The sequence below is a fragment of the Mucilaginibacter polytrichastri genome (assembly GCF_001911425.1).
GTDB classification, from domain to species: Bacteria; Bacteroidota; Bacteroidia; order Sphingobacteriales; family Sphingobacteriaceae; genus Mucilaginibacter; species Mucilaginibacter polytrichastri.
Genome location: NZ_MPPL01000001.1, coordinates 1,810,843 through 1,859,780, shown reverse-complemented (window position 1 = coordinate 1,859,780; position 48,938 = coordinate 1,810,843). Strand labels below are relative to the sequence as shown.

The window sequence follows — 48,938 nt, the reverse complement described above, 5'->3', positions numbered from 1 at the left end:
AAATAACTTTGATTTGTGAAGATTCCTGATGTTGTTTTTAAAAGAAAGGTTCCGCATTTGCGGGACCTTTTCTTTTTTACGCCCCAACTTAATATAATGCCTGCCTAATAATTATATTTGTAACAAATAAGCCGACAATTATAATTAATGTCAAAACTGGGCAAACTGCTGTTAAATAAATATTTTGTTACTGTTATATGGTTTGGGCTAAGCCTGGCCGCTGTTATTAAGCAAGCAGCACATCACCATATCAACAACTATCTTATATATAAGTATACTTTTATTAATTTAATAGGTCAGCATAATTTATATAACCTACAGCCCGAATTCTATATGGATTCCAACCACTACGGGCCGTTGTTTGGTTTAATTATAGCTCCTTTTACTTATTTGCCAGATGGCGCCGGGGCTGTTTTATGGGTAATGTTTAATGCGCTTGTATTGTACATAGCTATACGTCAACTGCCTTTTACCCTAAATCAACAACTTGCCGTATTATTAATATGCGCCCACGAACTCATGACTGCTTCCTTTAATGTGCAGTTTAACCCCTGTATGGCAGCTATTATTATTCTTAGCTTTGTATTTATTAACCGTAAGCAGGATTTCTGGGCCACGCTACTGATTGTTGCTGGCACACTCATTAAGCTGTACGGCATTGTAGGGTTGGCTTTTTTCTTTTTCTCGAAAGACAAGGTAAAGTTTATCTGGAGCTTTGTGCTATGGTCTGCTGTATTGTATGTATTGCCTATGCTAGTCTCTTCATCACATTTTGTAAACCAATCCTATTTAGACTGGTACAATAGCTTGTCGCATAAAAACGCAGAGAATACAATCTCTACCATGCAGGACATTTCTGTGATGGGGATGATCAGGCGCGTATTCAGTTATCCTAACCTGTCTAATACCCTGGTTATCCTCCCGGGATTACTGTTATTTGCGACCGCATATATTCGCATCAAGTGGTTTAATAACCTGCAGTTCAGGTATCTGCTGCTGTCTTCTACACTTATTTTTACCGTTATATTTAGCACAGGCTCCGAGTCACCTACTTATATTATTGCTTTTACAGGCGTGGCGATTTGGTTTATGAACCTCGACAGGCCTGTTACCGGGTTCGAAATATTATTGCTGGTATTTGCCTTGCTTATTACCAGTTTGTCGCCTTCAGACCTATTTCCTAAGTATATCAACAAGCATTATATCAAACCTTATGCATTTAAAGCACTACCTTGCTTTGTAATTTGGTTGAAAATTAGTTACGAAATTTTAACAAGAAGTTTTAGCCACAAGAGCGCTGAAAAGGTAGTTTTAACATGATAAAGAAGAAAATTTCGGTTGTAATTCCGTCTTATAACGAGGTTGGTAATATCGATTTGCTGGCCACAAGGTTAATAGCCGTACTTAAAACACTGCCCTATACCTACGAAGTTATTTTTGTTGACGATGGCAGTTCTGACGGTACCATTGAGAAGCTGAGAAGCATTGGCGATTTAGATGATAACCTTTATTACTTAGAACTCTCTCGCAACTTTGGCCACCAAAATGCACTAAAAGCCGGATATGATTATGCCGATGGCGATTGCATTATCAGTATGGATGGCGATATGCAGCACCCGCCCGAAATGATCCCGCAGTTTATAGAGAAATGGGAAGAAGACTATGACGTGGTTTACACCTGCCGTGAGTACCAGGATGAGGCTACGATCTTCAAAAACAAATCATCCGACCTGTTCTATAAAATGATCAACTCCCTGTCTGACACCAAACTTGAAAAGGGTACTGCAGATTTCAGGCTGATTGACCGCCGGGTAGCTAATGTATTAAGTACCCTCAATGAAAACGGCCTGTTTATGCGCGGACTGGTAAAATGGCTGGGCTTTAAACAGTACGCTATTTATTACCAGGCAGAGGCCCGCTTCTCCGGCAAAAGCAAATACACCGTAAAAAAGATGGTAAAATTTGCGGTACAGGGCATTACAGCTTTTAGTGTAAGGCCGCTTTACATTGCCACAGGCATTGGTTTGTTCTTTTCGTTACTGGCTGTATTGTATATACCTTATATCTTAATCAGCTACTTTACCGGCCATGTTGTTTCGGGCTGGTCGTCTATACTGGCTACCATTGTTTTTTTTGGTGGTGTGCAGCTCATGGTGCTGGGTATTATTGGCATGTACCTGGGCAAATTGTTTATGCAATCTAAACAAAGGCCAAATTATATCATCCGTTCTACAAATTTGCAACGCGTAAATAATGATCTTGTTAAGCTTTGATATCGAAGAATTCGATATGCCATTTGAGTACCATAAGGAAATATCTTTCCCCGAGCAACTGGCTGTATCTACCGAAGGAACCTATAAAATACTGGATATTTTAAAACAGGCCGGCATAAAAGCTACCTTTTACTGTACAGCTAATTATGCCCAAAACAAACCCGAAGTAATTGCTGAGATCATAGCACAAGGACACGAAGTAGCATCGCACGGCTATTATCACTCTGATTTTAAACCCGAGCACCTGCTGCAATCTAAATTAAAGCTGGAGGAACTTACCGGCAAGCCGGTAATTGGCTACCGCATGGCCCGCATGATGCCGGTTGATGAAAAAGAGATTGAAAAAGCAGGATATATATACAACTCGTCTATTAACCCCACCTGGTTACCAGGCAGGTATAATAACTTCAGCAAACCCCGTAAGTGGTTTTATTTCGAAAACGTGCTACAGTTGCCTTCATCTGTTTCTCCGCTTATACGGTTCCCTTTATTTTGGCTGAGCTTTCATAACCTGCCAATGGGTATAATTAAGTGGTTAAGCGCCGCCACCCATCGTAAAGATGGTTACCTTAACCTCTACTTTCACCCCTGGGAATTTACAGATCTTGACAAGCCCGAGCAATACGGTTTCCCTGGATATGTAGTTAAAAATACAGGAGATAGCTTTGTGGCAAGATTAACTGATTTTATAGCCTGGGGTCAGGGAAAGGGCTATGCTTTTGGACGAACGGATAGCTTTGTGTCAGGAATAAAGGCGGGAAAATAAGTTTTCTCCCCCTTAAAATTGCTTGATATACCCGTATACATGGAGTACAAACAAAAAGAGACACAAAGTGTGTCTCTACGATATATTTAAAATCCGAAATTGAACATTCGAAATCCGAATTCATTCATCTATACTTCCCTGTTACTATCCCAGCTTTCCAGGTAATCGGTTACCTTTTTGATAAAAGAACCACCCAGAGAGCCATCAACCACCCGGTGATCATATGATAACGACAGGAACATCATGTGCCTGATGGCGATCATATCGCCGTTGGGAGTTTCTATTACAGCCGGTTTTTTCTTAATGGCACCAAGCGCCATAATAGCTACCTGCGGCTGGTTGATGATGGGTGTACCCATTACATTACCAAACGTACCTACGTTGGTTATGGTAAATGTTCCATCTTTTATTTCGTCGGGCTGTAATTTATTTTTGCGGGCGCGGTCGGCCAGGTCATTAACAGATTGTGCTAAAGTAACAAGGTTCTTCTCATCGGCATTACGTATTACCGGCACAATGAGGTTACCCGTTGGCAAGGCAGTTGCCATACCAATGTTGATATTTTTACGCTTAATGATCTGTGTACCGCTAACCGATACATTGATCATCGGCATCGCCTTAATAGCACTGGCAACGGCTTCAATAAATATGGGTGTAAAAGTAAGCTTCTGGCCATACTTGGTTTCGAATTGCTTTTTAGCCTTTTCGCGCCATTGCACCATATTGGTTACATCAACCTCAATAAACGAGGTTACATGTGGTGCAATTTGCACGCTGTTTACCATATGGTCTGCAATAAGGCGACGCATACGATCCATTTCAATGATCTCGTCATCAGCCCCTATAGATATTCCATTACCAGATGGCTTTGCAACAGGCTGGGCTTGCGGTTGCTGTGGTTCTGGCTGTTGCGGATATAGTGGTTGCGGATAACCGGGCGGCATGGCATAGTAAAGTGGTGGCTGCTGTGGGTATCCCGGTGGCGCATAAATAGGCTGATAAACCACGTAAGGCGCTTGTTGGTATACCGTAGGCTGCATATAAGCTTGCTGATAAACCGGCTGTGGTTGCTGCAAAGGCATACCATAAGGCTGTTGCTGCAACGGCGGCACTTGCTGGTTTGGCGCTGTTTGCTGCGGTTGTACAGCCTGTTGCTGTGATGCTTGCGTTTGTGGCTGCGGCACAGGTTGTGATGACGCTGCAGCAGCTTGTGACTGCTGTAACTTGCCAGTATTGTTTTGCAGATAGTTTAAAAGATCTTCTTTGGTAAGGCGGCCTTCGGCACCGGTACCTTTTATGGTATCTAATATTGCTAAGCTCACACCTTCCTGTGCGGCTATACTTTTTACCAAAGGCGAATAAAAACGGTCTGACTGGCTGCCGCCTGCTTGCAACGGCTGCTGCTGAACTACCGTTTCCCTATTTTCCAGCTGACTTAGGCCAGGGATATTTTGTGTTTGTGCAGGCGTAGCTTGTAATGCAGGTGCGGTTTTAGGTGGTACATCACCCGTAGAGGGCGTGCTTACAGCAGCCTTTTCTTCAACTTCAATCAGTGCTATTACAGCACCAACTTGTACCACATCATCAACCTTAAAAAGTTGTTCGGTTAATTTACCGGCTACGGGCGATGGCACTTCAGAGTCAACCTTGTCGGTAGCGATCTCTAAAATAGCTTCATCAGCCTCAATATAATCACCAGGGTTTTTTAACCATTTTATAATGGTTGCTTCCGCTACGCTTTCGCCCATTTTTGGCAGCAACAACTGATAATTCGACATAGATAATTTCCTATTATTAATCTGTCAAATTTAAGCTATTTCGGCGTGTTTAATCAACTTCTGTTAATAAAGTATTTAACATACCCAAAGCTGTTATAGCCGTACGTTCTATATTTTGTATCCTTTTACTACCGAAAGTAAATTTTTTAATGAGGCTTTTGCCCCCTCCGGCTACCCCTATCCATACAGTACCTACAGGTTTATCGGGCATGCCCCCACCCGGGCCGGCAATACCGGTTACCGCAATAGCATAGTCTGATTTAAAGTTGAGCAGCGCACCAAAAACCATCTCGGTAACAGTAGGTTCGCTTACGGCACCATACTGCCAGAGGGTTTCATTTTTCACACCCAAAATACTTTCCTTTAATTCGTACGAATAGGAAACAGCCCCGCCAAAAAACACTTGCGATGAGCCTGCATGCTGGGTAAACAAGTGCGATATATAACCGCCTGTACAACTTTCGGCAACAGACAAGGTTAAGTTACGGGCGGCCATTTTGTTTAGTATAGCCTGCTCTAACGGGATGTCTTCCTGGGCTACTACAATCTTGCCTGCTCGCTCAACCAGCAAGGCGGTATAATAGTCTATCTGTTTTTGCAGATCGCCTGTTTTGTCTTCATAACCGCTTAATCTTAAGCGCACCTGGCCCAATTTAGGCAGATAGGCCAGCTTGATGGTAGGCGGTAAACTATTTTCTATATCGGCTATTCTTTCGGCCAAAAAAGATTCGCCCTCACCTACTGTTAAAATAGTTCTGTGAATTACTTTTGGAAGTTGAAACTTTTGCTCCAGTTTTGGGATCACAGTTTCCTGCATCATGTATTGCATCTCAAACGGCACTCCCGGCATCGAAATATAGATCTTGCCATCATAATCAAACCACATACCGGGTGCAGTACCATTACCGTTATAAATCACTTCACAGTTTTCTGGCACTTCGGCCTGCTGGATATTTACATCCAACAACGGGCGGTTGTATTTGGCAAAAATCTGCTTTACATTTTCCAGGGCTGTCTCGTCACTCCTAAAACCTACGCCAAAATATTCAGCAAGTGTTTTTTTGGTAATGTCATCCTTAGTGGGACCCAAGCCACCGGTTATTAAAATAACATCGGCACGTTTATGCGCTTCGGCCAGCGCATTTAAAATATGCTGCTTATCATCTGATACCGATGATATTTGTTTAACCCGTACACCTACGCCATTTAAATGCGTAGCCATCCAGGCCGAATTGGTATCTACGATCTGCCCGATCAGTATTTCATCGCCTATGGTAATAATTTCGGCAAGCATATTTTAATAATAAGGATTATAATATTGATTGTTCGTAAAGTCGCTTCTTTTACTCAGTTTCAGATCCTGCAAAATAGATGCTTTAACGCGTAACATCACGCTATACATTTTCAAATATCCAAACGGAATCCATTGCATGGCCAGATCCCAGCAATGCAAATCGCGGTAAATACCCAATTGGCAGGTACTTACCTTTTGTTTCCTGATATCCAAATCAGAATAATAGGTAATTTTCCATTTTGGGGTAATGTTTACATCGCCCCTCGCCTGTATGGTATTGGTTACTGTTGTTGAAGTTACATTGTTAGCATAATTAAAACTATAACTCAGGTTAATATTCCAGGGTACATTAAAATCAACAAACGCACTCTGATCCTGGCTTACCAATGCCAGGCGTTCTGCCTGTTCGGGCGTAAGCCCCTGCTGTACATTGTTATTCACGGTATTTTGCAGGTTAGGTGCAAGCCGGTTACCTGTTTTGGCATTGGAGTTTAAGCTGATATCAGTAGAAGCATAAAATGATGTAAGCCGCGGCAAATGCCCATCCTGCCAGGTATAACGGTCTATAAGTTGTGAGTACTTTTTAACCTGGTTACCAGAAATAGAATCGCGGATATTAACCTCATATGGATTAAATACACCACCAAAGCTGATGTTTAATTTTTGATTAAAGATTGCCGTGTGCCCGCTAAACGCAATTGGCGACAGTTTAAATGAATCTGCCGCGAAATTATAAAAAGTAGAAAATGTTAAACCTTGCAGTATTTGTATTTTCCGGTCGGTTTGCGAGGTATCGGTACTTTTAGCCCGTACTTTGGCTTCAATAGTATTATCTAAGCTAAAGCCTACCCCGGCCTGTTTACCCGCACTTGGCCCTCCTACTGCTGTACCATTAAAAATAGAGTAAGTAGTTGCTGCATAAGGATATGGCACTGCATTTTGTGTTACAATGGTTTTGTAATAGCCATAGCTTGGATCGCCAAAATCTGGATGGTAATTAAAACTTAACGAAGGAGTCATTACGTGCCTGATTGCTTTTAATTTTCCTTTAAAGTTCATAGTACCATATAACTTGGTAGATAGCGACGCACCCAGATTGTATTCGCCTGCGCGTTTAAAACCTGCTACAGTATCAATCACTAATGGGCTTGATGTTATGCTGGCCCTGTTATATGATTGTTTAATGGTTTGAAAGTTCCAGTATTCGGTATAATTTACGTTTGTGCTAAACTGGAAGAACTTTAAAAAGGTTAAGTTTAAGCTAATGGGTATATTTTGTTTAATACCACTTTGAAAACGTTTTGCCAACGTATTAGCCTGAAAGAGTTCATTTTCTGGCACACCCGAAATTTTGTTTGAACCTGTTGCACTGTAAGCTACCGATATTTTCTGATACCACTTTTGCTCGCCTACCCTGTCTTTAGAATCAAAGGGGCTTAAACTTGACATGTTAAAAGAAAACGACGGCAAAGACAAGTCAACAGTTTTTTTAGCCAAATCCTGGCTGTGGTCTGCATTAATGGTAAAGTTAAACGGCGTGCCTGCCCAAACCTTAGAATAAGCAATACTTGAGTGCAGGTTATTTTGGGTGATCTGCTGTAAGTTATAATTCTGCTGTGCGCCTGAGTTGGAGTAATAACTGCTTGAACCCGCATTTACCGATGCGCTAAAAACAGAGCCGGGGTGCGCATTAGGATCTTGCGAGTGCGACCATAAAATGTTAAATGTTTTCTGCGAAGGATCGCCTGGGTTACCGTAATTGTTTGAGCTATAATCAAACCTGGCGGTACCTGTGTACTCGTATCTTTTGATATAGCGTGCCGTGGTACCTATCTCGTAAGAGCCTTTTGAATAAACCGAGGCAGTATTGGTTAAATCTATATTATCGTTAAGGCCAATGTAGTATCCAAAGTTTTGCAAAAAGAAACCCCGTTTAGGATCTTCGCCAAAAGTAGGCAATATAACACCAGACGCCCTAGAATTGGGTTTCGGAAAAAAGCCGAAAGGAAGCGCAAGCGGCAGTGGTACACCCGCAATTTCCAGGTATGCGGGGCCAGATATAATTTGGTTTTTTTCTGCAATACCCTTGGTTATTACAATACCAAAGTGCGTATCCGGGTAGGGTAAATCACAGGTACTATATAATACGTTGTGATAAGCAACCTCTGTTTCGTTTAATTTCTTAGCCAAACCGCCCGATACAAAGTTGCCACCCTGCTCTGAAGCCGGATTAAAAATCTTTCCCTTCTTAGTTTCGTAGTTGTAATATATAGAGTCGGCAGCGGCAGGCTTATCGTTCTTTTGTTTAGTGATGGGCCGCCCCACGTAACGATGGGTTTTAGGGTCGGTGCGGCCGCGGGCAAATATCATGTGGTTTTTTTGATCAACCCTGATATAATCAGCATCAAGTTCAAAATCTTCATAGGTAACCCGTGCTTTACCATACAAATACATGATGTTTTTTTCATTATCGCTGTAGGTAGAATCCTCTGCATTCCATTTTACCATGGATTGGAGGCCACCTTTTGATTTTGAAGATGTATCTTTAGCTGCGGATACGGGTTTTGCCCCTTTAACGGGTTTGCCTTTTTTACCTGTAGTTGCTTTGGTTTTAGGCAATGTATCACGTTGGATAATTGTATCAATTGCCAATATATGCTTGTTAAAAGCGTTATTATGGGCAGCTAATGATACATTCGCCGCGATAACAATTAATAAGAGAAAAATTAGACTGGCGAATTTCAATTTTAGTTTCGAATAGTATTTTTGCAGTTCAGATAACAGCGTTCAAAAATAATGAAAAATAAAGCATTCAAAAGATTCATTTACGGTACTTGTATATTACTGTTTTCAATTCCATTGTTTTCATTTAATATTTTACCAGATACAGCTAAAAAAGACAGCGCGGTTTACAATGGTTATAAAGTTAGAACAATTGTAGTTGATGCCGGCCATGGTGGAAAAAGAGCCGGGGCGTCCGGCGATTATTCCGTTGAAAAGAATGTAACGCTGGCATTGGCTTTTAAATTGCAGAAAGCTTTACAAAAAGATGTGCCGGAGGTTAAAGTTGTGATGACCCGCACCACCGACGATGATATTTTATGGCAAAAACGTTCTGATATAGCCAATGAAGCAAAGGCCGATCTTTTTATTTCTTTGCATTGTAATTCTTTATCTGATAGAACCGTAACGGTAAGGGGGCGTAGAACACGCGTTCCCGATCAATCGGGCCGGGGAGTTTTGCTGCTGGTATACGGTTTTCACCGCGGAGGCAATGAAAAAGGTGGTGATAATGAAGAAGCAGCTGCAATAAGGGAAAACTTAATTGAGGAAAAAGATGTTAATGGTGGAAGTACGGTGGATTTTAACGACCCCACCCAGATGATACTGCTTAATGCGTTTAAAAATAAATACAGGAAAAACAGTATTCGTCTGGCAAACATATTGAACGACGAATTTAAAGAAACAGATGGGCGGCCAAGCGAAGGGGTTAGGGAGCAGAGCATTTTAATATTGTGCCATAGCGCTATGCCTGCCGTGCTGGTAGAAACTGGGTATATCAATAACCCCAAAGACGAGGCTTACTTAAATTCTGAAGAAGGACAAAACGAAATAATAAGTACAATTGTAAGATCGGTACAGACTTACAAAAGGGAATTAGAACAATACTAACTAAATTTGACCGAAAATTTAAAACATCTACATTTTGAAAATAAATAACGAAACCAAAGTTGGGATATTAACTGTATTAGCTATTGCTATTTTACTATTAGGCTACAGTTACTTAAAAGGCTCAGACGTATTTTCGGGCGATAACCGTTTTTATGCTGTTTACAGGAGCGTAGAAGGGCTTACCGTTTCAAAACCTGTATTGGTTAATGGTTTCCCGATCGGTAAGGTTTCAAAAATGCAACTACGGCCCGATGGACGCACAATAGTGCAGTTTAAAATAGACCATCAATACAACGTACCAGTAAATACGCTGGCAAAATTAGAAAGCACCGACCTTTTGGGCGGTAAGGCAATCATTTTTGAACTAGGCACCAGTAAAGAGTATGCAGAAGACCAGGATACATTAAGGGCAGATGTACAAGGCAGCCTGGCCGAAAGCTTGCAGCCTATACAAAGAAAGGCAGAATTGCTTTTTGCAAAACTGGATTCGACATTGAGTTCGGTAAATAAGATCCTGAACCCGGATTTTCAAAAAAATGTTGACCGCAGCTTCTTAAGCATTGCCAACTCATTGCAAACACTCGAAGGCACTACCAAAAAAATTGATAACCTGGTTGGCGGACAAAGCAAACACATTGGTAATATTATGAACAATGCAGAAGTTGTTTCATCGAACTTAAAGGTTACAACAGCGCATCTGCAAACGGTTTCAACCAACTTTGAAACCTTTAGTACAGATCTGGCTAACGGAAACGTTAAGCAAACGCTTGACAACGCTAATAAAACAGTAGCAGATTTGCAGGCGACGGTAGCCAAGATTAACAATGGCACAGGTTCTTTATCATTATTGCTTAACGACGATAAGATGTATAATAATCTCAACGCTGCATCGGGTAACTTAAATAACCTGTTTATTGATATTAAGGCACATCCAAGCCGCTACGTAAGCTTCTCAGTATTCGGCGGGAAAAAAGACAAGTAATATTAGGGGCTATGCCCCTATTTTAAACGTTTTGCCTTCTATGGCCAGTTCAGTGTTTGGGAAAACACTTCTGGCTTCATCCAAAAGCTCATTTAAAGTTTTGTAACGTGCAGAAAAGTGACCAATGAGCAATTGATGCGCTTCGGTTTGTAAAGCTACATCTCCGGCCTCTAGGGCTGTTGTGTGGTGTGTTTGCAAAGCGCGATCCAGCATGTTATGTAAAAACGTGGCTTCGTGGTACAACAAGTTGGCATTAGCTATTTGCTCAAAGTAACGCTTATTATACAAAGTATCAGAGCAATAAGCATACATTTTGGGTGCTAAAGAATCTATAGTCAATTCCTCATTTTGATACACCGTACCATCTGGCGCTACATAATTTTGCCCGCGCTTTAATGGCGAATAATAATTGATGGGAATTTCCAGTGCTTCTACCTTCTCTTTAATAAGCTTACGCAAGGTCTTTTTCTGCCTGAAGATAAAGCCGGTACATGCTATCCGGTGATCGAGCGGAATGGTTTCTACAGAGATATCCTGGTTTTCTAATATAACCTGCGGTGCGGTTGGGTCCGTAGGATAAAATTCAATCTCATAATGCAGTGTAGTATCAGAATACTTAAACTGCATATCAATAATTTCTTTTAACGGCGCAGGCCCAAAAAGTTTGAGTGGTTTTACACGCCCGTTAAGATGCAGGGAAGATAACAAGCCTACCAAGCCCAGGTAATGATCGCCATGGAGGTGGCTGATGAATATATGATCTATGCGGCTGGCCTTTACATCAAACTTTAACATTTGCTGCTGCGTGCCTTCGCCGCAATCAATTAAATATATTCGCTCATTAATATTGAGTGCCTGCGCGGTTGGATTTCTGTTATATATGGGAGTTGCCGAGCTGCTGCCAAGTATCGTTACTTCAAACTTCATGAAGGCTAAACATACATGGGCTTATTTTGCTTCTTTTTTTAGTTCTTTTTCTATTTCCTCCATAAAAACGAGGTCAACAGCTTCTTCGACAGAAGGAACAATAGTTAAAACGCTATCCAATTGCGAGATGGTGATGAGGCGGGCAACAGCCTCGCTTAAACCCGATAGGATAAAAACACCTTCGGCATTTTTACATAAACGATGACCAACCAATAAACTGCTCAGGCCAGATGAATCTGCAAACTTAACCTGGCACAGGTCAAGGATAATATTCCTTTGTCCTTCGGCATTCACAAGAATAAGTTCTGATTTTAGCTGTGGTGTAAATAACGAATTCAATTTTGATTCATTCAACTTCAGCACTACGTATTTCTCGTGTTTATCAATCGAAAATTTCATTATATATGATGATGTTTATATAGTAAAGATATAACTATTTTGTTTATAATTAAAATTACAGAGCTGCAAGTGCCGTGCTTACATTTTGCTCAACCCTTTTTAATATTTCAGTTCCTTCGGGTTTAACAAAATTTTCACCGGTAATTTTATTGTAAAGCTCTATATATCTTTCAGAAATAGATTCAACAATCTCTGGTGTCATTTCGGGTACTGCTTGCCCGTCTTTACCCTGAAAACCATTTTCAATCAGCCATTTTCTTACAAATTCTTTCGATAGCTGTTTTTGCGCTTCGCCATTTTGCTGACGCTCTTCGTAACCTTCGCTGTAAAAATACCGGGAAGAGTCTGGCGTGTGGATCTCGTCTATTAAATAAATTTCACCATTGTATTTACCAAATTCATATTTGGTATCAACCAGTATTAAACCCTGTTTTGCTGCAATTTCGGTACCGCGCTGGTATACGGCGCGGGTATATCTTTCCAGTTGCTCATAGTCTTCACTACTTACAATACCTTTGCCAACAATATCTTCTCTCGAAATATCTTCATCGTGCCCTACCGATGCTTTAGTGGTTGGGGTAATAATTGGCTGAGGAAGTTTATCATTTTCTTTCAATCCCTCGGGCAAGCTAACACCGCAAACTTCACGCTTACCGGCACTGTATTCGCGCCAGGCATGGCCGGCAAGGTAACCGCGTATTACCATCTCCACTTTAAATGGCTCACAAATAAGCCCAATAGTAACGCTTGGATCTGGAACTGAAACCACCCAGTTAGGTACAATATCTTCGGTTGATTTTAAAAACTTGGCCGCAATTTGGTTAAGCACCTGCCCTTTGTAAGGGATAGGCTCGGGCAAAACCACATCAAAAGCAGAGATGCGGTCGCTTACCACCATAACCAGGTATTTATTTTTTATCGTGTACACATCGCGTACTTTCCCTTTATAAAAGGAGGTTTGATCGGGAAAATTGAATTGTGTTTCTTTTATAGCGTACATTTAGATATGAGATTTTAGATGTGAGATATAAGATTCCAAATATAAGACTAAAACAGTTTTAGTCTCAAATCTAATATCTCATATCTCTAATCTGAAATTATTGTATATCTCCGTAAGCTTCTAATATTTTACGTACCAGCTTGTGGCGCACAACGTCTTCGCCGGTAAGGTAAATAATATCGATGCCTTTAATATCCGTCAGGATGCGTAGCGCAGTATGCAAACCCGATTGTTGTTTTTTAGGCAAATCTATCTGGGTTACATCGCCCGTTACAATAAACTTGGCGGTTGGACCCATACGGGTTAAAAACATTTTCAATTGCATATCAGTGGCATTTTGTGCCTCATCTAATATCACAAAGCAATTATCAAGCGTACGGCCACGCATAAAAGCCAGCGGTGCAATTTCTATGGTGCGGTTCTCGAGGTAAGTTTTCAACTTTTCGGCCGGTATCATATCATCCAGGGCATCATATAAAGGGCGCAAATACGGGTCTATCTTTTCCTTAAGGTCTCCCGGCAAAAAGCCCAGGTTCTCCCCTGCTTCAACAGCCGGTCGGGTTAAGATAATCCTTTTGATCTCTTTATTTTTCAACGCCCTGCAGGCCAGTGCTACAGCCGTATAGGTTTTACCAGTACCAGCGGGGCCAATGGCAAAAAGGATATCGCTGGTATCAATACTATCAACCATACGGCGCTGGTTGGCCGTGCGGGCCTTAACCATAACACCATTAGGGCCAAATACAATAACCTCGCCCGTAGTCGATTTATCATTACTTGGTTCTGCCTGCGGTTGCTGCACCTTTGATCCAAGGATGCGTTCGATATCCGTAATATTGAGATTGTCGAATTTTTCTACGTGATTTAGCAGATGTTGAAATTTTTCTCCGAACACTTTTAATTCGTGGTCATCGCCTAAAATTTTAACTTCGTTGCCACGCGCAACAATCTTAAGTTTAGGGTATTGCTTCTTAATAATTTCAAAATGATCATTATTAGGACCCCACAATACGGCTGGGTTTATATTCTCTAAAGATAATTTAAGTTCGTTCAATATTAACTGATTTTAGAGTTACAGATTTTTTATGCTTAAAAAATTTGAATATTTGCAGCTTGTAATCGCTTGTACAAGATTAACAATAAATATTTAAAAAAGTAATGCCAATAATAACATTAACAACAGATCTTGGTGATAAAGATATCTACCAGGCTGCCCTCAAAGGCAGTATACTTTGCCTGTTGCCCAATGTTACCATTATTGATATTACACACAGCGTAGCTGCCTTTAATGTGCAGCAGGCCGGGTTTGTTCTCAAAAACAGCTACCATTACTTCCCCAAGGGCACGGTGCATTTAATTGGTATTGATACCGTTTACAATACACACACCCGTTACCTGGCCGTTAGTTACAAGGGGCATTACTTTGTTGGCGCCGATAATGGCATCTTTTGCCTGATGTTTGGTACCGAACCCGACGAAATTGTAGAGCTTAACATTATGCAGGACCTTAAATTTCTGCATTTCCCGCTGGCCGATATTTTTGTTAAGGCTGCCTGCCACCTGGCCCAGGGCGGTAAACTAACCGAAATTGGCATACCGGTTAGCGGTACTGAAAAGAAAATGAACCTGCAGCCCGCGGTAGAGCGTAACCTCATTAAGGGCGTGGTAATTTATATCGATTCCTTTCAGAATGTGATCACCAACATCACTAAAGACTTTTTTAACAAAGTACAGCACGGCCGCCGTTTTGTACTTTATTTTAAACGCAACGAAACCATTACCAGCCTTAGCTGGCACTACAATGAAGTACCCGAAGGCGAAAAGCTATGCTTATTCGGCATTAGCGACCATTTGGAAATTGCCATAAACAAAGGCAACGCAAGTGGGTTATTAGGTTTAAATCTCGGTGACAGCGTGATCATAGATTTTCAATAATCTAAACCCCTGCTTATGAAAAAATACTTTTTGCTGGCACTAATATGCCTGGCTTACGGCAGCGTTTACGCCCAGCCCAACCCCGATTCGCTTGCTTACCAAAATCAGCGTAAAATAATTAATGATATGCTGGCGGCACGTGCTGCAAAATTCAGTCAGTATGATGCCAGCCTCAGTAAGCATACCGGCATTTTTGGGATGCAAACCAAGAAAGATATCCGCCGGTCTAACGATATTTTGATGGATATTGTAAGCACCGACAATAACATATTGCAGCAAACCAAAGTGCTGTTAACGCTTAAAAATAACCAGCTCGATTACCGCACTTTTCAGCAGCAAAGCATCCAAACCAAGGTTAAAGAAACCGAGGATAATACGATTGGTTTTATGACCACCATTAATAAACTGAGGAATCAGAATGAAAAACTGAAAGCCCAGGTACAGATTGCCGAGAAAAGTGAGTCGAAAATGAAGTTCTGGCTAATTATCTTGTTGATACTGTTCATTATAACGTCAATTTTATTGATTGCGGGCAAATACCGCACTATTAAAGCGTAAATTAGCTGCTTTGAATTATACATGGCCCGACAAAGATTAAACAGTGGAAACGCTGCGGAGAAAGAATTACCAAAAGTTAAATTAAACCGGCAAAGCCTGCATAATATTGGCAAGTTGCTAAGTTATATTAAACCATACCGCGCCAAATTTATAGGCGGCCTTATTTTCCTGGTACTTTCAAGCTTAACAGGCCTGGCTTTCCCGGGTTTTTTTGGTGCATTAATAGATGCTTCTACGGGCAAACAACGTTATGGCTTTATGCCTGCCAACTTAACCACCATTGGCGAGGTTGCCATTGCTGTGTTATTCGTTCAGGCATTTGTGTCTTACTTCCGTATTACATGGTTTGTGCAGGTTGCCGAAAAATCATTGGCAGATATCCGCAGGGATACTTATTTTAAGTTAATTACCCTGCCCATGAATTTCTTTTCTAACCGCAGGGTTGGCGAATTGAACAGCCGCATTTCGGCAGATTTATCACAAATACAAGACACCCTAACCACTACCATTGCCGAGGCCATCAGGCAGATTATTATATTGGTAGGCGGCATCATTTTATTAATGGTGGTATCTATCAAATTAACATTTGCATTACTTATTGTATTGCCATTCTTAATTGCAACCGCTGTATTTTTTGGCAAATTTATCCGCAAAATATCGCGCCAGGCTCAGGACAAGTTAGCCGACTCTAACACCATTGTAGAAGAAACCTTGCAAGGCATAGCCAATGTTAAAGCATTTGTAAATGAAGCATTTGAAGCAGGCCGTTATGATAAAAACCTTCGCGACGTGGTTAGTCTGGCTATTAAAGGTGCCAAATACCGTGGCCTTTTTGGAGCTTTTATCGTATTCTGTTTGTTCGGTACTATATTTGGTGAAATCTGGTATGGCTCGTATCTGGTATCCATCCACGACAACGGCTTTACCTTTGGCAAGCTAACCACTTTTATTGTTTATGCAGCCTTTATCAGCGCTGCGATGGGCAGTTTGCCCGATCTTTATGCCAACATCCAAAAAGCAGTAGGCTCCAGTGAACGCGTATTGGAAATACTGGCAGAAAATGGCGAAGATGTATCAATAAATGCCGAAGAAAATGTGGTAAAACAACAAATTAAGGGAAACTTAAGCTTCAACAACGTTAACTTCTCCTACCCTTCCCGGCCTGAAATTACGGTGCTAAAAGATGTTTCTTTTAGTGCGGCTGCCGGGCAAAAAATTGCCATTGTTGGGCCAAGTGGCTCCGGTAAATCAACCATGGCGGCTTTGATATTGCAATTTTATTACCCGCAAGACGGTAGCATTTTATTTGATGGTAAACCAGCAAATGAGTTTGCATTAACTGATATCCGTAACCAGGTGGCTATTGTACCGCAGGATGTATTATTATTCGGCGGCAGTATATTGGAGAACATTGCTTACGGTAAATTAGGCTCGAGCCGTGAAGAAGTGATTGAAGCGGCACAAAAAGCCAATGCACACAGCTTTATCAACAACTTTCCGGAGGGGTATGATACACTGGTTGGCGAGCGTGGTGTAAAGTTGTCTGGTGGTCAGCGGCAGCGTGTTGCTATTGCAAGGGCATTATTACGTAATCCGGCCATATTAATCTTGGACGAAGCAACTTCATCATTAGATTCTGAATCTGAACGCCTGGTACAGGAAGCGCTTGAAGTGTTGATGAAAGATCGTACATCAATTATCATAGCCCACCGTTTATCAACCATTCGCGAAGCAGATAAAATTATTGTATTGGATAAAGGCACCATTACAGAAGCCGGCAGCCATGCAGAGCTAATGCATAACGAAACAGGCTTATACCGTTATTTGAGCCAGTTGCAACTGGAGGTATAAACGTTTGCAGGAGTATAATTTTTCTTTATTAAGGTAAAATATAGCATAATAGTAAAACTTTAACGCTATATTTCATATTTTGACACCGGGTTTAAACTTAGCTTTTAGCGCAAACATTTAGCCCAATTAAACAAACTTTACAAATATACCACGTAAAACGTACAACGTTATGCGTATAACATACCGATGAAATTAACCATTTACGGGGCAGCCCGTCAGGTAACGGGAAGCATGCATTTGCTTGATGTTGCCGGATATAAAATATTGATAGACTGCGGCCTGGACTATGAAAAAGACCGCAGTACTTTATCCAACGAAAATTTTCCATTTAACCCGGGCGATATTGATGTGGTGATATTAACCCACGCACACATCGACCACTCGGGCAACCTGCCAACTCTGGTACGCTTGGGTTTTAACGGACAGATTTTATGTACCCCGCCTACTGCCGATTTAGCCGAAATGCTGATGATGGATTCGGTAAGTATATTTATGAACAAGGTACACGCCGGCCGCAAACGCGGAGGCAAGGGCAAACACCATCACCACCATAGCAGCCATAACCAACCGCTGTACCTGCACAAGCATGTAATGGATACGGTTGAACGCTTTGTAACCATTGGCTTTAACCGCCCTTTTAGAATTACAGGCGATATAGAAATGAGTTTTGTACCTGTTGGCCACCTGTTGGGTGCAGCTGCAGCGGTATTAAAGATTAACGATAATGGCGAAGAAAAATCTATAGCCTTTACAGGCGATATAGGCCGCAAGAATTACCCCGTGTTAAACGACCCGGAAGTAATACCACCAGTAGATTACCTGGTTACAGAATCAACCTATGGAGGCCGACACCACACCAAGGGCAAAACTGTTGAAGAGGTTTTGGTAGAAACCATAGAGAAAGCCTGTATTAAAGAACCGGGAAGATTAATTATCCCGGCATTTAGTATCGGGCGTACACAATCACTGGTTTATTCGCTCAATAAAATATTTAGCAGTGGTTTATTGCCACCTGTTAAGGTATTTGTTGATAGCCCACTGGCATCAAGGTCAACCCAAACATTCCGTAAATTTCATAGCCTGCTGAATGCCGAGGCACAGGATTTTTATAATAAAAAGGGAGACGAATTTGAGTTTGATAACCTCACGTACATTGAAAACCTGAAAGACAGCCGGGATATTTCTAATTACTTTGAACCCTGTATCATCATCTCATCGGCAGGTATGCTGGAAGGTGGCCGGATTCAGGATCACCTGTTCTACAACATCCAGAATTATTATTGCACCATTCTTTTCATAGGCTATTGTGCTAAAGGTACCCTGGGCAACCGCTTGTTACGCGGTGACCCTATTGTGCACATTAAAGACCGCGAATTGGCTGTATATGCGACAATTAAACAAACCGACCTGTTTAGTGCCCATGGAGATCACGAAGACTTAATGAATACCGTTAAACAGCAGGATAAAGCTAAGCTAAAGCAGGTATTCCTGGTGCATGGCGATCCGCAAAGCATGGAAGCCTTCGCAGCAGGTCTGGAGGCCGAAGACTACCCGGTAACAATTCCTGAAAAAGGTTTGACTTACGAGTTATAAGATATCTTGTAATTGCGAGGTATGAAGCAATCCCAGATATACAGCGTTGCTTTGTAAAGTTTGGAATTGCTTCGTTCCTCGCAATTACGTGGTAACTAATCAGGATGATCTAAACAAAGTATTCTCCTATCTTACCTACCAACTCATCACCAATCAGGCCGTTGGTAGCTACAACATCGCAGGTTTCTAGAACATCATTACCGCCGGTAAAGCTAACTACCTTACCCCCTGCCTGGCGCACAATTACAATACCGGCTGCAATATCCCATGGCTTTAAGTTATACTCGTAAAAACCATCAAAGCGGCCGCAAGCCGTGTAAGCCAAATCTGTAGCGGCAGAACCCAAACGGCGCAGACCGTGGCAATGCTGCATCAAATCGGTAAACAGGGCTATGTATTGCGGTTGCTTGGTAAAATCGTAATAAGGGAAGCCGGTAGCCAGCAGGCTATCTGCAATTTTAGGCGCTTTACTTACGTGAATCTCTTTACCGTTTAAATAAGCCGGAGCACCCTTACATGCGTAAAAGCATTCGTCGAGATTAACTTCATATACTACGCCGGCAACCAGTTCATCATATTCTTTTAAAGCGATGCTTACCGCAAAAACTGTTAAGCCGTGGATAAAATTAGTAGTGCCATCCAATGGATCGATGATCCAGTTATAACGTTCGCCGGTACGGTTAATGGTTTTTTCTTCGGTCAGGAAGCCGGCTTCGGGTAGTATCATTGCCAATCCTTCAACAATCATACCTTCCGCTGTTTTATCAACGTAAGATACCAGGTCGTTAAGGCCTTTATATTCTATGCTGTCTGCTTTAAAATTGCTCCGCTCCTGGCGGATAAATGCGCCTGCCTGTTTGGCAACTTCAATTACTTGTAGGGTTATGGTTTCCAGCATGGTCTCGTAATTTTAAGTTAAATGAAAACAGTTTATGAATAAAAAAGCTTGCGAAAAATAAACTTAAGGCTGCAGCCGGGCGTGCCACCGGCGGGTACATGTGCAGGTAAACCACCATTACTTTTAAAATGGCCAGGTTGGCAAAAAAGCCAATAAAAGCCACAGACGAAAACCTCAAAAATTGCTGGGCAGGCTGCAATTTAGACTCCGAAAAAACCATATAACGGGTAATCAAAAAATTAACGATAACACCTAAAAAGAAAGAGATACTTAGCGACAGGATATAGTTGCTAACGTGATAATTGATAACCTGGTAACTATCGCGTTTAAAAAGGTTGTGGTAAAATAAGTAATACGAACCGATATCGACCAGGAAACCCGCACCTGCAGATATGATAAACCGCAGAAACTGATTATCCAGTATTTTTTTGCCTTTGTTTTTACCCGGCATGCGTTAAAGTTTGTTTTTTGCGGAAAGCATTTACACAAAGTGCAATACCCCCTATTACCAAACAAAGTGAAATTAATTCGGCCTGGGTAAAAGACAAGCTGCCGATATGATAACGGGTATTCACGCGGATCAGTTCGATAAAGAAACGCTCGATGCCGTTCAAGATCATATAGATACCGAACATCAACCCCGGTAGTTTAATGCGATCACGAATGCTCCATAAAGCCAGGAACAGCAGCACACAGATCACCGACTCGTAAAACGAAGTAGGATAAACGGGTAAACGTAATTCGTTACAGTATTTGCCAACACAATCAGGGATATGATTATTAAAATCGACCCCGTTTACATTATGCGGAAATTTGAAAGACCACATCCAATCCGGCGCCCAGCTTAGCCATTGCGGTTTGGCATCTAAATTAGGTATCCCCCAATCGCCATCGCCACTCATCTGGCAACCAATACGGCCAACGCCGTAAGCCAGCATCATGCCGGGGCCACCAACATCAAGCATATCCAATGGTTTAATACCATTTTTATTGGCAATATATAATACCGCCGCACCGCCGCAAATTAACCCCCCGTAGAAAGTTAAGCCGCTAAAACCAACTAACATACCTACAGGGTCTTTCATAAAATCGTCCCAGTTCTCTAATGCATTAAACAGTTTAGCCCCGGCAAAGCCAAATACGGCTGCCCAAACTAATATGTTGCCCAGCAAATCATACGGGTGTACAACTACACGTTTGGTAATGGGTTCGGCCAGTTCTTGTTTTTTACCGTCAGCGTATGCCCAGTAAACAAAGCCTGCACCCAAAAGTATCCCCCCCAGCCAGTTTCCGCGCAGCGATAAAATAAAATCCTGCGGATCATTAACCAGGTCGTGATAGTTTAATATGGCATCTAATAATTTATAGCCGGCTATAAAGCCAAAAAAGCCATTGCTAATCAGGTCTGTCCAAGTAACAGGGTTGCCAATAGTTACCGTTTTTTCTGTCGCTTTAATATAGCCAAGTTTTTCTTTGCGTTTAAACTCTTCGCCAAAGGCCCAATAACCGGCCATAAAAGCCAGGGCTACAAAAAAGCCAAAAGTTTGAAATGGCAATGGGATATTGGCACCGGTAAAATATCTGATTAAGTCAGAAAGGGTTGGAAACATTCAGGTAGTATTTTGTGGAGCGAATATAAAACTTAATGCACTAATATTTCTTCGCCTTCTGTAATTTCAACATCACCGTCTGCAGCTACAGCTGTTAAAGTAACCGTGCGCAGTTCGTTTACCAATATAGGGTCGTACTTGGTTTTTACTTTTACATAGTTGCGGGTAAAACCGTGCATATAACCATCTTTAATGTCACGCTCAAACAAAACGGCACCCGTTTTACCCAGTTGCGATTCGTAAAAAGAACGCCTTTTTTTGTCAGAAAGTATGTGCAGCATCTTGCTCCGCTCGGCGCGGGTTGAACCCGGTACCTCGCCGCCCATTTCGGCAGCCAATGTATTTTCGCGTTCGGAGTAGGTAAATACGTGCAGGTATGAAACATCCAGATCGTTCAGGAAGTTGTAGGTATCGATAAAATCTTCGCGGGTTTCGCCGGGGAAGCCAACAATCACATCCACACCAATACAGCAGTCTGGCATTAATGATTTGATTTTGGCCACACGGTTAGTATACAACTCGCGTTTGTAACGGCGGCGCATCAGCCCTAATATTTTATCTGAACCAGATTGCAGCGGGATATGAAAATGTGGTACAAATATTTTTGATGTAGCCACAAATTCAATGATCTCGTCGGTAAGTAAATTAGGTTCTATGGATGATATCCGAATCCGGTCTATCCCCTCTACCTCATCCAGCGCCTTAACCAGGTCAATAAATTTGTTTACCCGCTCGCCATTTTGCAAACCAAAATCGCCCAGGTTAACGCCGGTCAACACAATTTCGCGCACCTCGGATGCTGCAATATTAGCAGCCTGCTTTAATACATTCTCGATGTTATCGCTGCGACTGCTGCCACGCGCCAGCGGAATGGTACAAAATGTGCAAGAGTAATCGCAGCCGTCCTGAACTTTTAAGAAAGTACGGGTACGGTCGTTGCCAAATGAGTAAGAGGTTACAAAATCCTTAGCCTCACTTATTGGCTGGTTATAGATGAGTGTTTTGGGCTGTTTGGTTAAATCTGTGATGTGTTCTACAATCTGAAATTTCTCGGCAGCGCCAAGTACCATATCCACACCCGGTATTTCGGCTATCTCGGCAGGTTTAAGCTGCGCATAGCAACCAACCACTACAATGTAGGCTTCCGGAGATATTTTAAGCGCCTCTTTTACTATCTTTTTACATTTCTTGTCGGCGTTTTCGGTTACCGAACAAGTGTTTATGACAAAGATATCCGGCTCATCTGTAAACGTAACCGTCTGATAACCGGCCTGATTAAACAAGCGGCCAATGGCAGACGATTCCGAATAATTCAGCTTGCAGCCCAGTGTATAAAAAGCGACTTTCTTATCCATTTTGAGGGTGCAAATATAAGTATTTTAAGATTAACCCTTTTATGGCCTTTTGTCGCGAAAATGTTATAATATACTTTGAACAACAAAATGCTTAAGGCTATGTTAATGTATTATGTTAAAACACCTTATAGTTGGCATGCTGGTGATTGGCACTTACACACAACATACCACCAAACGTACGCTGTTGCTTTTTGCAGATAAATCATCGCAAAATGCGCTTAAACATCAGCAACAATTATTGCAGGCCGATAACGCCGGGTTACTACAACGCGACGTAGACATAAAAATCTGCGACCCAAAAGGTGCTACCGGCAAAAGCAATCACGTATCCTCAGGTTTTACCGTTATACTGATAGGTAAAGACAAAGGCGAAAAATTGCGCAGTCACCAACCGGTTACCTCCCAAAAGCTTTTTGGTGTTATTGATGCCATGCCAATGCGCAAAGAAGAAATGGCGCATACTGACTTGGAGGAGTGAAGTATAGAATCGAGAATCGAGAGCCAAGAATCAAGACTAGCTCCTAAGCAAATAGACAATTGATCTGATGAACAGTTAATAGCCTAATCAATGTGGCATCTTGATTTTTGGGTAGCACAACATTTGCCCTACAACACCCTTTCATAGAAAATTGAGCAGCCACGACTTTCTTCTTTGGTTCATTCTTTTTTGAGAGAAAAAGAATGAACATCCACTGACGATAATAAATCTCCACCCTTCCTAATGAAAACGGATCTTGCGTTGTTATATCAGCATCTTACAGGCACGAGATTGCATCGTACCTTGCAATGACGATCCTATTATAAATTCGAAATTTAAAAATCTTATCTTTGCATCCCAAACAATATAATTTCCACATGCCCGAACTTTCAGTAGTTATTACAGTACTTAACGAGAAAGAGAACATCAGTCCGCTTATTGCCGAAATTGATTCAGCCCTGGCTGGTATTGATTACGAAGTAGTTTTTGTTGACGATGGTTCTGAGGACGGTACCCAACAGGAAATTATTAAAAACGATAATAGCCGCGTTAAGCTGGTTGAACTGCGCAAAAACTATGGCCAAAGTACAGCCATGACCGCCGGTATTGACTACGCCGAAGGCGAATACATTGCCCTGCTGGACGGCGACCTGCAAAACGACCCGAAAGATATCCCTTCCATGCTGCAAAAGCTAAAGGATGAAGATTGGGACGTGGTAGCCGGTAACCGTAAAAACCGCCAGGATGGTATGTTTCTGCGGAAGATACCCAGTAAGATTGCCAACGCGATGATCCGTAAGCTAACCGGTGTTTATATTAAGGATTACGGTTGCACCTTAAAGATCTTTCGCACCGAAATTGCCCAAAACCTGGGCCTCTACGGCGAGCTTCACCGCTTTATACCGGTATTGGCCAAACAACAGGGTGCGCGTATCACCCAGATTGATGTGGCCCACCATGCCCGCATCCACGGGAAATCTAAATACGGTATTAACCGCACCTTTAAGGTTATCAGTGATTTAATCTTGATGGTGTTTTTCCGAAAGTACATTCAAAAACCAATGCACTTGTTTGGCAGCATCGGGTTTACGCTTTTCTTTTTAGGTGTAGCTATCAATATGTACCTCTTGGTACTTAAAATAATGGGCCACGATATTTGGGGCAAGCCGATGTTAATACTTGGACTAATCCTTCTATTAGGCGGTATCCAACTGATAACACTAGGTATACTAGCCGAAATCAATGTGCGTACCTATTTCGAATCGCAAAACAAAAAAACTTACCAGGTACGTAAAATATATACCGGCGGGCAAATCATTAAGCCTGCTATTATCAGCGCTTAAATAAATTTCCTGCTTAAACAAAACGTCCAACACAAATCTGCTTAAGCGGACAATGTGATGGGCGTTTTTTTGTTTATACAGTTTATTAGTAGTAATAATTTATCGTTCAAGGGACAATGAAAAAGCTTTCGTTGTTTCACTTTATTTAAATAATCGCATTAAGTAAAATACATAATATACTGAATTACAATAGTAATTAACTATAGATTAATCATCAAATAATGTGTAAAATTTCTCCTATAACACAAAAAAAGGCCTGCCTTTTGGAGCAGACCTTATACTTTTAAAAAGAAAACTACCTGGTCGGAGTTTTGGTAGTATCCTTTTTGGTGGTGTCTTTTTTAACACTGTCAGTTGCGGGTGTATTCATTTTCGTCGAGTCTATTTTAGTACTGTCAGAACTACTGCTTGCAGCCTTCTCAGAACTACAACCTACTGCGATGCTACTTGCAAATATGGCCGCTAATGCGATCTTTAAAATGTGCTTTTTCATAGTCGTTATTTAAATGTGTTAATACTTAGATGTATAGGAGCAACGCTGGTTTTAACTAATTGTTTGTAATTTTTAATTTACAGATAACTAAACGCTGTTTATTATTGAACGCCAGCGAAGATTTTTTCATATAAATTCCGACTTTCTTAAGCAGGTATTTCATTACTTTAAATATTAAAAATAAAGGCTGAGGGCATATGTGCATAAATAATTTCTTCCGTCTATTTCATCCATAAGCCTTAATGCTGATATTCGGCTTATGGCTATTTCGGCTTCTTTATTAAAATGGGGACTGCGGTTTTACCCCCCGCTACTGTTTCAACGAATTTGGGTGGTTACCATCGCTAAGGACTTTAAAAGTACAACTGTTAAAGTGAACAGAAGCCTCTTTAACATTAATTACAATTATGCCATTTTCGGCGGTACGCTATTTTGTGCGGCCGACCCTTTCCATCCTATAATGATGCACCAGGTGTTGCTTAATAAAGGCTACAAAGTTATTGTATGGAGTAAATCGGCCCAGATAAACTTCCTGAAGCCCGGTGCTACAGATCTGCGCTTTACGGCAACACTCACCGATGCCGACATTGCAGAAGCAGAGCATGTCATCAATACCGAAGGTAAATACACGCGTAATTTTAATGTAGATTTTTATAATAAAGCAGGTGAAATATGCGTAACAGTTAGTAACGAAGTGTACATTCGTAATTTAAACTTTACAGAAAAAACCGTATAATTTAGTGCAGCAATGTTAACAGAAGAACTTATTGATAACTGTATAAAGGCTGGATATTGTATCTCTACAGATAAACATTTATTTGATATAGATACTGCTTATACCCTGTTAATCAATGAGTCGTACTGGGCAAAGGGCATGCCTTTGGCTATTTTTAAGCGGGCGGTTGAAAACTCGATGTGCTTCGGAATTTATCATAATGGCACTATAGCGGGCTTTGCCCGTGTTATTACAGACAACGCCACATTCGCTTATATCTGTGATGTATTTATCCGGACAGAACACCGCGGAAACAGCCTGGGGAAATGGTTGATCCATACCATCAGAACTCATCCCGACTTGCAAGGACTTAGGCGCTGGTCATTGGCCACTAAAGATGCCCACGGCCTGTACACCCAGTTTGGATTTGTACCCATTGCCGAACCGGAATCGTGGATGGAAATTAAAACACCTTACGTTACACAAAATTATTAAGAGAGGATTTGAATGAACATCAAGAGGCTCATCCTGGATGGAGAAACAGTAACGCAAGATTTCAAAAAAACCATTACCAGCTGCGAGAAAATCGCTAAAACAATGGTATCATTTGCCAATAATAAAGGTGGCCGCTTGCTCATCGGCATAGCTGATGACGGTAGTATTAAGGGTGTTAAAGACGAAGAAGAAGAGCGATATATGATTACCAAGGCCGCTCATTTTTTTGCAAAACCTGCCCTAGAGCCCAGCTTTGAAGAGGTTTATGTAGATGATAAACTGGTTGTGGTTGTAGAAATACCCGAAAGTGACATTAAACCACATTATGCCCTTAGCGATGATGGCAAATGGTGGGTATACGTACGTGTAAAAGATAAAAGCGTACTGGCCAGCAAAATTGTTGTGGACGTGCTGAAAAGATCAAATGATGATAAAGGCGTACTGATCGAATACTCATCGAAAGAGAAAGCCCTGCTGGAATACCTCGAGTTGCACGACCGTATTACCGTAAAAGAATACTGCGAACTGCTTAACTTAAGCCGCAGGCGGGCACAGCGGATTATGGTTAATCTTGTACTATCTGGCGTGGTGCGCGTGCACACCAACGAAAAGGAAGAGTTTTACACAGCTGCCTGAGATCAAACCCAAAAAACCTATTTTTGACGGCCATTATAAGCCGTAACCATGAAACAGTTTTTAGCCACCTACAAACCGCATTACCGCGATAACCTTAAACTGGCTATACCGGTGGTGATCTCGCAATTGGGGCATATACTGGTACAAACATCAGACAGTATTATTGTGGGGCATTTTGCCGGTACAGTTGCGTTAGCGGCAGTTTCGCTGGTAAACGGCCTGTTTATGATTATTATGGTGCTGGGCCTGGGCCTTTCGTATGGCTTAACACCGCTTATTGCCCAACAGAACGGGCAAGATAACTTTATAGAATGCGGTAAGCTTTTGGCAAATAGCCTGCTCATTAATATCGTGAGCAGCATTGTATTATTTATGCTCATCTATTTTGGCGCTGTGCTGGCGCTGAATCATTTAAACCAATCGCCCGAAGTAGTGGCACAAGCCAAGCCATTTCTGCTGTTACTGGGCTTATCTGTAATACCAATGTTGCTGTTTACCACCTTTAAGCAATTTGCCGAAGGATTGGGTTTTACCAAACAAGCGATGTATATCTCTATATGGGGCAATGTCTTGAACATTGTTTTGGGTATCACCTTTGTAAAAGGCTTGCTCGGTATCCACCCCATGGGTGTACGGGGCGTAGGGTTAAGTACACTGATAGACCGTAGCATGATGGCCATTATTATGGCAGTTTATGTACTACGCTCGGCTAAATTTAAGGCTTACTTAAAAGGTTTTTTACTAGCAAGCATAAACAAAATACGCATCAGGCAAATTCTTAAAATAGGCGCCCCTGTTGCCATGCAATACACCTTCGAGATTAGCGCTTTTAGCGGTGCTGCCATTATTATTGGTACTATGGGCGCAGTACCACAGGCAGCGCATCAAATTGCCTTAAACATGGCCTCTATAACCTACATGGCCGCAAATGGCATGGCAGCGGCAGCAGCCATCAAATCGGGAAACTTCTTTGGTGCTAAACGCTTTCATGATCTGCGGCATTCGGCAATAGCAAGTTACCATGTGGTGCTGGTTTTTATGTCTGTAACAGCACTTATGTTTACGTTATTTAACCACTGGCTACCATGGATCTATACTTCTGATGAACGGGTTATAACCATTGCATCACAGCTACTTATACTTGCAGCGCTATTCCAATTATTTGATGGCGCACAGGTAATAGGCCTGGGTGTGTTAAGGGGTATGGGCGATGTAAATGTGCCTACCGTAATCACCTTTTTAGCTTACTGGGTAGTTGGCATACCCGTTGGGTATGTACTTGGCCTGCACTTTCATTTAGGTGTAATGGGCGTTTGGTACGGGCTGGTATTGGGGTTACTTACCGCGTCTATATTGCTTTACTTCCGGTTCAGCCAAATTACTAAGCGGCATGCCTCTCAGGTTCAATAAATGTCATGTTGAGGCACTCGAAACACGTGGACGGGGCTTCTGCACTCACCCTTCGAGTACATCAGGCTGTACTTTTTTTTATCTAAAGAAATTTCCTTCAAAAATATAAATCCATTGCCACTCTATAGGTGTTGCAATGTGCATCCACAATATCCTTAATATCGGTTGAATAACCGCCGCCCATGCTTACCTGCACTGGTATTCCATGTTGTTTACACTGCTGCAACACAAAGCGGTCGCGGACTTTGCAGGCATCCATAGATACTTTGAGTTTGCCTAATTTATCTGTAGCCAGGATATCAACACCAGACAGATAGAATATAAAATCGGGCTTTTGCTGCGCGATGAGTTTAGGCAAGGTTTCGGTTAACAAATTCAGAAATTCATCTCCATTGGTATCATCTGGCAAAGGAATATCTAGGTCAGATTTTTCTTTTCTGAACGGGAAATTTTTATCGCCATGCATAGAGAAAGTAAACACCGCTGGGTTATGCTCAAAGATCTGCGCTGTACCGTTACCTTGATGCACATCAAGGTCTACAATCAATATAGACTTGGCCAAGCCTTTCTTCAGCAGGTAATTGGCGGCTATGGCCTGGTCGTTTAACATACAGAAACCCTCCCCCCAGTTACTGCCTGCATGGTGGGTGCCACCTGCAACATTAAAGGCTACGCCATATTCAAATGCATAATGGCACCCATCTATTGTGCCTTGGGCAATCCTTATCTCCCGCTCCACCAGTTGTGCCGACAATGGGAAACCGATACGCCTTTGATCTTTGGGTGTCAGGGTAAGGTCGCGGAGTTGCTCCCAGTAGGTTTGTTGGTGCGTCAATAAAATAATTTCTTCGGATACCGGGCCTGGAGAAAAAAGATTTTCTTGCGTAATGAGGCCTTCATGCAAAAGCTGCCCCGGTATCAGCTCATATTTCAGCATCGGGAAACGGTGTCCTTCGGGCAAAGGATGAGCGTATATCGGGTCGAAAGCAATCTTCAGCATTATTTACTATTGCACGTGTTTTACAGCTTCCAGCAAGTATTTGGCAGCCTGGTAAACATCTTCGAAACTATTATACAATGGCACCGGGCTCAAGCGGATCACATCCGGTTCGCGCCAGTCGCCAATTACACCGTTACTTACCAGGTAATCAAATATGGCTTTGCCGTCACTTTTGCAAATCAGTGATAGCTGGCTTCCCCGCTCCTGCTGATTAGCGGGTGTGATAATTTTAAAGTGCTCGTAATTAAGCTGTTTATTCACTTGCTTAATTAAATACTCGAGATAGGCTGTAAGGAGAATACTCTTCTTATTTAACGCCGTTACACTCCCCGCCTTTTCAAAAATTTGTAACGAGGCATTCAACGAAGCCATTAATAATATCGGGCTTGTGCTTACCTGCCAGCCCTCGGCCCCAGCTTCGGGTTGGAAACCGGGCGTCATCTTAAATCGATCTTTGAGCTTATAACCCCACCAACCGGCAAAACGATCAAGGCTGGTATCATGATGATGTTTCTCATGTACAAAGATGCCACTTATACCCCCCGGGCCGGAGTTCATATATTTGTACGAACACCAGCAGGCAAAATCAGCACCCCACTCATGTAAACTTAGCGGAACATTACCGGCAGCATGCGCCAGATCAAAGCCCACATAGGCACCTGCCTGGTGCCCTGCTGCGGTAATGGCTTTCATATCAAAAATCTGGCCGGTATAGTAGTTTATACCTGCAAAAAGCACCAAGGCTACCTCATCTGCATTTGCATTGATTTGGACAATAATATCTTCGATCCGTAAAGTGTATTCACCTTCGCGCGGAGCTATTTCTATAATGGCATCAGCAAGCTCAAACCCATGAAATTTAACCTGGCTCTCCACCGCATACTGATCGGACGGGAAGGCACCCGCCTCCATTAATATTTTATATTTTTTTGAAGTTGGTTTATAGAAGCTCACCATAAGTAAATGCAGGTTTACGGTGAGTGAATTCATTACAGCTATTTCATGCGCCTGCGCACCTACAATTTTAGCCAGCGGGCCAATTAGCTTTTTGTGATATTGCAGCCATGGTTCATCACCCTCAAACCACCCTTCCACACCCAGATTTCTCCAGGCAGCTAACTGGCTCATTATAATAGTTTCGGTACTTTTAGGTTGCAGGCCTAATGAGTTACCGCACAGGTATATGGCATCATTACCTTTGTGTTGCGGGATGTAAAACTCCTCGCGAAGGTTGCGAAATTGATCGCTTGCGTCTAATGACTGTGCAAATGAAAGGCTGTTTTCAAAGTTCATTGGTCAATATTACAAAAAAGGCAGATTTTACGCTGCCTGTATTTTATAAATCCAATTCCTTATGCTCGTCTTTGTCATATGGTTCGCCCTTCAAGGCTGCTTTAATACGCTTAATGAGTATGACAATAGCGCCGGTGCTGGTATCCCAATATTCGGCATGCTCAGTATCTACTCTAATTAAAGCAAGCTTTGGATCATCAATACCTAATGGAAAGAAAGATTTCAGCATTGGTAACCAAAGTTCCTGCATCTTGGCCCTGTCGTCTGACAGATATACATTACCGGTTACGCTGATATAGCTACTCCGCTCGGTATCGGCATAGGTAACCAATACCTTATTATCAATCGATATCTCTGCTACCTTAGTAGAAAATTCATTGGTAAAAAACCAAAGGTTCCCGTCAACATCTAACTGTGCCGTTCCCATTGGCCGGCTATGAAACCCTTTTGTAGCATTATAAGTAGTGAACATGCCGTTTTTGATCTTGTCGATCATACCGCGTAAACGTTCAATACCTTCAAGTCGTTTTAATTCGTATTCGTATTCCATATAGTTACTGTGTTTATTAACTATACAACCACAAATATTTACTTTTAGTTTAAAATATTATTTATTTGGTTTGCTTACATAACTATTGCCTTTAATGTAGAAGCGATAAGGTAGCAAAGCATCATCACCAGCATAGTCCACGCCTACCCTTGGCACTGCTGCAACTTCATCATCTGCAAAAGTTAGGCCCCGGTCTTCTATCCATAAGGTATCGCTTTGCAGGCTAATACCATTGATTTTACGGGAAACGCCAAGCGCTTTAGCAACAGAGCCAGGCCCCATGGTTATGGTCGGCTTTATTACAGCCATATTGCGTCGGTACTGCATAATATCCAACCCTATTGTTGGATTGACAGCCCGGATCAATACCGCATGCGGCTGCCCTTCTACCGAAGTTACAATGTTCAGCATTTCATGAATACCGTAGCACAGGTAAACATAGGCCACACCGCCCTGCATAAACATGGTTTGGGTACGTGGTGTTAAGCGATTGCCATAAGCGTGCGATGCTTTATCTATTATCCCGTTATAAGCCTCGGTTTCTACAATGTAGCCGCCGGTAACCACGCCATCAATCCGGGTAAACAGGTATTTACCGATAAGATCACGACTCAATTTAACTACGTCACTATCGAGGTAATAAGATTCTGGAAGTTTCATTGCTGTAACACCTCCTTCAATAACCCGTTAATCTCTTTTGCTTTATCAAACACCATAATGTGCGTACCACCATTAACCAGGGTTGCTCCTTTTATATTTTTATAACTAAATACCATATCCTTATTGCCTGTAATATGGTAAACGTTTAAGGGTACTTTTTTGCTTTGCCAATTTAATACCGCATGCATAGCCCATTTAACAAATGTTGGTGATGAGCTTTCCAGCATTGAGCGGAACATGGCCCCATCTTCCTCATTCATGTGGCCAAATACGGGCTTTATCAATATGCCTAGCGAAGTAAAAAATTGAGCAGGAATGATTTTGTAAACAGGAATTTTGCGAAAGAAATTAAAATACCATGGTGCTTCGTTACGGCTTTTTATGCTCGAAATGAGTATCGCCTTGCTTAACTGCAACTGGTTGGCTATTTCAATAGTGAGCATCCCTCCTAATGATACACCCAAAACTATAGCATTTTGTTCGATATGGTATTTGGCTATCAGCTTAGCGGCATAGGTGGTCAGCGTATCATTAGTGCCGGGCTCTATCCAATGTACATAAGTTATATCAAAACCGGGTAACTCCAGATTTTTGAACAAACGATAATCAGCACCCAGGCCAGAGATCAGGTAGATCTTATCCATTCACCAGCATTACAATTTGCTCCAGGTATAGGGCATCTGTCTCGTCAAATTGATCTAATTCTTCGCTATCCACATCCAATACGCCCCAAACTTCACCATCTTTAAATAATGGCACAACAATTTCAGATCGTGATAACGAGCTGCAGGCAATATGACCAGGGAATGCATCAACGTCTGGCACTACAAAAGTTTTGCCCTCGGCCCATGAAGCACCGCAAACACCTTTCCCTTTTGCAATACGCGTACAGGCAACAGGCCCCTGAAAAGGCCCTAAAACCAGCTCATCTTTTTTTACCAGGTAAAAGCCAACCCAAAACCATTTAAACTGTTCTTTTAATGCAGCAGCCACGTTGGCCAGGTTGGCAACCAAATCTGTTTCGCCAAATAAAAGCGCTTCTATTTGCGGTACCAGCGATTGATATTGCGCTGCCTTATCGGTTGTATTGATAATTTTCAGATCATCTGCCATTTGACAAAAGTATAACACAATTGCCTTAGTTTGATAAGCGAAATATCATATTTATTGGTTTACTTCGCTAACCCATGTTAACCAGTATTACTATAATCCGTTACCGTAAGCCACTTATTCCGTTTGCCTTGCTGGCTATGGCTGTACACCGTTTACCCTTAATGTTAAGCAAGGGCTGCACTTTTTGGAAATTGCTTGGTAGTGGCCGTAACGGCACTTTTGACCTTAAACCCGACTGGCAGCAATGGGGCTTGTTAGCCGTTTGGGAAAGCCGAGAAGATTTTGACCATTTTTACAAAAAATCGTTTATCACCAGCTGGTGGAAACTGTTTGCCTACGAAGGCTGGACCATGCTATGCGAGCCATTGCAAAGCCACGGTAAATGGGACGGTAAACAACCATTCGGCACCAATAACATTACAGATTATAACGGCCCTGTAGCTGTACTAACAAGAGCTACCATCAGAACACGGCGATTGAAAAATTTTTGGTCTAATGTGGATGAAGTGGCCAACATGATGACATCAGCCAAGGGATATATTAATTCCATAGGTGTTGGTGAAGCCCCTATTTACCGCCAGGCCACGTTTTCTATCTGGGAAAGTGTAGATGATGTGAAAAACTTTGCATACCGCTCGCGCGAGCATGCCGAGGTAATTAAGAAAACACGGAGCGAAGATTGGTACAGCGAAGAGCTTTTTGCACGTTTTAAACCCATTGCTGCGTTTGGTACACTGAACGGTACCGACCCTTTAAAAGGAATGTTTAATTTTGTTGAACAATGAGAATAATTGCCGAACTGCCCCACCCCGACTTCAAGATCTCTATTTTGAGCATGAACCAGAAATTCATCATCAAGATAGAAAAAGGGGTATATGAACAAACTTACAAGTTACCCGAAATTGATTTAACCGATGGTGTAAACAGCGTTTTTGAAATACTGGACGAAGAGTTTCTAAAAACCGTAGGCGAACGCTTCGCCACCATGAATAAAGATTTTAAAGACACCTATTTCCGCTACAACTACTAAGCAGGCAGCAAATCGCAGTACCAAAAACCGGCTATTTTGGGTGCGGCTTGTGATGACACGCAGCTATCATTTACATCTTTAGGCGCTTGATAAGCTTTAAATACTTTCTCACCCAGCTTGTAGGCTATCGGCTTTTTAAATATCGGCCCTTTAAAAGTATAAGTATGAAACTCGCCGTTCTCGCCGCAAACGTCCACATCAGCAGGTAACTCGCTGATTAGTTTCCTGTCAATTTCCTTTCCAGCAAAATCACCTAAACGCTCTTGGGTGCAGGCTATTACAGTACCAAAACCAAGGTCCAGAAATTCGTTTATCAATTCGTAAGTATTACGTTTCCAGAGCGGGTAAATGCCTTCCATGCCGACTTCACTCAACCGGGCATCGCGGTAATCGCGCAGGTCTTGCAGAAATATATCGCCGAAAATGGAGTGAGTAACACCTTCTTCCCGGAACTTATGCAGATGTAAACCCATAATCTCGTCATAAGCCGACATACCTGGCATTTCCGGCAAACGGATCTGATGGAGTTGGATACCTATGCTTTCTGCCTGCTTAATCAACAGTTCTTCGCGTACGCCATGCATCGAGATTCGGTTTACCGCATCATTAACGGTAGTTACCAGGTACCTGATTTCCAGCTGCGGATCTTTAAGCGCATGATAAAGAGCGAGCGAGCTATCTTTGCCGCCGCTCCAATTGAAGATACATTTTTTTTTAGTGAGCATATTATCTTTAGATTTTGTTCATTCTGAACGGAGTGAAGAATCTTATGCTCCATCTATAGCATACTTACTGGGCGAAGAAGATTCTTCACTACGTTCAGAATGACAAATAGCTGTAATAATTATTGATTCAACAACTCCTCAACCAGCATTGGCACACCCTCCGTTGCTTTGGCCTTAATTTTAATGATGCCCGATAAAGACACATCAGGTATTACAGGATCAACAATATACTTATGCACTTTCCTGGGTACATAATTGATTAATCCAGCTGCAGGATAAACAGCCAGCGAAGAGCCAACCAATATAAATAGATCAGCCGAATGACAAATTTCTGCTGCAGGTTCTATCATCGGTACGGCTTCGCCAAACCATACTACATGGGCCCGTAAGGGCGAACCCAATTCGCACACCTCGTACATGCCGATCTCCCAGCCTTCAATAGGGTAAGTCAATTTAGGGTTGATGCTCGATTGCGAACGGGTGATAACACCATGTAAATGCAGCACATTGGCAGACCCGGCCCGCTCATGCAGGTCATCTATATTTTGGGTGATGATGGTAACGTCAAATTTTTCTTCCAGCTTAGCCAGGGCATAATGGGCAGCGTTGGGGCTGGCTGCTAATACCGATTTACGGCGCTGGTTATAAAAGTCTTGCACCAAAATGGGGTTACGTTCCCATGCTTCGGGCGTGGCTACATCTTCAATATTATAGCCTTCCCACAGGCCATCGCTGTCGCGAAAAGTCTTCAGCCCGCTTTCGGCGCTAATACCGGCGCCGGTTAATACCACTAACTTTTTTTTCATCGCTAATCAATATCATAAAAAAAGCGATGATCACTCATCGCTTTTAAAAATTTCGTTTGTTAATATACTAAGCCGCTGCTAAAGTTGGTTGGGCACGTAATACCGCATATTTGCTTTTAGCAAATTCGAAGCCTCCAAAAAGGATCAGCCCAAAAACTAAATCGCCCAGGATCATATTTTTTTCAAAAGGTATGGCTGCCGCCAGTGATTCGAAATACCCCATAATACCTTTAGAATATAACGTTCCATTTAACCAAGGCTCAATATCAGTAAGCAGCCAGTGGATAATAACCCCGCCTAATGATGCTAATATCACATTACTAAAATTCACTTTTTTAATCAGGCTGCCAAAAAATACCATGGCAAAAAAGCTGGCATACATCCACAGCGAACTTGTATACCAAACCAGTTTAGAGAAGTACAGGTAGTTTATCACTAAGTCACTCACAAAAAGTGCAGCAAATGGCACCAGGTAAGCTTTCCACTTATCATTAAAATAGGCACCACCAAAAATTGCAATGGCACCTACCGGCGTAAAATTGCTCAAAAACTGATATTTGTAACTTACCAAACGCATTGCCGCTGCAGCAATAATCATCAAGATTAAAACCGCGTTTCTGATATTGATTTTTTGTTGTTGTGACATTCTATATTATTGGTAAAGCAAATTTACTGATTATCAAACGAAATAAAAATCATTAGTTCAAGAACACGATATTTGACGGTGTAATACCGGTAGTAACCGTGTATTCTGTTTTACCAGATTTATCAAAAGCAGTTACAGTTCCGACTGATTTGTAATCTTTGGCATCAGATACAAATACTTCGCCCGTTTTACTGTAAACATTAAGGCCGTAAGCAGCTTTAAACGTTGTACCATCCGTAATAAAATTAGCACTGCTGATAACTTGTATTTTTGTGTTATATACAACTACTTTGCCAGTACCGCTAAGGTAATAAGCAAAATCGCCGTTAACAACAAAAGGTGAGCCATAACCCACATCTACCGTATTTTGCGAGGTAGTTGCATCTGTAGTATTATCAATTATGCTGATACCCGGCATAATGGTATTATAATCCCCGTTAGAGATAACATAAACATGGCCATATGCATCTGCAGATATTGCAACAGGATTAAGTATTACGTTCACTGTTTTGGTTACCGTCAAACTGGTTAAGTCAATAACGGATACCGTATTATCGGGCGTTGCGCCTAAACCACCCGAGTTAGCTACATATAACTTGTTGTTTGATACCACAAGTTGCTCTGGGTTACGGCCTACTGTAATACTTTTTGTAATTGCGAAAGTAGCAGTATCAATCACAGAAACGGTACCATCGTAAGATGTTACAAATGCATTGTTTTTGTAAAATGCCACGCTACGCGGTTGTTTTTTGTCAAACGATATTTGCTTGATTAATTTAGCCGTTTTAGGGTCAATCACATCAACCACGTTAGATACGTTTACCACCACATACATTTTAGAACCATATACTTTAAGGTCGTTGGGCGTATCACCTAAACCTGCGCCGTTTGCAGATGCATAGATATCAGCTGTGGTTGCTTTATCAGCGTAATTGTAATAGGTAAGTGTACCATTGTTACCACCGAATTTGCCTTGGTTTAAAACGAATATGCCGGCCGTAGGTGTGGGGGCTACATCGTTCTTATCCTTATGACATGACATTAGTGCGGTTATCGCAACAAGCGCCATTAACAGATTTTTTAGTTTTAAGTGTTTCATATTTTATGATTAAATTGTTATTTGAAAAGAAAGCCTGTATGAGCGGCCTGGCATTGGGTAACTGTATACAACTACATAACGCTCATTGAAAATATTATTTACCTCAAATGAAGCATTTACAGGAAGCTTGTTAGCCAAAATTTTATATACCAGCGAAGCATTACTTACATTATAGGTGGGTAAATAATACTGCGCCGTATTATTACTTACATAATATCTGGATGATGATAATGTTCCGTTATAGTACAGCCCCCAAATGCCATGATTGATGCCAGCGTTTAAGTTAATCAGGTTTTTAGGCGTGTATGGAATTTGATTCTTGTAAAATGAGTCATCGGGACTGGTAACATCAAACGCCTGCTGATAGGTATAGTTAAGCGAGAAGATGCCCATCCAACCTGCAGCAGGGATAACATTTGTTTTTAATGTTACATCTACCCCTTTAATATCAACCTTGCCTAAATTGGTAACAGATGGTGTTTCGGGCGAGCGCGTTGGCAGGTAGATTATTTTATTATGTACATTGTTGTAATAGGCATCGGCAGTAATTGCAACATCGTGCACAAAACCATCGAAGCTTTTTTGGTAGGTTACCCCGATATCATATTGTTTGGTACGTTCGGGATTTAAGATACGTGGCCGGATAGCGTAGTAATACTGTTCGGCAAATGTTGGGTTACGGAAAATATCTTTATAAAATGCCCTTAGCTGCAACCCCGAGCTTTTAAACGGCAGAAAAGTGGCAGCAATAGTTGGTGTAAAAGCAGATTTAGAATCGGCTGCCACACCATTTTTTACATGATCTCTAATATATGAACTTAACAGGTTCGCTTGAAAATGCCAACGGTTAAAATTAAGATCACTAGCCACGGCGTTTAGCAAGGTTAGCCTTGTTGGGAATGCGTATTGGTAATAACTGGTATACACATCGCTGAACAAGTTGGTTAGTGCCGCATCTGAAGAATACGAAACCTCCCAGTTTTTCAAGATATGATACCCCACTGAAGCCGATTGGTAAAACTCATGCTGCATATAATGCTCGTTAACGCCACCTGCATTATTTAAATAATCGGGGTCGGTGTAATGCAAATAGTTTTGCGAGTACTTACTGTTAATTAATAAATGGAAACTGCCTGGCGCAATGTACTCGTAGGCAGACTGTACCAACAAGTCGTGATTTTGAAGCCGCTGATTAGATGCTGTAGTATAATAAATTACAGGGCCGGGCAATCCCCTATCACTGTTGTAATAATTAAACTGTATTTTAAACTTGTTACTGTCGCTTTTGGCCCAATACAACGCACCATCGGTTTGCAGGGCTTTGATATCGCTATTTCTGCGGATAGCCAGTGTGTCCGATCCATCCCCTGTCTCTTTATATTTATACTGCCCGTTGGCATAAGTATAATTACCATTGAGCACAAACGACCATTGTTTAGATATACGCTGCTGCCATTGCAGATAAGGATTGATCAGCCCAAAAGAACCGCCATTTGCGCCTACAGAAATAAGATAAGGTTTAGCTTCAGTTAGCTGTGGCCTTATCGTTTTAATATCCAATATGCTGGCCGATGCAAATGAACGTGCGGGCTGCACAATACCTGGAGCCTGCCCGTTATATAACGCTATAGACTGTACGTTATAAAGGCTGAATTTACCCAGATCAATTTGTCCGTTCTGGGCATCGTTTAGCACAACACCATCATACAAAACACCCGTATGGCTGGCACCGAGGCTACGTACAGATATCGTTTTTAACCCACCGACTCCACCATAATCTTTCATGTTGACACCGGCAAAGTTGGCGGCAATATCGGCTACTGTTAAAGCGGCGTAATGGCTAAAATCTGCACTGGATATTTGCTGAACTGGCACAATGGTTTGAACATTGGGAGCGCTTAATGATGTTACATTAACTTCTTTGAGCTTATGGGTAGTATCCTGCTGTGCTTTAAGTTGAGATGAGAAAAGAATTAAAAAAATAGCAAATCCAATCTTCAACGTATCGTGATAATAGTTGCGCTTAATATTGATGCCGAATGCCAGTTTTTCCATTTTTCAAAAAATTCAAGCATAACAACGGAGAAAAACGAATGGAATACAACCTGTCAAATAACTGACCAGTTATAGTATTTCACCCAAGCTTCAATCCGCGAAAGCTATGAATTGATAACACTTTTGGCAGGTCTTCTGGCTCATCCTACGTTGACGTCTTCCCATACCGATACAGAATCGGGACAGTGACTAAATGGATCAACTGACCTCTGTATAACAAAGGCCGGACTTACAGCTGCGGGACAGCTCCGGAATTACACCGGATTCCCTTTTAATCCTTACTGTTTATGGTAAGAAACCTAAAAGCTTCGCAAAAGTAATATAACAAACCGACATTTAGCGATATCGATAAATTATCTCACAAAAAAGCCGGGCTGCTTTTGCAAACGGCCCGGCTAAAATTAAGGTTGATAAAATCCTTTTATAGTTTATGATGAACAAGTTACACAACCTTCTTCCATACTGCAGCTTGGGCCGCTGGTTTGGGTAAGTTCAATGCTGTCCAGATCATTCATTTGTACATTAGGTTCTGGCAACGGGATAACTGCTTCCATTTCCTTGCTGCCTTGTTTTTCTACAGTAAACTGTACGGCTTGCGTAGCTGCCTGGGTACGCAGGTAATACATACCGGTTTTTAAACCTTTTTTCCATGCGTAGAAGTGCATGGAGGTTAGTTTCGATGTGTTAGGGCTATCAACAAACAGATTTAATGATTGCGACTGGCAAATAAACGCGCCACGATCTGCAGCCATATCAATCAGGCTGCGTTGTTTAATTTCCCAAACTGTTTTGTACAGTTCTTTCAGCTCAGATGGAATTTCAGCTATATGCTGGATAGAACCATTGGCAGCAATAATGCTGTTTTTCATGGTGTTATTCCACAAGCCCAAATTAACCAGATCTTTCAGTAAATGCTTGTTCACAATCACAAACTCACCGCTTAATACACGGCGGGTATAAATGTTTGAAGTATATGGTTCAAAACACTCATTGTTACCAAATATTTGTGAGGTAGATGCTGTTGGCATTGGCGCCATCAACAGCGAGTTACGTACACCATGTTTAACCACATCCTTACGTAAACCTTCCCAATCGTGGCGGTCTGTTGGTTTAACATCCCATAAATCGAATTGGAATTTACCTTTTGACAGTGGAGAACCTTTAAAAGTTTCATAAGCGCCCTCTTGTATGGCCAGGTCTTTACTTGCCGTCATGGCGGCAAAGTACATGGTTTCAAATATATTTTTGTTCAATACCTTAGCCAACTCGCTTTCAAACGGTAAGCGCAGTAAAATAAATACGTCGGCCAAACCTTGCACGCCTAAGCCAATTGGGCGGTGGCGCATGTTTGATGTACGGGCTTCTTCTACCGGGTAATAGTTGTTATCTATAATACGGTTAAGGTTTTTAGTAGCATCGTAGGTGATCTCGTATAGTTTATCAAAATCAAACTGGCCGTTGATTACAAAGCGAGGCAATGCCAATGAAGCCAGGTTACAAACAGCTACCTCATCGGGGCTGGTGTACTCCATAATTTCGGTACACAGGTTACTGCTTTTAATAGTACCTAAGTTTTGCTGGTTGCTTTTGCTATTCGCAGCATCTTTATATAACAGGTATGGTGTACCGGTTTCTATCTGTGCATCAAGGATGGCAAACCAAAGATCTTGCGCGCGGATCACTTTACGGGCACGGCCTTCTTTTTCATAACGGTGGTATAGTTCTTCAAATTCTGCTCCAAAGCATTCAGACATACCTGGCGCTTCGTGCGGGCAAAACAAGCTCCAGTCGCCATTGTCTTCCACGCGTTTCATAAACAAATCGCAGATCCAAAGGGCATAGAATAAATCACGTGCACGGGCTTCTTCTTTACCGTGGTTTTTACGCAGGTCAAGAAAATCGAACACATCTGCATGCCAGGGCTCTAAGTAAACGGCAAAGGCACCTTTGCGTTTACCACCACCCTGATCTACATAACGGGCTGTATCATTAAACACACGCAGCATTGGGATAATACCATTGCTGGTGCCATTAGTACCGCTAATGTAGCTGCCTGTTGCACGTACATTATGGATAGCTAAACCGATACCACCGGCACTTTGTGAAATTTTTGCTGTTTGTTTAAGGGTGTCATAAATTCCATCGATGCTATCGTCTTTCATAGAAAGCAAGAAACATGACGACATTTGCGGCTTAGGAGTGCCGGCATTAAACAGGGTTGGCGTAGCATGGGTAAACCAACGCTCGCTCATTTGATTGTATGTTTTGATAATGCTATCAATATCCTCTTTGTGGATACCTACGGCAACGCGCATGTACATATGTTGCGGGCGTTCGGCAATTTTGCCTTCAACACGTAACAGGTATGATTTTTCGAGGGTTTTAAAACCGAAGTAATCAAAACCAAAATCGCGGTCGTAAATAATAGAACTATCCAGTATGTCCGCATTCTTGCGAATAATGTCTATTACATCATCAGCGATCAAAGGCATTTTACGGCCGGTGTGTATGTCGGTATAATCGTACAGTCTCTCCATTGTGGCAGAGAAAGACTTGGTGGTGTTTTTATGCAAATTGCTTACCGCTATACGGCTGGCCAGTAAGGCATAATCCGGGTGTTTGGTAGTTAATGATGCAGCAGTTTCGGCAGCCAGGCTATCCAGCTCTGTAGTGCTTACGCCATCGTACAAACCTTCAATCACCTTTTTGGCAACGTCAATGGGGTCAACAAACGGGCTTAAGCCGTAAGATAACTTTTGTACGCGTGCCGTTATTTTATCAAACTTTACGCTTTCCTTGCTCCCTGTTCTTTTAAGTACAAACATGTGTGTCCCTCCTATTTTAAATTCTGTAAATCTATTTGATAATTATTTCTTAAAAGTCTTCGTCTAACGAAAACGCCTGGCTGTCTTTAGTATTGGTTGCCAATACACCAGATTTTTGGTAATCGCCTACTCGCTTTTCAAAGAAGTTGGTTTTACCTTGTAATGAAATCATCTCCATAAAATCAAATGGATTGGTTGCGTTATAAACTTTAGCATAACCCAATTCATCCAGCCATCTATCAGCCACAAATTCAATGTATTGCTGCATCAGGCGTGCATTCATCCCGATCAGATCAACCGGTAATGCATCGGTAACAAATTCTTTTTCAATTACTACAGCATCCAGTATAATTTCATGCACACGCTCTTCGCTTAGTTTGTTGCTCAACATGCCATAAAGCAAACAAGCAAATTCGCAATGTAAACCCTCATCGCGACTAATCAGTTCGTTGCTGAAAGTTAAACCTGGCATTAAACCACGTTTCTTCAACCAGAAGATAGAGCAGAAACTACCCGAGAAGAAGATACCCTCTACCGCAGCAAATGCAACTAAACGCTCAGCAAAGGTTCCGTTCTCAATCCATTTTAAAGCCCACTCTGCTTTGCGTTTTACACAAGGCACCGTTTCTACAGCGTGGAACAAACGGTCTTTTTCGGTATTATCTTTAATATATGAGTCAATAAGCAATGCGTAGGTTTCTGAATGGATATTCTCCATCATGATCTGGAAACCATAGAAGCAACGCGCCTCAGGAAGCTGCACTTCGCTCATGAAATTTACGGCCAGGTTTTCATTTACAATACCATCACTAGCTGCGAAAAACGCAAGGATATGTGAGATAAAGTGACGCTCGCCATCGTTCAAATTGTTCCAGTCTTTCATATCGCCGCTCAGGTCAATTTCCTCAGCAGTCCAAAAACTGGCTTCATGTTTTTTGTACATCTCCCAAATTTGGGGATAGTTGATAGGCAAGATCACAAATCGATCCTTATTTTCCCTCAGTAATAACTCTTCCTGTTCCATAGCAATTATATTTATGTTTTGAGTAAGGAATTGATTGGAGACAACTGTACTAGCACCAGAAAAATACCGGCAAGTGTGGTTGGCTTTATCAAAAACCCTAATCGTGAAAGTTTTAACAAATAAATCTCTTTTGGCAGGTTTGGCTTTATAATTTCAGGAGCACACAAGGAGCTCTTTTTTGCCTTTTTCTCACGAAACGCTTATTGCAGGCCGTGAGCCAAGAGAAATTGTTGTAATGAACTTGAATCAAATCTAAAGGAAAAATGGGCAGTTTAGGCACGATAGTTTTTAACAAAAGGCCGAGTTATTAACAATTGAGAAAATATTTCACAACTACAATGACTATCTTAGAACTGTTAATATTGATAATGAAACGCTTACTAATTTTATTTGCATTGTTTATTTCTATGTCTGCTTTTAGTCAAAAAACAGATACCGTGTTTTTGAAAAACTTATTGCTGGCACACTCCGAAATGTTTGAAGGTATACTAAAGCATCCAACCCAAAACGAAGTGCAAATATTATACACCCGGATAGACCGCGACGAGCATAACATACCTCACTTTACCTCTTATAGCTACCGTTTAAACCCTCACCACTACTTTTACCCGGCAAGTACTATAAAACTGCCTACAGCAATCTTTGCGCTGGAAAAATTGAATGAATTACACGTAAAAAGACTAACAAAAAAATCTACTATGCTGACTGATAGTGGTTTTACCAAACAAACCAAAGTTACTGCTGATAGTACAGCCCGCAATGGCAAACCCAGTATAGAGCAATATATTAAGAAGATACTATTAGTAAGTGATAATGATGCTTATAACCGCTTATATGAATTTGTGGGCCGCGCAGAGATTAATACCAAGCTAAAAAAGTACCAGCTTACTAACACACGCATTGTAGGCCGACTGGCTGTGGGCGATGGTGGAGATAATGCCCGCACCACTAACCCCATCCGCTTTTACAAAGGTAAGAAACTGGTATACACCGCATCTGCACAATATGATAAGGCAGACTACCCTATGGACTTAGAAAACACCATGCAAGGCAAGGGCTATATAGATAACAACGGCCAGTTGGTAATGCAGCCATTTAACTTTAACGATAAGAACGCATATCCCCTTGCCGACCAACAAATGGTGCTAAAGCGATTGCTTTTCCCAGAGGCCTTCCCTAAAGATCAGCAATATAATTTAACCCCTGCCGATTACCAACTTATTTACCATTACATGAGTATGTACCCTACCGAAAGTAAATGGCCTGCTTATAAACAACCCGGCTACTACCCTGCTTACTGCAAGTTTTTATACTATGGAGCAGAAAAAGACGCAACCATAAATCCCAATATCCGGATCTTTAATAAGGTAGGTGATTCATACGGATACGATATTGATAATGCTTACATCGTTGATTTTGACAACAAGGTAGAGTTTATGTTGTCGGCCGTTATACAATCAAACGAAGACGGAATTTACAACGATGATAAGTATGAGTATGAAACTATTTGCCTACCATTTTTAAAGAACCTGGGCCATGTGATCTACTTAGATGAGTTAAACCGCCCTAAAAAGTTTCAGCCCAACCTGTCGAAATTTAAGTTTAACTACTAACCATCTTTAACTACCTTTTAATCAATTTAAATTAAAAGAAAACATACCTATAGCTCTGCTGTTTAATCTGTATACCTATTTAAACAATTTAAGATGGCAACTACAGCATTACAGCGAACCACCATGTATCATGGCGAAGATAACGCTCATATAAATTTAGAATGGACTGAGCGCTATGTTTCAATAGCAGCGGGGGTTAAACTGGCCTTTTCGGGTCTTACGCATTTATTTAAAAGTCCGTTTACAAGTATTATAAAAATGGGTGCGGGTGGTTACCTGCTTAACCGGGGCATTACAGGGCATTGCGAATTGTATACGCAAATGGGCAAAGTAAGCACCGAACCTGTAAATGTAAATATCAGATCGTCTTTCACAGTAAACAAACCAAGGCATGAGGTTTATGCCTTTTGGCGACAGCTGGATAACCTTCCCTTGTTTATGAGGCACCTGGAAAGCGTTGAAGTATTGGATAGTAAACGTTCGCACTGGGTGCTTAAATTACCTGCCAATGTAACCACCGTAAGTTGGGATGCCGAGATTGTAAAAGACGAGCCCGGCGAAATGATCGGCTGGAGCTCGCTACCAGATTCTACTATTGACAATGCCGGTAAAGTGCGCTTTAAAGACGGCCCAATACCAGGCTCTACACTGGTTGATGTGGTAATTAGCTATCAGCCGCCTGCAGGTGGTGTTGGTACCGGTATTGCCCACATACTAAGCCCCGTTTTTAGAAGCATGGTTAATGAAGATGTACGCAACTTTAAACAGTATATGGATATTGAAGATGCAGGTGCCGTTATTATTGTAGAAGAATAACCCGTTAGCGTTAAACATATAAATAGAAACCCGCTGTTATGGCGGGTTTTTCTATTTAATTAAATGCTTTTATCGCTGCCTGATGATATAAATATTTTTAACATCGGCAAAGGGAAAGTTAGCATCCTCTTTACTGTAGGGTGCAATTTTAGCGTTGGTAGTAAATTTGGTAAGCGCTTCCAGATCATAATAGCGCCTGTTAAACGTGGCTTTGCCTACCAGCTCTTTACCTTTATATAGCATTACAAAGCAAACTTGGTCGTCAGATTCTACTTCGCTTTCAATAATATCAGTATAATAAGCCTTCAAATCGGCATCCAGATTCTTTTTGTTGGTATAAGGGCCCAGTATATATACCTTATCCCATTGTACTTCATTATAAGCACTAAGCTTTAAAGTTCCTTGCTTTTTATCCTTTAAACTGCTTTTTACAAATCTTTGCAGCGCATTATCACCAACGTATTTTCCGCATGAGGTAATGAGGAAACAAAGGGCAATTACTAATAGTTTTTTCATATCAATTATAAAATAAAGCTAATAAAAAAAGGGTCCCAATCAATGATGGGGACCCTTTTTTACAATATGTTATTGCCGCTTATTTAACAGCGTCAACGATAGCTTTAAAAGCATCAGGATGGTTCATCGCTAAGTCAGCTAAAACCTTACGGTTTAAACCAATTTCTTTAGCGTTTAATTTACCCATTAATTGTGAGTAAGAAATTCCATACTGACGGGCCCCAGCGTTAATACGTTGGATCCATAAAGCTCTGAATTCTCTCTTTTTAGTCTTACGGTCACGGTAAGCATACTGTAAACCTTTTTCAACTGTGTTTTTTGCAACGGTATAAACCTTGCTTCTTGAACCATAATATCCTTTTGCAAGGACCATGATTTTTTTCCGGCGTCTTCTCGACGCGACTGCGTTAACTGAACGTGGCATTTTTTTGCGTTTTTGGTAGTGAGTGCCTTTTTACAGAACTTTAAAACTCTAATACCTGGTTAAAAAATTTGTTTCCTTTAGAAATTACTTGCCGATACAAAGCATGCGTTTAACGTTACCCATGTCAGCTTTAGATACCATACTGGTGTGACCAAGGGCGCGTTTACGTTTTGTCGACATCTTGGTTAAGATGTGGCTTTTGTATGCGTTCTTTCTAGCGATTTTACCTGTTCCAGTAAGCTTAAAGCGCTTTTTGGCACTGGAATTGGTTTTCATTTTTGGCATAACTCTATTTATTTATTGTTGTTAGACGTAGTATGCACTACGTTTTTCTTAATTCGTTTTTCTAACAATTACTTTTTACCTGCCTTAGGTGCAACGGTTAAAAACATCCGCTTACCTTCCAGTTTTGGTAATTGCTCTACTTTGCCTACTTCTTCTAAAGCCTGCGCAAAGCGTAACAGTAATATCTCACCCTGCTCTTTGTAAACAATAGCACGCCCTTTAAAGTGTACGTATGCCCTCACCTTTTCGCCATCTTCCAAGAATTTCATAGCGTGTTTCAGCTTAAATTCAAAATCGTGGCTATCGGTATTAGGCCCGAAACGGATCTCTTTAATTACCGTTTGTTTTGCATTGTTCTTTATCTCCTTAAGCTTTTTCTTTTGCTCGTAGATAAATTTGTTATAGTCAGTAACTTTACAAACCGGAGGTACAGCATTTGGAGATATCTCAACCAAATCCAGTTCCTGTTGCTCAGCTATTGCCAATGCATCCCGTAGTGAATAAACACCGGGTTCTACGTTATCACCAACGAGGCGAACTTCCTGAGCCCGGATAAATTGATTGATATTATGTTCAGCTTCCTTTTTTTTGAAGGGAGGGCGTGGCCCCCTGCTAAAATTTGGTTTACTTAATGCCAAGTTATACTGTTGTTTCTTTAATTAATTGTTGTTTAAAATCCTCAATGGTTAAACTTCCCAAGTCGCCAGTACCGTGTTTTCGAACGGAAATTGTGCCTTCGGCTGCTTCCTTCTCGCCCACTATTAACATATATGGGATCTTTTTGATTTCAGCATCTCTAATCTTTCTGCCTATCTTCTCATCTCTGAAATCAATTAGCCCGCGAATATCGGAATTTTTTAATTCATCTGAAAGGTTTTTTGCATAATCTTCGAACTTTTCCGAGATCGGCAAAATAATATATTGATCGGGCGACAACCATAACGGGAAGTTACCGGCACAATGCTCTATTAATACAGCCACAAAACGCTCTAATGAACCAAATGGCGCACGGTGAATCATCACCGGCCTGTGTTTAAGGTTATCGCTGCCTGTATACTCCAGCTCAAAGCGTTCTGGCAGGTTATAATCTACCTGGATGGTGCCTAACTGCCATTTACGACCCAAGGCATCCTTCACCATAAAATCGAGCTTAGGGCCATAAAAAGCTGCTTCGCCTAACTCAACTACAGTATTCAGCCCTTTTTCTGCGGCTGCTTCCATAATTGCAGACTCAGCTAATGCCCAATTTTCGTCGCTGCCAATGTATTTCGATTTGTTTTCAGGGTCACGTAAAGAGATCTGTGCAGTATAATCTTCAAAGCCAAGGGCCGAGAAAACATACAATACCAGGTCTATTACCTTCATAAACTCCTCTTTAACCTGGTCGGGGCGGCAAAACAAGTGCGCATCATCCTGCGTAAAGCCACGTACACGGGTTAAGCCATGCAGCTCTCCGCTTTGCTCGTAACGGTATACGGTACCAAACTCTGCATAACGAACCGGAAGGTCTTTATAAGAGCGTGGTTTCGTTTTATAGATCTCGCAGTGGTGCGGGCAATTCATCGGTTTTAAGAAGAACTCCTCCCCTTCCTGCGGAGTTTTTATCGGCTGGAAGCTATCCTTACCATATTTTTCATAGTGGCCCGAAGTTACATACAGGTTTTTATGCCCAATGTGCGGAGTAATTACCTGTTCGTAACCTGCTTTGCTTTGTGCACGCTGTAAAAAGTTAACCAAACGCTCGCGCAGTGCGGTGCCTTTTGGCAACCACAATGGCAGGCCCATGCCTACTTTTTCAGAGAATGCAAACAACTCAAGCTCTTTACCCAGTTTACGGTGGTCGCGTTTTTTGGCTTCTTCAATAACACGCAGATATTCGGTAAGCTCGTTTTGCTTAGGGAAAGTAACGCCGTAAATACGGGTTAATTGCTTGCGGGTTTCGTCGCCGCGCCAGTAGGCACCTGCAGTATTCATCAGCTTAATAGCTTTTACAAAAC

The 48,938-nt window shown here is 41.6% G+C and carries 49 protein-coding genes and 1 riboswitch (1 of these 50 running past the window's edge); of the genes, 19 read left to right on the top strand and 30 right to left on the bottom strand.

Annotation, left to right across the window (positions count from 1 at the left end; all coding sequences use genetic code 11):
* The first annotated feature begins 147 nt into the window (after positions 1 to 147).
* Genes RG47T_RS08070 through RG47T_RS08060 form a run of 3 tightly spaced genes read left to right on the top strand, consistent with a single transcriptional unit; the run spans position 148 to position 3,039 of the window.
* A complete protein-coding gene (locus RG47T_RS08070) occupies positions 148 to 1,320 on the top strand; it encodes a glycosyltransferase family 87 protein (protein ID WP_074488944.1) in 1,173 nt (390 codons plus the stop codon).
* Positions 1,317 to 2,273, top strand: a complete 957-nt coding sequence (locus RG47T_RS08065; protein ID WP_074488943.1) for a glycosyltransferase family 2 protein — start codon at positions 1,317 to 1,319, stop codon at positions 2,271 to 2,273. The genes RG47T_RS08070 and RG47T_RS08065 overlap by 4 nt, the downstream gene beginning before the upstream one ends.
* Positions 2,254 to 3,039, top strand: a complete 786-nt coding sequence (locus tag RG47T_RS08060; RefSeq protein ID WP_074488942.1) for a polysaccharide deacetylase family protein — start codon at positions 2,254 to 2,256, stop codon at positions 3,037 to 3,039. The genes RG47T_RS08065 and RG47T_RS08060 overlap by 20 nt, the downstream gene beginning before the upstream one ends.
* A gap of 128 nt (positions 3,040 to 3,167) precedes the next feature.
* Here RG47T_RS08060 and RG47T_RS08055 read toward each other — a convergent pair whose 3' ends face one another.
* The 3 genes from RG47T_RS08055 to RG47T_RS08045 are packed head-to-tail and all read right to left on the bottom strand — an operon-like array spanning position 3,168 to position 8,763.
* Positions 3,168 to 4,817 carry a dihydrolipoamide acetyltransferase family protein gene (locus tag RG47T_RS08055; protein ID WP_074488941.1) on the bottom strand — a complete coding sequence of 550 codons (1,650 nt, stop codon included), beginning with the start codon at positions 4,815 to 4,817 and terminating at the stop codon, positions 3,168 to 3,170.
* Between the two features lie 49 nt (positions 4,818 to 4,866).
* On the bottom strand, positions 4,867 to 6,111 hold the full coding sequence (locus RG47T_RS08050) for a competence/damage-inducible protein A (RefSeq protein ID WP_074488940.1): 1,245 nt from the start codon (positions 6,109 to 6,111) through the stop codon (positions 4,867 to 4,869).
* A 3-nt stretch (positions 6,112 to 6,114) separates the two neighbouring features.
* The gene (locus RG47T_RS08045) at positions 6,115 to 8,763 is read right to left on the bottom strand and encodes a putative LPS assembly protein LptD (RefSeq protein WP_091690974.1); all 2,649 of its coding nucleotides are present in this window, start codon (positions 8,761 to 8,763) and stop codon (positions 6,115 to 6,117) included.
* 144 nt (positions 8,764 to 8,907) lie between these two features.
* On the opposite strand from RG47T_RS08045, the gene RG47T_RS08040 reads away from it, so the two are divergent.
* Complete coding sequence (locus tag RG47T_RS08040) at positions 8,908 to 9,783, top strand: N-acetylmuramoyl-L-alanine amidase family protein (protein WP_083627337.1); 876 nt, start codon at positions 8,908 to 8,910, stop codon at positions 9,781 to 9,783.
* 34 nt (positions 9,784 to 9,817) lie between these two features.
* On the top strand, positions 9,818 to 10,765 hold the full coding sequence (locus tag RG47T_RS08035) for an MlaD family protein (protein ID WP_074488938.1): 948 nt from the start codon (positions 9,818 to 9,820) through the stop codon (positions 10,763 to 10,765).
* A gap of 9 nt (positions 10,766 to 10,774) precedes the next feature.
* On the opposite strand, the gene RG47T_RS08030 is transcribed toward RG47T_RS08035, so the two are convergent.
* From RG47T_RS08030 to RG47T_RS08015, 4 genes are all read right to left on the bottom strand, one after another.
* Positions 10,775 to 11,692, bottom strand: a complete 918-nt coding sequence (locus RG47T_RS08030; RefSeq protein ID WP_074488937.1) for a ribonuclease Z — start codon at positions 11,690 to 11,692, stop codon at positions 10,775 to 10,777.
* 21 nt (positions 11,693 to 11,713) lie between these two features.
* A complete protein-coding gene (locus RG47T_RS08025; RefSeq protein WP_074488936.1) occupies positions 11,714 to 12,091 on the bottom strand; it encodes an STAS domain-containing protein in 378 nt (125 codons plus the stop codon).
* 55 nt (positions 12,092 to 12,146) lie between these two features.
* Positions 12,147 to 13,091 (bottom strand): phosphoribosylaminoimidazolesuccinocarboxamide synthase, encoded by a 945-nt coding sequence (locus tag RG47T_RS08020; protein ID WP_074488935.1) that lies wholly within the window; start codon positions 13,089 to 13,091, stop codon positions 12,147 to 12,149.
* 97 nt (positions 13,092 to 13,188) lie between these two features.
* Positions 13,189 to 14,145 carry a PhoH family protein gene (locus tag RG47T_RS08015; RefSeq protein WP_074488934.1) on the bottom strand — a complete coding sequence of 319 codons (957 nt, stop codon included), beginning with the start codon at positions 14,143 to 14,145 and terminating at the stop codon, positions 13,189 to 13,191.
* A gap of 104 nt (positions 14,146 to 14,249) precedes the next feature.
* Between RG47T_RS08015 and RG47T_RS08010 the strand changes: the two genes are divergently transcribed.
* The 4 genes from RG47T_RS08010 to RG47T_RS07995 all read left to right on the top strand — a co-directional run bounded on the left by RG47T_RS08010 (position 14,250) and on the right by RG47T_RS07995 (position 19,028).
* Positions 14,250 to 15,026, top strand: a complete 777-nt coding sequence (locus RG47T_RS08010; protein ID WP_074488933.1) for an SAM hydrolase/SAM-dependent halogenase family protein — start codon at positions 14,250 to 14,252, stop codon at positions 15,024 to 15,026.
* 15 nt (positions 15,027 to 15,041) lie between these two features.
* Positions 15,042 to 15,584, top strand: coding sequence for a hypothetical protein (locus RG47T_RS08005; protein WP_074488932.1), 543 nt, complete (start codon positions 15,042 to 15,044; stop codon positions 15,582 to 15,584).
* 21 nt (positions 15,585 to 15,605) lie between these two features.
* On the top strand, positions 15,606 to 17,435 hold the full coding sequence (locus RG47T_RS08000; protein WP_074488931.1) for an ABC transporter ATP-binding protein: 1,830 nt from the start codon (positions 15,606 to 15,608) through the stop codon (positions 17,433 to 17,435).
* 186 nt (positions 17,436 to 17,621) lie between these two features.
* Complete coding sequence (locus RG47T_RS07995) at positions 17,622 to 19,028, top strand: MBL fold metallo-hydrolase RNA specificity domain-containing protein (RefSeq protein WP_074488930.1); 1,407 nt, start codon at positions 17,622 to 17,624, stop codon at positions 19,026 to 19,028.
* A gap of 109 nt (positions 19,029 to 19,137) precedes the next feature.
* Here the strand turns inward: RG47T_RS07995 and RG47T_RS07990 are convergent, their stop codons facing one another.
* Genes RG47T_RS07990 through mtaB form a run of 4 tightly spaced genes read right to left on the bottom strand, consistent with a single transcriptional unit; the run spans position 19,138 to position 22,891 of the window.
* Positions 19,138 to 19,926, bottom strand: coding sequence for an inositol monophosphatase family protein (locus RG47T_RS07990; protein WP_074488929.1), 789 nt, complete (start codon positions 19,924 to 19,926; stop codon positions 19,138 to 19,140).
* Entirely contained in the window at positions 19,895 to 20,377 is a 483-nt protein-coding gene (locus tag RG47T_RS07985) for a GtrA family protein (protein ID WP_074488928.1), read from the bottom strand. The genes RG47T_RS07990 and RG47T_RS07985 overlap by 32 nt, the downstream gene beginning before the upstream one ends.
* The gene (locus RG47T_RS07980) at positions 20,367 to 21,536 is read right to left on the bottom strand and encodes a prolipoprotein diacylglyceryl transferase (RefSeq protein ID WP_074488927.1); all 1,170 of its coding nucleotides are present in this window, start codon (positions 21,534 to 21,536) and stop codon (positions 20,367 to 20,369) included. Before RG47T_RS07980 ends, RG47T_RS07985 begins: the two co-directional genes overlap by 11 nt.
* Before the next feature lie 32 nt (positions 21,537 to 21,568).
* Positions 21,569 to 22,891: a tRNA (N(6)-L-threonylcarbamoyladenosine(37)-C(2))-methylthiotransferase MtaB gene (mtaB, locus tag RG47T_RS07975; protein ID WP_074488926.1), complete on the bottom strand. Its 1,323-nt coding sequence runs from the start codon at positions 22,889 to 22,891 to the stop codon at positions 21,569 to 21,571.
* Positions 22,892 to 23,003: 112 nt separating this feature from the next.
* Here mtaB and RG47T_RS07970 point away from each other — a divergent pair, with 112 nt between their 5' ends.
* The gene (locus tag RG47T_RS07970; RefSeq protein ID WP_074488925.1) at positions 23,004 to 23,369 is read left to right on the top strand and encodes a DUF4174 domain-containing protein; all 366 of its coding nucleotides are present in this window, start codon (positions 23,004 to 23,006) and stop codon (positions 23,367 to 23,369) included.
* A gap of 377 nt (positions 23,370 to 23,746) precedes the next feature.
* On the top strand, positions 23,747 to 24,712 hold the full coding sequence (locus tag RG47T_RS07965) for a glycosyltransferase family 2 protein (protein ID WP_074488924.1): 966 nt from the start codon (positions 23,747 to 23,749) through the stop codon (positions 24,710 to 24,712).
* 295 nt (positions 24,713 to 25,007) lie between these two features.
* Here RG47T_RS07965 and RG47T_RS07960 read toward each other — a convergent pair whose 3' ends face one another.
* A complete protein-coding gene (locus tag RG47T_RS07960; RefSeq protein WP_074488923.1) occupies positions 25,008 to 25,205 on the bottom strand; it encodes a hypothetical protein in 198 nt (65 codons plus the stop codon).
* A 259-nt stretch (positions 25,206 to 25,464) separates the two neighbouring features.
* On the opposite strand from RG47T_RS07960, the gene RG47T_RS07955 reads away from it, so the two are divergent.
* Genes RG47T_RS07955 through RG47T_RS07940 form a run of 4 tightly spaced genes read left to right on the top strand, consistent with a single transcriptional unit; the run spans position 25,465 to position 28,461 of the window.
* Positions 25,465 to 25,941: a DUF4442 domain-containing protein gene (locus RG47T_RS07955; RefSeq protein ID WP_074488922.1), complete on the top strand. Its 477-nt coding sequence runs from the start codon at positions 25,465 to 25,467 to the stop codon at positions 25,939 to 25,941.
* 12 nt (positions 25,942 to 25,953) lie between these two features.
* Complete coding sequence (locus tag RG47T_RS07950) at positions 25,954 to 26,415, top strand: GNAT family N-acetyltransferase (RefSeq protein WP_074488921.1); 462 nt, start codon at positions 25,954 to 25,956, stop codon at positions 26,413 to 26,415.
* 12 nt (positions 26,416 to 26,427) lie between these two features.
* A complete protein-coding gene (locus RG47T_RS07945) occupies positions 26,428 to 27,051 on the top strand; it encodes an AlbA family DNA-binding domain-containing protein (protein ID WP_074488920.1) in 624 nt (207 codons plus the stop codon).
* 48 nt (positions 27,052 to 27,099) lie between these two features.
* Complete coding sequence (locus RG47T_RS07940; RefSeq protein WP_074488919.1) at positions 27,100 to 28,461, top strand: MATE family efflux transporter; 1,362 nt, start codon at positions 27,100 to 27,102, stop codon at positions 28,459 to 28,461.
* A gap of 97 nt (positions 28,462 to 28,558) precedes the next feature.
* Here the strand turns inward: RG47T_RS07940 and RG47T_RS07935 are convergent, their stop codons facing one another.
* The 6 genes from RG47T_RS07935 to RG47T_RS07910 are packed head-to-tail and all read right to left on the bottom strand — an operon-like array spanning position 28,559 to position 33,077.
* Entirely contained in the window at positions 28,559 to 29,461 is a 903-nt protein-coding gene (locus RG47T_RS07935) for a histone deacetylase family protein (protein ID WP_074488918.1), read from the bottom strand.
* A 6-nt stretch (positions 29,462 to 29,467) separates the two neighbouring features.
* Complete coding sequence (kynU, locus tag RG47T_RS07930; RefSeq protein WP_074488917.1) at positions 29,468 to 30,754, bottom strand: kynureninase; 1,287 nt, start codon at positions 30,752 to 30,754, stop codon at positions 29,468 to 29,470.
* 43 nt (positions 30,755 to 30,797) lie between these two features.
* Positions 30,798 to 31,304, bottom strand: a complete 507-nt coding sequence (locus RG47T_RS07925) for a pyridoxamine 5'-phosphate oxidase family protein (RefSeq protein WP_074488916.1) — start codon at positions 31,302 to 31,304, stop codon at positions 30,798 to 30,800.
* 57 nt (positions 31,305 to 31,361) lie between these two features.
* Positions 31,362 to 31,964, bottom strand: coding sequence for a DNA-3-methyladenine glycosylase (locus RG47T_RS07920; RefSeq protein WP_074488915.1), 603 nt, complete (start codon positions 31,962 to 31,964; stop codon positions 31,362 to 31,364).
* Complete coding sequence (locus RG47T_RS07915; protein ID WP_074488914.1) at positions 31,961 to 32,608, bottom strand: alpha/beta fold hydrolase; 648 nt, start codon at positions 32,606 to 32,608, stop codon at positions 31,961 to 31,963. The genes RG47T_RS07920 and RG47T_RS07915 overlap by 4 nt, the downstream gene beginning before the upstream one ends.
* Positions 32,601 to 33,077 carry a GAF domain-containing protein gene (locus RG47T_RS07910; protein ID WP_074488913.1) on the bottom strand — a complete coding sequence of 159 codons (477 nt, stop codon included), beginning with the start codon at positions 33,075 to 33,077 and terminating at the stop codon, positions 32,601 to 32,603. The genes RG47T_RS07915 and RG47T_RS07910 overlap by 8 nt, the downstream gene beginning before the upstream one ends.
* 74 nt (positions 33,078 to 33,151) lie before the next feature.
* On the opposite strand from RG47T_RS07910, the gene RG47T_RS07905 reads away from it, so the two are divergent.
* Positions 33,152 to 33,862 carry a DUF3291 domain-containing protein gene (locus RG47T_RS07905; protein ID WP_074488912.1) on the top strand — a complete coding sequence of 237 codons (711 nt, stop codon included), beginning with the start codon at positions 33,152 to 33,154 and terminating at the stop codon, positions 33,860 to 33,862.
* The gene (locus RG47T_RS07900; RefSeq protein WP_074488911.1) at positions 33,859 to 34,107 is read left to right on the top strand and encodes a hypothetical protein; all 249 of its coding nucleotides are present in this window, start codon (positions 33,859 to 33,861) and stop codon (positions 34,105 to 34,107) included. Before RG47T_RS07905 ends, RG47T_RS07900 begins: the two co-directional genes overlap by 4 nt.
* Here RG47T_RS07900 and RG47T_RS07895 read toward each other — a convergent pair.
* The 7 genes from RG47T_RS07895 to RG47T_RS07865 all read right to left on the bottom strand — a co-directional run bounded on the left by RG47T_RS07895 (position 34,104) and on the right by RG47T_RS07865 (position 43,287).
* Entirely contained in the window at positions 34,104 to 34,832 is a 729-nt protein-coding gene (locus RG47T_RS07895) for a Dph6-related ATP pyrophosphatase (RefSeq protein ID WP_074488910.1), read from the bottom strand. The genes RG47T_RS07900 and RG47T_RS07895 overlap by 4 nt on opposite strands.
* A 119-nt stretch (positions 34,833 to 34,951) precedes the next feature.
* Positions 34,952 to 35,638, bottom strand: a complete 687-nt coding sequence (locus RG47T_RS07890; RefSeq protein ID WP_074488909.1) for an SIR2 family NAD-dependent protein deacylase — start codon at positions 35,636 to 35,638, stop codon at positions 34,952 to 34,954.
* A gap of 67 nt (positions 35,639 to 35,705) precedes the next feature.
* Positions 35,706 to 36,284: a DUF6580 family putative transport protein gene (locus RG47T_RS07885; protein ID WP_074488908.1), complete on the bottom strand. Its 579-nt coding sequence runs from the start codon at positions 36,282 to 36,284 to the stop codon at positions 35,706 to 35,708.
* Positions 36,285 to 36,336: 52 nt separating this feature from the next.
* The gene (locus RG47T_RS07880; protein ID WP_074488907.1) at positions 36,337 to 37,383 is read right to left on the bottom strand and encodes a YncE family protein; all 1,047 of its coding nucleotides are present in this window, start codon (positions 37,381 to 37,383) and stop codon (positions 36,337 to 36,339) included.
* A gap of 9 nt (positions 37,384 to 37,392) precedes the next feature.
* Positions 37,393 to 39,438, bottom strand: coding sequence for a TonB-dependent receptor (locus RG47T_RS07875; protein ID WP_074488906.1), 2,046 nt, complete (start codon positions 39,436 to 39,438; stop codon positions 37,393 to 37,395).
* A gap of 108 nt (positions 39,439 to 39,546) precedes the next feature.
* A riboswitch (cobalamin riboswitch) is annotated at positions 39,547 to 39,756 on the bottom strand.
* A gap of 110 nt (positions 39,757 to 39,866) precedes the next feature.
* On the bottom strand, positions 39,867 to 42,263 hold the full coding sequence (locus RG47T_RS07870; RefSeq protein ID WP_074488905.1) for a ribonucleoside-diphosphate reductase subunit alpha: 2,397 nt from the start codon (positions 42,261 to 42,263) through the stop codon (positions 39,867 to 39,869).
* 49 nt (positions 42,264 to 42,312) lie between these two features.
* A complete protein-coding gene (locus RG47T_RS07865) occupies positions 42,313 to 43,287 on the bottom strand; it encodes a ribonucleoside-diphosphate reductase small subunit (RefSeq protein WP_074488904.1) in 975 nt (324 codons plus the stop codon).
* A 368-nt stretch (positions 43,288 to 43,655) separates the two neighbouring features.
* Here RG47T_RS07865 and RG47T_RS07860 point away from each other — a divergent pair, with 368 nt between their 5' ends.
* Positions 43,656 to 44,900 carry a serine hydrolase gene (locus tag RG47T_RS07860; RefSeq protein WP_074493245.1) on the top strand — a complete coding sequence of 415 codons (1,245 nt, stop codon included), beginning with the start codon at positions 43,656 to 43,658 and terminating at the stop codon, positions 44,898 to 44,900.
* A gap of 93 nt (positions 44,901 to 44,993) precedes the next feature.
* The gene (locus tag RG47T_RS07855) at positions 44,994 to 45,716 is read left to right on the top strand and encodes an SRPBCC family protein (RefSeq protein WP_083627336.1); all 723 of its coding nucleotides are present in this window, start codon (positions 44,994 to 44,996) and stop codon (positions 45,714 to 45,716) included.
* A 69-nt stretch (positions 45,717 to 45,785) separates the two neighbouring features.
* On the opposite strand, the gene RG47T_RS07850 is transcribed toward RG47T_RS07855, so the two are convergent.
* The 5 genes from RG47T_RS07850 to thrS form a co-directional block, all read right to left on the bottom strand.
* Positions 45,786 to 46,232 carry a hypothetical protein gene (locus RG47T_RS07850; RefSeq protein ID WP_074488903.1) on the bottom strand — a complete coding sequence of 149 codons (447 nt, stop codon included), beginning with the start codon at positions 46,230 to 46,232 and terminating at the stop codon, positions 45,786 to 45,788.
* Between the two features lie 79 nt (positions 46,233 to 46,311).
* Positions 46,312 to 46,656, bottom strand: a complete 345-nt coding sequence (gene rplT, locus RG47T_RS07845) for a 50S ribosomal protein L20 (RefSeq protein ID WP_074488902.1) — start codon at positions 46,654 to 46,656, stop codon at positions 46,312 to 46,314.
* Between the two features lie 84 nt (positions 46,657 to 46,740).
* On the bottom strand, positions 46,741 to 46,941 hold the full coding sequence (rpmI, locus tag RG47T_RS07840; RefSeq protein WP_074488901.1) for a 50S ribosomal protein L35: 201 nt from the start codon (positions 46,939 to 46,941) through the stop codon (positions 46,741 to 46,743).
* A gap of 68 nt (positions 46,942 to 47,009) precedes the next feature.
* The gene (gene infC / locus RG47T_RS07835; protein WP_074488900.1) at positions 47,010 to 47,579 is read right to left on the bottom strand and encodes a translation initiation factor IF-3; all 570 of its coding nucleotides are present in this window, start codon (positions 47,577 to 47,579) and stop codon (positions 47,010 to 47,012) included.
* 1 nt (position 47,580) lies between these two features.
* Positions 47,581 to 48,938: the 3' portion of a threonine--tRNA ligase gene (thrS, locus tag RG47T_RS07830; RefSeq protein ID WP_074488899.1), read on the bottom strand. It continues 568 nt past the right edge of the window; only the last 1,358 of its 1,926 coding nucleotides appear in the window; the start codon falls outside the window, past its right edge; its stop codon occupies positions 47,581 to 47,583.

Bases quoted from the DNA above. Each gene is read 5' to 3' on its own strand.
- RG47T_RS08070 (WP_074488944.1), top strand. From the start codon at position 148: ATGTCAAAACTGGGCAAACTGCTGTTAAATAAATATTTTGTTACTGTT.
- RG47T_RS08065 (WP_074488943.1), top strand. From the start codon at position 1,317: ATGATAAAGAAGAAAATTTCGGTTGTAATTCCGTCTTATAACGAGGTT.
- RG47T_RS08060 (WP_074488942.1), top strand. From the start codon at position 2,254: ATGATCTTGTTAAGCTTTGATATCGAAGAATTCGATATGCCATTTGAG.
- RG47T_RS08055 (WP_074488941.1), bottom strand. From the start codon at position 4,817: ATGTCGAATTATCAGTTGTTGCTGCCAAAAATGGGCGAAAGCGTAGCG.
- RG47T_RS08050 (WP_074488940.1), bottom strand. From the start codon at position 6,111: ATGCTTGCCGAAATTATTACCATAGGCGATGAAATACTGATCGGGCAG.
- RG47T_RS08040 (WP_083627337.1), top strand. From the start codon at position 8,908: ATGAAAAATAAAGCATTCAAAAGATTCATTTACGGTACTTGTATATTA.
- RG47T_RS08030 (WP_074488937.1), bottom strand. From the start codon at position 11,692: ATGAAGTTTGAAGTAACGATACTTGGCAGCAGCTCGGCAACTCCCATA.
- RG47T_RS08025 (WP_074488936.1), bottom strand. From the start codon at position 12,091: ATGAAATTTTCGATTGATAAACACGAGAAATACGTAGTGCTGAAGTTG.
- RG47T_RS08020 (WP_074488935.1), bottom strand. From the start codon at position 13,091: ATGTACGCTATAAAAGAAACACAATTCAATTTTCCCGATCAAACCTCC.
- RG47T_RS08010 (WP_074488933.1), top strand. From the start codon at position 14,250: ATGCCAATAATAACATTAACAACAGATCTTGGTGATAAAGATATCTAC.
- RG47T_RS08005 (WP_074488932.1), top strand. From the start codon at position 15,042: ATGAAAAAATACTTTTTGCTGGCACTAATATGCCTGGCTTACGGCAGC.
- RG47T_RS08000 (WP_074488931.1), top strand. From the start codon at position 15,606: ATGGCCCGACAAAGATTAAACAGTGGAAACGCTGCGGAGAAAGAATTA.
- RG47T_RS07995 (WP_074488930.1), top strand. From the start codon at position 17,622: ATGAAATTAACCATTTACGGGGCAGCCCGTCAGGTAACGGGAAGCATG.
- RG47T_RS07990 (WP_074488929.1), bottom strand. From the start codon at position 19,926: ATGCTGGAAACCATAACCCTACAAGTAATTGAAGTTGCCAAACAGGCA.
- RG47T_RS07985 (WP_074488928.1), bottom strand. From the start codon at position 20,377: ATGCCGGGTAAAAACAAAGGCAAAAAAATACTGGATAATCAGTTTCTG.
- RG47T_RS07980 (WP_074488927.1), bottom strand. From the start codon at position 21,536: ATGTTTCCAACCCTTTCTGACTTAATCAGATATTTTACCGGTGCCAAT.
- mtaB (WP_074488926.1), bottom strand. From the start codon at position 22,891: ATGGATAAGAAAGTCGCTTTTTATACACTGGGCTGCAAGCTGAATTAT.
- RG47T_RS07970 (WP_074488925.1), top strand. From the start codon at position 23,004: ATGTTAAAACACCTTATAGTTGGCATGCTGGTGATTGGCACTTACACA.
- RG47T_RS07965 (WP_074488924.1), top strand. From the start codon at position 23,747: ATGCCCGAACTTTCAGTAGTTATTACAGTACTTAACGAGAAAGAGAAC.
- RG47T_RS07960 (WP_074488923.1), bottom strand. From the start codon at position 25,205: ATGAAAAAGCACATTTTAAAGATCGCATTAGCGGCCATATTTGCAAGT.
- RG47T_RS07955 (WP_074488922.1), top strand. From the start codon at position 25,465: ATGGCTATTTCGGCTTCTTTATTAAAATGGGGACTGCGGTTTTACCCC.
- RG47T_RS07950 (WP_074488921.1), top strand. From the start codon at position 25,954: ATGTTAACAGAAGAACTTATTGATAACTGTATAAAGGCTGGATATTGT.
- RG47T_RS07945 (WP_074488920.1), top strand. From the start codon at position 26,428: ATGAACATCAAGAGGCTCATCCTGGATGGAGAAACAGTAACGCAAGAT.
- RG47T_RS07940 (WP_074488919.1), top strand. From the start codon at position 27,100: ATGAAACAGTTTTTAGCCACCTACAAACCGCATTACCGCGATAACCTT.
- RG47T_RS07935 (WP_074488918.1), bottom strand. From the start codon at position 29,461: ATGCTGAAGATTGCTTTCGACCCGATATACGCTCATCCTTTGCCCGAA.
- kynU (WP_074488917.1), bottom strand. From the start codon at position 30,754: ATGAACTTTGAAAACAGCCTTTCATTTGCACAGTCATTAGACGCAAGC.
- RG47T_RS07925 (WP_074488916.1), bottom strand. From the start codon at position 31,304: ATGGAATACGAATACGAATTAAAACGACTTGAAGGTATTGAACGTTTA.
- RG47T_RS07920 (WP_074488915.1), bottom strand. From the start codon at position 31,964: ATGAAACTTCCAGAATCTTATTACCTCGATAGTGACGTAGTTAAATTG.
- RG47T_RS07915 (WP_074488914.1), bottom strand. From the start codon at position 32,608: ATGGATAAGATCTACCTGATCTCTGGCCTGGGTGCTGATTATCGTTTG.
- RG47T_RS07910 (WP_074488913.1), bottom strand. From the start codon at position 33,077: ATGGCAGATGATCTGAAAATTATCAATACAACCGATAAGGCAGCGCAA.
- RG47T_RS07905 (WP_074488912.1), top strand. From the start codon at position 33,152: ATGTTAACCAGTATTACTATAATCCGTTACCGTAAGCCACTTATTCCG.
- RG47T_RS07900 (WP_074488911.1), top strand. From the start codon at position 33,859: ATGAGAATAATTGCCGAACTGCCCCACCCCGACTTCAAGATCTCTATT.
- RG47T_RS07895 (WP_074488910.1), bottom strand. From the start codon at position 34,832: ATGCTCACTAAAAAAAAATGTATCTTCAATTGGAGCGGCGGCAAAGAT.
- RG47T_RS07890 (WP_074488909.1), bottom strand. From the start codon at position 35,638: ATGAAAAAAAAGTTAGTGGTATTAACCGGCGCCGGTATTAGCGCCGAA.
- RG47T_RS07885 (WP_074488908.1), bottom strand. From the start codon at position 36,284: ATGTCACAACAACAAAAAATCAATATCAGAAACGCGGTTTTAATCTTG.
- RG47T_RS07880 (WP_074488907.1), bottom strand. From the start codon at position 37,383: ATGAAACACTTAAAACTAAAAAATCTGTTAATGGCGCTTGTTGCGATA.
- RG47T_RS07875 (WP_074488906.1), bottom strand. From the start codon at position 39,438: ATGGAAAAACTGGCATTCGGCATCAATATTAAGCGCAACTATTATCAC.
- RG47T_RS07870 (WP_074488905.1), bottom strand. From the start codon at position 42,263: ATGTTTGTACTTAAAAGAACAGGGAGCAAGGAAAGCGTAAAGTTTGAT.
- RG47T_RS07865 (WP_074488904.1), bottom strand. From the start codon at position 43,287: ATGGAACAGGAAGAGTTATTACTGAGGGAAAATAAGGATCGATTTGTG.
- RG47T_RS07860 (WP_074493245.1), top strand. From the start codon at position 43,656: ATGAAACGCTTACTAATTTTATTTGCATTGTTTATTTCTATGTCTGCT.
- RG47T_RS07855 (WP_083627336.1), top strand. From the start codon at position 44,994: ATGGCAACTACAGCATTACAGCGAACCACCATGTATCATGGCGAAGAT.
- RG47T_RS07850 (WP_074488903.1), bottom strand. From the start codon at position 46,232: ATGAAAAAACTATTAGTAATTGCCCTTTGTTTCCTCATTACCTCATGC.
- rplT (WP_074488902.1), bottom strand. From the start codon at position 46,656: ATGCCACGTTCAGTTAACGCAGTCGCGTCGAGAAGACGCCGGAAAAAA.
- rpmI (WP_074488901.1), bottom strand. From the start codon at position 46,941: ATGCCAAAAATGAAAACCAATTCCAGTGCCAAAAAGCGCTTTAAGCTT.